Below are 55,194 nucleotides of genomic sequence, written 5' to 3' on the forward strand. Positions count from 1 at the left end.
GATCAAGCTCATCTGCAAGGTCGACAGCGAATTCCGGATTAGGGGGATCATCGTTCAGTCTCCTCAGACGGCTTCGAGCAGCGTATCCATCATCTTCATGACGGCAGTCATCATCTTTGAATTCGCGGCATAGCTTTGCTGAATCGTTATCAGCTTCTGCATCTCATCGTCGATGTTCACACCCTGAATGCCCTGGCGCGTGCCGTTCACCGTCTCGGCGGCGGTGCGCGCGGCGGCGAAACGCTCCTGCGCGCGGGTGCCCTCGAACTCCTGCGCCGAGATCATGTTGCTTCCATAGTCGCGCAGCGACAGCGATGGCTCCAGCCCAGTGCCCGGGGCCGCCGAAAGCGGATCGTCGAACATCGACACGAAGGCTTCGATCTGGGTCGAGTCGCCTGCGGCACCCGGCGCGGTGGCGCCGATCCCGTCGCGCAGGCGCGAGAGCTGCCCACCCTGCGCGGGGTCCACCGCCGCATTGACCGAAATCCGGCCCGCCAACCCTTCGAGATTTGCGGGATCGTAGGCTGCGCCTGCATCGGTGAAGAGCCCCGCCTGCCCCGGCGCGAGCGAGGCGTCCGCACTCTCGAAGCCCTGCACGAGCCCCCGAGCCATCTCGTCGAGCTGAAGCTGGAAGCGCGGCAGAACGTCCTTCTTCACCGCGAACAGCCCGGCGAGACTGCCATTCTGGAAGCCGCGTGCGTCGGTGGAGTCCGGGGTGATCTCTGTCTTGCCCGCGAACAGCTTTCCGGCCACCTGATCATAGGTGATGTAGCTGGCCTGGTTCCCGTCGACGAGCGGCGTGCCCCCAGCGGTATAGAGCGTCGCGCGCCCGTCGGTGGAGCGGCGCACCTGCATGTCGATCAGCTTCGACGCCTTTTCCACCAGCACATCCATCTGGTCTCCCAGATCGGCTGCGCCGAGCGAGCCGGGCGGCGCGTCCGAGATCTGCTTGTTGAGCGAGGTGATCTTGTGCAGCGTCTCGTTGAAATCGGAGACGTCGTATTTGATCTCCATATCGACCTCGCCGCCGACCCGCGCGAGCATGTCGCTGCTTTGGTTCAGCGAGGTCACCATCTCCTGCGCGGAGGCCGCCACACCGTTTTGCGCCGCGTTACTGCCGGGATTGTTCACCAGCGCGATCATCGAACTGCGCAGATCGGTCAGCCGGTCCGCGGGCGACAGACCGTCGCCCGGCTGGCCGAGGGTCGCGGTATATTCGCCCACCGCTTCGTAGATCGCCTGCTCGCGCGCCATGGCCGAGGAATGCTGCCGATACATGCGGTTGAGCGAGGCGTCGACTTCGCGCCGCGCCTCGCCGGTTTGCACGAGGCCGCCCGAGGTCGTGACCTGCGGCAACTCCTTGCGCACATAACCCTCGGTGCTCGCATTCGCGATGTTGCGCGAGGTCGCTTCCGATTGCATCTGCGCCGTGCGCAGACCGCTCGTGCTCGCCTGGAGGGCGCCCGTCAGGCTCATCGGCTTACTCCGTTCTCAGCGTGACGATCAGCGTTTGAGACGCGTGGTCTCGTCGAGCATCTCGTCCATCGTGGTGACGATCTTCGCGTTGGTGGAATAGGCCCGCTGGGTGCGGATCAGATCGCTCAATTCCTGCGCGATATCGACATTCGACCCTTCAAGCGTCCCCGAGGAAATCGTGCCCACCGGGCCCTCGTTCGCCTTGTGGATCGTGAAGTCGCCACTGTTGCGGGTCAGCCGATAGGCGTCACCATCGACCTCCTGCATCCCGTTCGGGTTCGCCACATGGGCGAGCGGAATCTTGTAGAGCGCCTGCCGCTGGCCGTTATCGAAGATCCCGTACATCGTGCCGGTATCATCGACCTCCATCCGGGTCAGCGCGCCGGCGGACGAGCCGTCCGTGTCGAATTTCTGCGGGGTGAAATCGCCGGCGAACTGAGTCATCCCGTCGAAGCTGTTCAGCGCGCCGAGACCGACGTCGATCGGCTGGGTCGTGCCACCGTCATTCATCGTCAGGCTCATGACGCCCGTGGTCGTGTCCATCGAGAAGGCACCGGGGGCTGTCGCGAGATTGGTCACGCCGGAATAGCTGACCGGGGCACCCGCATTCGGCCCGCTCGCGGCGAAATCGACCGTGACCTGACCGTAGGGAACGCCGTCGCCATCGGACACGGTGACGTCCCACTGGTTCTGGGTCGCGGTCGGCTGCCAGGAATACTCGAGCCGCTTCGCCGCACCGAGCGGCGTGAAATATTGCGAGGACGAGGTGAAGGGTGCGCCCGGCGTCGCGTTTCCGGTTTCCTGCGAGGGCAGATTGCCTTGCACGCTGACCGTGGTCGTCGCCTTCGCGCTCAGCGTTGCATCGGTCACGTTCACCGTCTTCAGCCCATTGAAGCTGTTGCCGTCGATCGAGCCGAGCGTGCCGTCGGTATAGGGGTAGCCCGAGAGGAAATAGCCTGCCGAATTGACAAGATCGCCATTCTCATCGGGCTTGAACGACCCGGCGCGCGTCAAGACGTAATCGGATTCGACGCTCGTATTGGCTCTGCCGGATACGACGAAGAACCCGTTGCCGTTCACTGCGAAATCGGTTGCGGAACTGGTGGGGATCACCGCGCCCCCGTTCGTCACGTCGGAGGAAACGACAGCATTGACGCCCGAGGGCGCATCGAGCCCGCCGCTCGGCGTCATGGTCACCATCTGGGCGAAGCTGCGCTTGTAGCCCGTGGTATTCGCATTCGCGATATTCTCGGAAATTTCGCCAACGGCGACGGAGTTTGCGTTCAGGCCGCTCACGCCGGTCTGCATCGCGCTCGAAATACTCATGGTTTTATCCTCTCATGTCCGAAGAGAAGGGGGTCCTATCTAGGAGATATGCGACTGATGTTTAACTGGAGTTAAAAATATCTACGTTTTTTCTTTGACGATATCGGCGAGGAGCAATGCATAGCAAAGATATCTACCCGCCAGCCTGCTTCGCCTCCGACCCGACCATCTCGAGCGCGTCATCCGCCTTGCGCAGCCGGTCCCGCGCAGCCGCGTCCATCAGCGGGCTGAGCTTGGCGGGCTCCGCCAGAAGGCTTGCGACGAGCTTGTTCAGATCTTCGCGCCCCGCCAGACGCGGGAAGACCTCGGCGACGCTGCGGGCGGTGGTCAGGTCGCCCGACCGGTAGGCGGCCAGCAGCAATTCGACCGCGTCGGTCTCGGAGAAATCGTCCGGGGCCTTCTTCCACAACTCGCGATAGGACTGGGTCGCCGCCTTCCAATCACCCTTCTTCCAGTGGAGCCGCGCCTGAAGCCGCAGATGATCGACCGAGTGCGAGGTCACCTTGGCCTGCAAGGCCGCGTCGGTCTTCCCGGCCTCGGCCAGAACGCGGGCCTGCAGCGCGTTGAACTGGTTCAGCTCCTGAGCATCGGCGGGACGCTCGGAAGCCTCCAACACCTTGGCGGCGCGGGCGAATTGCCCACCGCGCGCAAGCGCCTCCGCCTCGCGCAGCGCCAGATAGGCCATCCTGTCTTGCGACACCGCCTCGGGGTTATCCTTGCGCTGTGCGCTCAGAGCTTCGCGGATCTTGCGATATTCCGTGGCGGCCTGAGTCGTCGCGCCCAGCTCCAAAAGGCGATCCGCGAATTGCTCGGCATAGGTCTGAAAATCGGGGCGGACTTCGTAATAGGTCTCCAACCGCTGATGCCCCTCAGCAAAATCCGTGAGCGAAATCTTCCCCGCGGCGCCCTTCGCATAAAACGCCTTGAGCAGATTGTCGGCGGCCTGCGCCGCCGCGCGCGCTTGCGGACGCTCGGGGAACCGGGTGAGGATCTCACCATAGGCAATCAGCGCATCCACATCGTGGCCGGACGTCTCGCCCAAATGCGCACGCTGTTCGAGCGCCTGCAGGTCGAACCTGTCGCCGCGCCACGCAAGGTTAGCCTCGGCGAGCATCGACAAACCTTGGTCGGGCGTCAGCGCTCCATGCTCGAGCCCCAAACTGACCAACGCAAGCCGCGCCCGCTGCGCGTAACGATCCTGCCCCTTCGCCGCTTCGCGATAGGCGGCATAGGCCTTGTCGGGATGATGCGACTGCTCCGCCACCCGCCCAATAAGAAAGCTATAGACCGGCTGCGATTTAAGCTCGGGGTAGTTATCGAAATCCCGGCTCAGCCGCTGGGCCAGCGGCCATTTCCTGACCGCGATCGCGCCTTCCAGAAGCGCGGGCAGGCAGGCCTCGACGAAAACGGGCGGATAGGTCGGAAGTCGGTCAGCCGCACCCGCGAGATTGCCTTCAAGCTCTACCGCGTCGCCCTGCGTGATCGCGTTCAGCGCCGCCCAGAGGTGATAGTCCTGCCAGTTCGCCCAGTCGGCATTCGGCAGGAGGGTGCCAGTCGGCACCCCCGTCCCTTCCATGATGCTGAACCCGGCCGCAATCGCGCGCCAGCGAGCCTGCTCTGCCGGGATCAAACCGTCGGGCATCTCGTCGCCCAGCAGCGAGCGCCCCTCGGGAAGCATGACATGGGCGAGATAGAATTCCGCAAGATCGAGCCGCGCAATGGCGCGCGAGGGTCCCGGCTCGGCTGCGGCAACGCCAGCGGCCAGCGCATCGCGATCCGCTAGGAACCCCGCCTGTGTGTATTGCGCGAAATCGAAAGGAGGAGGCGCGGGCAGCGTCTCCGCCGCAGCGCCGCCGCACAGAAGACAGAGCGCCAAAACGCCGCCCATGAAGGGAAAACCGCCTCGCAATTCCATCACCTCTTGCCCAAACGCATCAGAATTCCTTTGCGTATTAAAGAATAGTATTGATTATTCTAAGATTAGCAAACATTATTGAGTGGAAATTGGCAGCGATCCAAGCACAAAGCCACAAGATCCATTCTCGCGGACGGAAATTCATGGATAGCTCAAATTACGTCTCTCTATCCCTCGCCTCGACGCTGTGGCGCAGCCTCGACATTTCGGCCAACAACATGGCCAATGCCAACACGGCTGGCTTCAAGGCGGAACGCTCGCTGACCGAGAGCTACAACTCGAAGGGCACTGCGGGCCCCGAGGATGACGTGAGCTACGTGCTCGACAAGGGCTCCTATCTCGATGACCGCCAAGGCTCGCTGACCAAGACGTCCAACCCGCTCGATGTGGCGCTGAACGGGGACGGCTGGCTCGCCTATACCACGCCCGCGGGCCAGACGGCATTTGGCCGCGACGGGCGACTGGCCGTCGACCCGCAGGGCAATCTCGTGACGCTGACGGGCAACAAGGTTCTCGACCGGGGCGGCGCGCCGATCGCGATCCCGCCGGGCGAGGAGATCACGATCTCCCGCGACGGCACGATTTCGGGGCCCAATAGCGGCACCATCGGCACTCTGGGCATGTTCACCGTGCCCGACATCCAAAGCTTCAACCGGCTGGGCGGCGGCCTCTTTGCTGCGCCCGGAGGTGCCGCCCCCGCCTTCACCCCGTCTGACACGACGCAGGTTGCGCAGGGCTTCGTCGAAGAGAGCAATGTCCAGCCGGTGGTCGAGATGACCCGGATGATGGACATCCAGCGCTCCTACGAGCGGGCGGTGAAGTTGATGGATGAACAGAACACCCTTCGTCAGGAAACACTGCGCAGGCTTGGCAAAGTCTGACCGGCGCGAAAAGGAGCTGAACCATGAGAGCACTTGGAATTGCCGCGACGGGGATGCTGGCCCAGCAGACCAATGTGGACGTGATCTCGAACAACATCGCGAACGCGAACACCACCGGCTACAAGAGCAGCCGCGCCGCGTTTCAGGATCTGGTCTACCAGTCGCTGCAACGCGAAGGCTCGCTGACCTCCGCCGACGGGACCGCGCGGCCTGTAGGCGTGGATATCGGCCTCGGCGTGCAAAGCGCGGGCGTGGTGCGGCTCAACACGCAAGGCGGTCTGGTGCAGACCGAAAATCAGCTCGATCTCGCGATCGACGGCGGCGGGTACTTCACCCTCAACATGCCCGATGGCAGTCAGGCCTACACGCGGGCCGGCACCTTCCAGCTGAGCCCCGAGGGCCAGATTGTGTCGATGGACGGCTATGAGGTCGCACCCGGGATCAACGTCCCGGCCAACACCACCAATGTCGAGATCAACCAGCAGGGCCTCGTGATGGCCTATGTCGGCAAGGACCCGACCCCGGTGCAGATCGGCCAGATCACGATGTCGACCTTCGTCAACGAGGCGGGGATGAAACCGCTGGGCAACAACCTTCTGCAGGCGACGACCGCCTCGGGCGATCCGACCGAGGCGCTGCCGGGCGATCCGGGCGTCGGCATCCTGCGTCAGGGCTATCTCGAGAGCTCCAACGTCAACATCATCCAGCAGATCACCGACCTGATCTCGGCGCAGCGCGCCTATGAGATGAATTCCAAGGCGATCGAGACGGCCGACCAGATGATGTCCACCTCGAACCAGATCAAGTGATGCCATGATCCCGAAATTCGCCTCTGCGACTGCCGTTCTCGCCACGCTCGTCACCGCGCTTCTTGCCGGTCCCGCGAGCGCGGAATCCGTGCGCGTGCTGATCGCCGAGAAGGCAGAACAATCCTGGGGCCTCGAGATGCCGCCGAGCGGTCATTTCGAGATCACGCTGCAAGACAGCGATCCGGGCGACGCGGAGATGATCAGCGATTTCTGGATGGATCGCTCCACGGGGCAGTTTCTCGCGAATGCGGTCGAGGCTTCGGGCGATGTGCGCCGCCTCGCGGGGCTTGCACTGCTAAACCTGCCCGTTCCGGTGCCGACGCAGCAGATTCTCCCCGGCGCCATCCTGTCGGGCGATGATTTCCAGATGGTCGACCTGCCCTATGGCCAAGTCGGCGCCTATGCCGTGACCCAGCTCGACCATCTGGAGGGGATGCAGGTTCGGCGCGTGCTCGCGCGTGGGCGTCCGGTGATGAGCCAGTCGATCACCGAGCCGGTCATCATCTCGCGCGGCGACCCGGTCTCGATCGAATATTCGAAAGGCGCGATGTCGCTGACTGCGCCCGGCAAGGCGATCTCCGACGCCCATGCGGATCAGTCGGTGCGCGTGGTCAATCTCGTAAGCAACAAGATTGTCGAAGGCATCGCCAAGCCCGACGGCAAAGTGGAGATTCAGAAGTGAGACATCCGTTCTACATCCTGCCGATGCTCGCGCTGGCCGCCTGCGGTCCCGGCACGGCCTTCGAGCGCGACCCGAAAGTGAGCGACATGGTCGTCGATGGCGACACGATCCCAGAAGTGAACCGGGTCAGCGTTCCGATGCCGCCGCTGGAGCCTACGCGCGTTCCGCAGCGGGCCGAGGCCGCGTCGCTCTGGCAGACCGGTTCGACCGGCTTCTTCGGCGATCAGCGTGCCGACAAGGTGGGCGATCTGCTGACCGTCGATATCGACATCAACGACGAGGCGCAGCTTCAAAACGCTTCTCAGCGCAGCCGCGACGGCAGCCAGAGCGTCGGCTTCCCGACCTTCCTCGGCTATGGCGGCAAGATCGCGAAGATCCTGCCCGGCGTCAGCGAGAAAGACCTGCCCACGGGCAGCAACATCGTCGATCTCAGCTCGCAATCGAGCGCAAGCGGCACCGGCTCGATCAAACGCAACGAAACGATCAGCCTCAAGGTCGCAGCCCTCGTGATCCGGAAGCTGCAAAACGGGAATTTCGTGATCGCCGGACGCCAGGAGGTGAAGGTCAATCACGAGCTGCGCGAATTGCGCGTGGCCGGGATCATCCGTCCCGAAGACATCCGGATGGACAACACCATCCCCTACGAGAAGATCGCCGAGGCGCGCATCTCCTATGGAGGGCGCGGTCAGATCAGCAAGGTGCAACAGCCCCGCTACGGGGAAGACGCGCTCGACGTCGTCCTGCCCTACTGAGCGCGACCGATGCCGCGCTGGAGAACACTCGTCCTGCTTATAGTGGTGGTGCCGATCGTCGCGGCGGGTCTGGGCTATCTTGGCGGCAGCCAGATCGCGCCGGGGCCCAAAGCGGCCGAAGTGCCGCCAGAGCCTGCCCCACGCGACGTCGCGCTGGGGCCGATCACGGTCCCGATCTTCCGGGCGCGCGCGGTGAGCTATCTGACGGTCGACGTGACGCTGGTTCTGAAGGGAGAAGACCTCCCCGATGGACCGGCGCTCGTGCCGAAACTGCGCGACGAGACGCTCGATCTGCTGACCAGACTCGCGGATAATCGGATCTTCGATCCCGATACGGTCACGCCTGGCGAGCTCGTCCCGCTGCTCGAGCGCGGTCTCAAGGACCGTGTGCCCGGCTTACAGGCGGCGAAGGTGAACAGCGCGGCGCCATTCAAGCAAGGATAGGAAAGCCCCCGCCGCGCACCGCGCCGGGGGACACTCGCGTCAGCCCGACACTGAAACGATGAGCGAGCTGGGCACTTCCTCGCCATTGCGCAGAACCAGCGACTGCCCTTGCGACGAGAACCGCACCTGCTCGACCTGCGTGCTGGGATAGGTGTCGTAGGAGACCGCATTGCCATCGGTATCCTGCGCGTCGATCTCGACCCGGAACGTGTCATCGGGCACCGGCAGCCCCGCAGAATCGCGCCCGTCCCAGTTCAGCGCGATCTTCTCGCCCGACCGTCCGGGCAGGCCTGTGATCCGGCGCAGTTCGGTCCCATCCTCCGTCTTGATGATCGCGGTCACCTTGTCGGCGGGCGCGGCAAGCTCGTAGCTGGTGCTGGCCTGACCGTCGCGCAGCTCGATCCGGTCGGAGGCGAGCGACACCGTCTTGCCCATCAGGGCCACATCCGCCATCCCGCCCATCGCACTCAGCTTCGCGTCGATGGTCTTGAGGTTGGTATTGGTCTGCACCGATTGCTCTACCTGACTGAGCTGCGCCAGCTGCGAGACGAATTGCGTCGAGTCCATCGGCTTCAGCGGGTCCTGATTTTTGATCTGCGCCGTCAGCAGCTGCAGGAAGCTGTTGTAATCCGCCGAGAGCTTCGACTGCGCGGTGTTCGTCGCGGCATCGGTCGTGGCCGCGGTCGGCGTGGTGCTTGTCGGGGAGATGCTCATCTGGGGCTCCTCAGGTCCTGATATCCAGTTGTCCGTCGTCAATGGTGGGCTGCCAAACGGCGCCCAGCACGGGGACGTCTTCGTCAATGCTCGCGCTCTGGCCGGAGGAGCGTTCTTCTCCGCCCTCGCCATGACCGCCGAATTGCTCGAAATCGAGCGCGCCGCTATCCATCTGCAGGCCCTGCCCCGCCAGGATCGCCGCGAGCGTCTCGCGATCCCCGCGCAAGGCGCTCAGCACCGCCGGGCTTTCGGCCCGAACGACCACGTTGACCTGACCGCGCTTGTCGCGCTCCACGTCGATCTCGATATCGCCGAGCCCGCGCGGGGTCAGGGCCACGCGAGTGCGCCCCTCCTGCAGATCGGCGCGGCGGAGTTGCGTCGCGACAAAGGCCGCAAAGCGCGGCGAGGGCTGGGCCGTCTGCCCCGGTTGCGCCGCCGCCTCACTGCGGGCTGCGTGACTTGCGTCATGCTGCGTGAGCCGTGCCACGGCCGCATCGGGCAGCGCACCGGCGCGGGCGGCCTCGGCGAATGGCTGCGCCGGTTTGGGGTCGGCTTTGCCCGGCCCGGCGGGCAGCAGTGCTGCCTGCGCCTCGGCCTTGCCGGTCTTCCCCGCGCCTTTCGCGGCCGCTTCCAGAACGGCGCGCACGCGCGGGTCCATGTCGTTCTGCGGGACCTCCGGCGCCAGTGGCGCGGGCGTCGCCCCGGCAAGCCCCTGCGGAACGGAGGTGATAATCTGTGGCTGCGTCTGCGGCGCCTCAGGCTTCGGCTGCGCCGCCGGAGAGGAAAGGTCGCCCGCAGAATGCGCGGGCATGAGACCGGCGACCGATTGGGTCTGCGCGCCGCCCTTATGCGGCGATGCGGGTTCAGCCGGCTTCGCTTGCAGACCGAGCGAGACCAGAAGGCTCGCGAAGACCTCGTCGATCGTGTCGCTTTTGTCGTGCGCATGATCCGAGGCCGGCTTTGCCTCCCCGCCGCCAGTTTGCAGCGGCATCCCCTTTAGCGCTTGGGCCAGACCTTCCTGCAATTTCGTGCCATGCGCGGCATCGAACTCGGCGAGCACCGTCGCGAGCGACGTGCCCAGCTCTTTCAGCACCGCGCCGATCGGCTTTCCCTGCGCCAATTCTGCCAACGCACCATCCCGAACCTTCTGCAGCTTCCCAGCCAGTTCGGCCTGAAGCGCGGGATTCCCCGCAAGGACCGCCGCTGTCGCCCCCTTGGGCGAAGCGGCCGCCGCCGACGCCCTCGCCTTCGCGGCACTACCCGCATCCGGTTGCACGCCCTGCAAAAGCGATCCGAAGCCGGTCGCCTCCGATGACGGCTTCCGCCCGGCCTCTGCGCCAGAGGCCGTCGCCTTCAGCAATGTCGCAGCTATCGCGTCCATCTCATCGTCCTCTTCACACCAAGCCCAAGCGCTTGCTCCGGCGCCCCGACGCCGCCTGCCACTCCATGAAGGGCGCGAACCAGTCGCGGTTCTTTTCGTAGCCAAGCTGCTCGAGCAGATCGAACAGCACCGGGAAGCGCGAGAATTGATCGCAGATGCGCGCCCGATGTTCTTCGTCGCGCCACTTCGCGCGGGCCTTCTCGACCGGGCGGATGCCGTTTAGCGGCCCTTTCAAATCCTCCGGGATCTCGGCCGCACCGAAATCGGAGAAGTGCCCCTCGAACTTCAGATCGAGCGCATCGCGCAACTTCTGCTGAATCCTGTCGGGATCATCGGCAAGGTCTTCGTATTTCAGAAGGAAGACGCCTTGCGGGAAAATGCCGGATTTCAGCACGGTCGCGATCGCCTCGTGGATATGCAGCAGCCCCGGCATGACCGGCACGGGCGCATCCGGGCCGCCGATGAAATACATCGCATCAGACGAGATGAAGTAATCGTCCGGCACCGCCGAATGACGGCTCACGAGGATGTCGCGCGGATCGCGCAGAGGCACGATCAGATCGATCCGCTTGTTGCGGACATTGGCCCGCGCGATATTCGCGATCTGGAAGATATCCAGCGGCCGCTTGCTGACCCAGTCGCCCGGTTGTCCGATAGTGGACAGTGCGCTGGTCTCGCGCGGCGGGATCTCGAACCCTTTGAGGGTCTCGCGCAGCATATTGTAGAACAGCGTCGTACCCGCGCGCCCATGTCCTGCGATCATCAGATGACGTGCCATCCCAGCCCTCTCAGTTCAGCATCGCAGGGCTGAACCCGCGCTTTTCAAGGCAGCGCTTGAGCCGGATGAGCGCCCGCTTTTCGACCTGCCGGGCGCGCTCGCGGCTCATCCCGAGATCGCGAGCCAGATCGTCGAGCGATTCCGGCGGCGTCTGCAATTTGCGCCGCAAGACCATCTCGCGATCCGGCGCATCCAGATCGTCCAATGCATCTTGCAGAACCTCATGCGCGGCGCGCGCGGCGGAGGCGGCCACAGTCTGCTCTTCGGGCGTGAGGTCCGGGCTGCGCATCATCTCCATCATCTCGGCGTCACTGTCATCGAACGACCTGGCATCCAGCGCCACCAGACCGGTCAGAAGCTGGCTCGCCTCGGGATTGTCGAGCCGCCCCATCCGCGCATCGAGATAGACCCGCGCCGGCACATCGATCACCGTCTTGATCCGCGCGAGCGCATTGAGGACGCAGGTCATCACCCACCAGTGCGAATAGGTGGAGAACCGCACATCCTGCGTCAGATCGAACCGTTCGGCGGCGCGCATCAAACCGATGATCCCTTCCGCCACGAGGTCTTCGAGCTCGACCGGATTGGTCGCCCAGCGACGCGCCTGCGCATAGGCCTGACGGACATGCGAGCGCAGGAGAATTTCGAGAGAGTCCCGATCTCCGTATTCCTGCCAGCGCGAGATGGCCTGCCGTTCTTCTTCAACATTCAGAAATGGCGCATCAAGTGCAGCACGGAAGCTCAATGCAAACATTACTCCGCCTCTATCCGCTCTATTCTTGAAGAACAGAAGACCACGGGGGCATGTTTGGAGAAAGCTTTACTTGATTAAAGGCAAGTTAATCGGAGGCTTTTCTGGTTAACCTCGGATTAATGCTGCGGGAGGCCGCGCCGCCTCTCGGGACGGCGCGGCATTCTCATGACTTTGTCAGACTGGCCCGGTCCGCCAACCGAGCGCAGAACGCATAGCGGCCGTTTTCCCCGGCCTTCGCGCTCACAGGTGACTGCCCGTCGCGGTCGCGCTGCGATCCCGTGCATCTTCGTGCAGCGAAAAGCCACCGCGTGCGGGCGACGCCATCGCCGGCAGCCGGAGGTCGATCGCACGGTCCCCAAAACCATGCTTCACCCCTGCGACTTGCGTCGGCTCGATCACCACGAGGCTTCCATAAGGCACCTCGATTCCAAGCTCTTCCGCAAGTATATCACCAAGCGAGATTCCCGGCAGAAGCTCTTCGGCTTCGGGCAGCACGAGCAAGCTTGCATCCGTGCGAGTCGAGCGCAGCAAAACACTGTGCGCAGGCAGAAGCGCAGCCGCCACCAAACTTCCCTGAGACCCTGCGCCCGATGACGTTTGCGTCACCGAACCTTCCCAAATCTGCGCTAACAAATCGTTATTTTTCATGGACATCCCTAATCCCCGAGTCCCCAAATTCCAGTAACGGCAGATTACCAGCGATTCACGATCCGGTAAGGTTAAGGATTGTTAAACCGTAAGGCGAGTAAGGATAAATTCTACGTGAAGGTGGCGAACCGGTGACCGCCAAGTTATCCCCAGACCGACAGTGGGCGAAGTGTTGGAAAGCCTATTTTTCATAGTTTCAAACACTATCGGTTGTGGGCACCCCCTCAATCATCCACAGCTTGTCGATGGTGCGACCACAGATTGTGTGCTCACGATCAGTCGCCGAGATGTTAACAATTAACAGCTTGACAGCGACTACCGCTAAAACAGTCCCAGAGACTCAATAACTCAATCTGAAGTTGCAAGGCTGCGCGACTTCCCGACGGGGATCTCGTAGAACGAGTATCCAGCCGAACGCACTGTTTCCACGACATATCTCTCGCCGAACGCGTCACGCAGCTTCTTGCGAATCTTGGTGATGTGAACGTCGAATTTGCGATCACCATAGACCCACATGCAGTTGTCGATTCGTCGCGACAGCGCGTCCCGCGTGACGATTCGTCCGCCGCTCCGGATCAGCTCGATCATGATCTCCCCCTCCGTGGGGGTAAGCTGCACCGCCTCGACGGCATCAGGGCCGGTCAGGCGGTTTTCCTCGTCGATCTTGAGGCGAGCGACCCGCTTTTCTTCGCTCGGGAAGCTGATGGGCAGACTGTTGCCCGCCCGAAGCCAGAGACGCGCGGCCAATTCCCTTTGAGAATAAGGCTGCCTGATCACATCATCGGCGCCGGCCAGAATCATCTCGGCAGCAAGCTCTCCGTCCGGAGTGGAGTCGACGAAGAAGATCAGGCTCTCCTTCGTACTGACGCGCGCAGTTCGGATCAGATCCGCGGCACCCTCTGCGTCGGCAAGGCTGATCAGCAAGATACATGGGGTTCCATGCAGCAGAATATATTGCTCGGCCTCAATCGCAGCTGCGAAAGGCAAAGGCTCCCAGCCGCAGCATGCGCGAAAGAAGTCGGCCAACTGTCCTTGCTTAGCGCCTTCTTCCGCTACGATGATGACGTTCTGTCTTCGCATGGCGTCCGAGCCAAACAAAAGGCAACTCCCCGTATCCCTCAGCGCTTTCGGGGCGAAACTTAGGCCTCACGCCCATCCCCGTTGCACCGTCACTTCCGAATAACACCGAGCGTCAGATTGGATGGCAGAGCATAAATCCGCCGAGCCTGACATCTTTGCATTTTCGAATTATTATCTCTGCGATATGCGATAATTCACGTGTTTTTGCCAGACAAGTCCAGCCTGTGCCTTGAAATAGGACGCATCGGCGGACGTTCAGCGGAAAAATTGGATTTCTTTGACCTAACTTTAAGAATTTCTTCAATCTTTCCCCTAAGAACAAAACCATGTGAGAGTAGATATGACGCAACAATCCCCGGCTTGCGCCGGCGCGCCCGCGACTTCCCGCCCCCCAGCGGTGCCGATTTCGGAGAGTGTCTTTCCTGATCGGCTGATCTGCCTGGAGACGGGCCGCCCGATCAAGATGTTGAAGCGTCATCTTAAAAACCTGCTCGGAATGACCTTCGAGGAATATCGCGCCAAATGGGATTTGCCGCCGGACTATCCTACGAGCGCCCCGGACTATCAGCTCGCCAAGCAGCGTTGGCGCTCGTGCGACAAACTGCATTGATCACCGCTAGGACAGCCGAAGCACTCAACAGAACAATCCTGCGCAGAAAATATGTATTTGCAGGAAACCCAAGCACAGACACTCGCGTTTATTGACAGAAACGCATGATGCACGTAACTTTCTCTACTAATCCGGGGATAGTGCAAAATTTAAGCATTGGAGAGACCACATGTCGAAGGATCGGCCCACGGATGCAGCTAACATTATCGCGACAGTGGCTGCCGCCTATGCCGCCCGCGCGGATGTAACGGCGGATCAAGTGGTCGACCTCGTGGCGAAGCTCTCCGCGCAGTTTGGCGAGGAGCTGGGCGAGGCAAGCGCCTCTCATGCAACGGACACAGCCACGGCGAGCGCCAGTCCCGCGCGGCCGCAACCCGCGCTTCCTATTGAAGACGCGGTGACCGAGGATAAGGTCTTCTGCCTGTGCTGCGGGCGCGGCTTCAAGATGCTCAAACGCCATCTCGGCTCGGAACATGGGCTGAGCGAAGACGAGTATCGCACTCTGTTCAATCTGCCTGCGGATATGCCGCTGGTCGCGCCCAGCTATTCGGCGCGCAAAGCGGCCTATGCCAAGAAGGTCGGGTTGGGCAAACACAGCCGCGACGACCTCGAAGCCTCGCTTCACGACGCCTGAGCGCGCGCGGGCCGCACAACGCCCGCCGCCCGAAAACGGTTCCAAAGCCACCGTTGCGCGGCTTTGTTTCCAGATCATGAACGATTATCGCCCTCTTTTGGCCCATTTTTAATCCGACAACCCACAGTCAGGGGCTGCAGAAGACGCATGCCCTGAGAATACAGCTGGCTCCGGTCAGCGAGGTGGGAAAGGGCAATCCATGGCACGGTCGAACCAAGCGCCGATCATTGTGAAGCGGAGCGATGACGATCACGAATCCGAGCATCACGGCGGAGCGTGGAAAGTCGCCTACGCGGACTTCATGACCGCAATGATGGCCTTCTTCCTGCTGATGTGGATCCTGTCCGTTTCCGACGAGAACCAACTGACCGGGATCGCCGATTACTTCGCGCCGGCGAAAATCTCGATGCAGGCGCCCGGTGGCACCGGTCCGCTCGCTGGCGAGACGATCGGGCCGAAAGGCGTCTTGAACGCGTCGCGTGCCAATGATGCCATCCCCACCAATCCCGGCATCGGAAGCGTGACCGATCCCTCGACCGAGATGGCCAACGCCTCCGGCAAATCCAAAGACACCACGCCCGACGCGACGGCTGAAAAGCTCGCGACCGCGGCGCAAGCGACGGCCAAGGCCAGCGATACGACCGACGCCAAGACCGCTGCGGTCACGCCGCATGCCGTCGACGACGCCCGCTTCGAGACGCTTCAGACCCGGATCACGCAAGCGATCCAGCACGTCCCGGACCTCCGCCCGCTGCAGCAAAACGTGCTGTTCCGCCGCACGCCGGACGGGCTGAATATCGAGGTCGTGGATCAGGCTGGCAAAGCCATGTTCGCCTCGGGCAGCGCGAAGATCGACGGGCCGACGTTGAAGCTGATGGATCAGCTTGGCCGCGCCCTTTCCGATCTGCCCAATGATGTGCTGATCGCGGGCCACACCGACTCGGTCCCTTATCAGAAAGCGGGCGGCACTTACGGAAACTGGGAACTGTCCTCGGACCGCGCTAATGCGACGCGCCGGGCGCTCGTGACGGCTGGGGTCGCTCCGGAGCGTATCACCCGCGTCTCGGGCCTCTCGGACACCGATCCGCTGAAACCGGCAGAGCCCCGCGATCCCTCCAACCGCCGGATCACCGTGACCCTCGCCTATCTTCATCCGAAAACCGATGCGCCCGCGCCGACCGATACGGCGACGCCGCGGCTCGAGGCGAATGCGGCGCCCGCGGCCCCGCAACCGGCCCCGGCAGTCGAACACGCAGCCCCCGAAGCCGCCGCGCCCGCCGCGCCGAGCACGTCGGAACAGCCGCAGCAATACAGCTCCGTCGCGCTCGACGATCTGCGCAGCGCCCTGCAATAACCCCCATCATCAATGAAAAACGCCGGCGCGATCCTCATCGCGCCGGCGTTTTCTTGTCTTCGCTTGGGTCGGAACCTCAGATCAGACCAGCATGCGCCATCGCAGCGTCGATCGCGGTCTTCGTCTCGGGCAGAAGCTCGGTCAGCGGCAGGCGCACCTCGGCCGAGCACATGCCCAGCTTCGACATCGCGTATTTCGCGCCCGCGACACCCGGCTCGAGGAAGATCGCCATATGCAGCGGCATCAGCTTGTCCTGATAGCTCAGCGCCTTGGCGTAATCGCCCGCAAGCGTCGCCTCCTGGAACTCGGCGCAAAGCTTCGGCGCGACGTTTGCAGTCACCGAGATGCAGCCCACGCCGCCATGCGCGTTGAAGCCGAGCGCGGTCGCATCCTCACCCGACAACTGGATGAAATCGGGCCCGCAGGTCGCGCGCTGCATCGAGACACGCTCCAGCTTTCCGGTCGCGTCCTTCACACCGACGATGCGCGGCAGCTTGGCCAGCTCGCCCATGGTCTCGGGGATCATGTCGATCACCGAGCGGCCGGGGATGTTGTAGATCACGATCGGCAGTTCGCAGGCATCGTGCAGCGCGCGGTAATGCTCGATCATGCCGCGCTGCGTCGGCTTGTTGTAATAGGGCGTCACGACGAGCGCCGCATCGGCCCCGGTTTCGGCGGCGTGCTGGATCAGCCGGACGCCTTCGGCGGTCGAGTTCGAGCCCGCGCCCGCGATGATCGGGATACGGCCCTTCGCGGCTTTCACGACCTCGGTGATGACGATCATATGCTCGGCATGGCTCACCGTCGGGCTTTCACCGGTGGTGCCGACCGGCACGAGGCCGTGGCTGCCCTGGTCGATATGCCACTCGACGAGTTTCTTGAGCGTGTCCAGATCCAGTTCGCCGTCCTTGAACGGCGTGACCAGTGCGGGAAGAGACCCTTTGAACATGACACGCTCCTTTTTTGGTTGGGCCGGGGGGTGAGTCGTCCCGGCGGAAATCGGCCGGGTTATAGGCGGTTGCGCGACGGTTGCCAACTTGTGATTCATCCCCATCTGTGAGAGGCCCGTATCAAAGGGACAAACCCGCGACCACGAGCAGCCATGATGATCCGACGCCAGTTCCTCGCCGCGCTTGCGGCTTCGAGTTTCGCGCTCTCGCCGGCCGCGCTTCGCGCCGCGAGTTCCGCGCTGTCCGATGCTTTCGCCGCGGCCAATTCCGGCAACTGGGACGAGGCCGAGAATCTCGCGCGCCGCGTCGGTCCCCTGGGCTTCGATGTCATCGAGTGGAAACGCCTGCGCGACGGCGAAGGAGACTTCGCCGACTATCTCGATTTCGCCACCCGCCGCGCCGATTGGCCCGGCATGCCGTGGCTGCGCGAGAAGGGCGAGGCCACGCTCGACGGTATCCCGCCGCGCGAGGTGATCGCCTATTTCAAACTTGGCCCGCCGCAGACCGGCACCGGCGCGCTGGCGTTGATTGGTGCGCATCTTGCCTTGGGACAGAAGGCGCTGGCGGCTGAGGTCGCCAAGACCGCGTGGCGCCAACTTCCAATGGACGGAGACGAACAGGCGAAATTTCTCGCCGACTACCCTTCGCTTATCTCTGCCGATCATGGCGGGCGGATGCAGAACATGCTCGATCGCGGGCATCTGTCGGATGCGCGCCGGATGGTCGGTCTGGTCACGCCGGGCACCAAGGCTGTGGCCGAGGCACGGATCGCCCTGCAGGCGCGCGAGCATGGCGTGGACGATCTCGTCGCCGCCGTGCCCGGCTATATGGTCGAACGCTCCGCAGGGCTTGCCCGCGACCGCGCGATGTGGCGCTGGCGCGCCGGGCTGGAGGACGGCGCGGCAGAGTTGATCCTAGAGCGGTCGAAATCCGCAACCGATCTGGAAGACCCCGACCTTTGGGCGACGCTCCGCGGCTATCAGTCGCGCTGGGATCTGCGCGCGGGCAATACGCAGCGCGCTTATGATCTGGCCTCCTCGCATCATCTGGAGCCCGGTGGGGCCGATTACGCCGATCTCGAATGGGTGGCGGGCTATGCTGCGCTGAAACTGGGCCGCGCCGATACGGCCTACAGCCATTTCCACAATCTCGAAAAGGCGGTGGACGGGCCGATTTCGTCGTCGCGGGCATGGTATTGGCAAGGCCGCGCGCTGGAGGTTCTGGGCCGCAGCGACGAAGCCAAGGCCGCATGGCGCAAAGGCGCGGAAAATCAGGACGCCTATTACGGGCTCCTGTCGGCGGAGCGGTTGAACCTGCCCCTGCCCGCGAATTTCTCAAAGGGCCCAGAGCTGCCCGACTGGCGGCGCTACAAGCTGCGCCATTCTTCCGTCTTCAAGGCCGCGCAGCTGCTCTACGAAGCAGGCGAGAACGAGCTGGGCGCGCGCTTCGTGCTGCATCTCGAGGAAAGCCTCGGGCCGGGCAATTTCGGCGCGCTCACGAAGTACGCGCTTGAGGAGGACGACACCTATCTCGCGTTGATCATCGGCAAACGCGCCGCGCTGAAGGGCGAGATCATCGCGCAGGCGCTCTGGCCGATCCCGGGGCTGACGAGCCATGATCTGGGCGTGCCGGAAGAAGTCGTCCTCGCGGTCGCCCGGCGCGAGAGCCAGTTCGCGATCGGCGTGGGCTCTCCAGTGGGCGCTCAGGGCCTGATGCAGCTGATGCCCGGCACCGCGAAGATGATGGCCGATAAAACCGGCCTGCCCTACGAGAAGGCGCGGCTGACAACGGATGCGACCTATAACCTCAAGCTCGGCGGCGCCTATCTGGCCGAGCTGCGCGACGAGTTCGGGCCGTCTTCGGTGCTGGTCGCCTCGGGCTACAACGCCGGACCCGGGCGTCCGCGGAGCTGGATGGAAGACCGCGGCGATCCGCGGATCGGCACGGTCGACGTGATCGACTGGGTCGAGATGATCCCCTTTACCGAGACCCGCAACTACGTCATGCGCGTTTCCGAGGCGATCCCGCCCTACCGCGCACGGCTGGGCAAGGGGGAGGTGAAATTCACCGACATCCTGCGCGGTGACGTGAAAGATTGAGGAGCGCCGCCCCTCGGCCTAACGGCCTCACCCCGGGATATTTGAACCAAGGCGAAAGGGCGGCTACGCCCCTTCGGCCACCACACGGGCGCGCCAGAGCGTGAAGAGCCCCGCGCTGACCACGACCCCCGCGCCGATCACCACGTTCCACTCCAGCGACTCGCCGAAGACGACGACGCCGAGCGTCGAGGCGAAGACCAGCTGCAGATAGGCGAAGGGCTGAATCGCCGAGGCCTCGGCCACCTCATAGGCCTTGATCAGAAGGAAATGCCCGGTCGCGGCGGTGAAGCACAGCACGACCATCCACGCCCAGTCCGAAGCTATCATGTTCTCCCAGTGCCAGATGCCGACCGCCGTGATCACCAGCGCCCCGATCACGCCGGTGTAGAAGAAGGACACCGATGCCGGATCGACGCGGCCCACATAGCGCGTCATCAGCGAATAGAGCGCGAACAGCGTCGCCGCCGCCAGCGGGATCAGCGCATAGGGAGAGAACACACCGAAGCCGGGCTTGAGGATGATGAGCACCCCGATGAAGCCCACACCGATCGCCGCCACGCGCCGCCAGCCGACCTTCTCGCCCAGCACCGGCCCGGACAGCGCCGCGACCAGCAGCGGGTAGCAGGCGAAGACAGCATGAGAATGAACGAGCCCGAGATAGACGAAGGCCTGCACCATCACGATCACCTCGGTGATCAGGACGACCGAGCGGATCACCTGCGCCCAAGGAAGGCCCGAGCGCGTCGCCCGCTTGATCCCCCCGGGGCTGCGCGCGGCAATCACCAGAACAAAGGCTGCGAAGAACCAGAACCGCACCATCAACGCCATGTAGACGTTGTAGGTCTCGGCAAGGTGGCGCGAGATGCCATCCTGAATCGCGAAGATGAAGGTCACCGCGACCATCAAAGCGATACCGCGGCGTGTCGATTGTTCAACCATGTTTCACCCCGCGCGACATATGGCGTTTGCGCCCGAAGCCCGGGCTGCGGTTGACCTCGAAACCCGCGGCCTCGAGGGCGCGGCGCACGAAGCCTGCCGCCGTATAGGTCGCGAATGTGCCGCCCGGCGCCGTATGGGCACCGACCTCGGCCATCAGATCGTCGCCCCAAAGCTCGGGGTTTTTCGCGGGCGAGAACCCGTCGAGAAACCACGCATCGGCCACGCTGTCCCAAGCGGGAAGCGCCGTGCGCGCATCACCCTCGATGATCTCCACCGCGACCGAACCGAGTTGAAACTGGCGCTGCCCTGCAGCCCAGGCTTCCAGATAAGGACCGGCCACGGGCGCGACCTCCGGAAATGCGTCCAGCGCCCGCGCGATCTCGTCGGCCTCCATCGGGTAGGCCTCGAAGGAGGTGAAGCGGATCGGGCAGTCCTCGGGACAGGCCAGCCGCAGCGCCAGCAGGTTCAGCCCCGTGCCGAAGCCCAGCTCGGCCACATGAAAGCCCGGACGCAGCCGCGCGGGCAGATCATTGCCCGCCAGAAACACATGCCGCGTCTCGTCCAGACCGCCCGCAAGGCTGAAATAGGGATCGTCGAACCGCCGCGAGACCGGCACAAGGTCATCGCGCCAATCGAGATCGGCTTTGCTCTGGTCAGGGGCGTTCATCGGGGATAGTCCACAGTCTCCGGCCCAGCCTTGAAGCAGGAGGCGCGAAATGACAAGCGGCAGACACGACATAACCGTGCGCGGCGGCGGCATCTTCGGCCTCGCGATCGCATATCAGGCAGCGAAGCGCGGCGCGAAGGTCCGGCTGATCGAGCGCAGCCGCATCGGCGCGGGCAGTTCGGGCGGCCATGTCGGCGCGCTCGCCCCGCATGTGCCGGAGAACTGGAACCCCAAGAAACAGTTCCAATTCGAGAGCCTGCGCATGGCGGAAGCCTTCTGGGCCGACGTGCAGCGCATCGGTGGCGGCGACCCGGGATATGCCCGCCTCGGGAGGCTGCAGCCGCTGGCGGACGAGGCGCAGATCGCACGCGCCAAGGAGCGAGCGGCAGGGGCGGCCGAGCTGTGGCAGGGCTTCGCCACATGGCGCGTGGCCGAGGCTTCGGAATTCGGCGCCTTCGCGCCGCCTTCTCCCACCGGGCTCGTGATCCATGACACGCTCACGGCGCGCGCCAATCCGCGCGCCGCCGGGGCTGCGCTGGTCGCGGCGCTCAACGCGATGGGCGCGGAGATCGTGATCGGCGAGGCCGAGGAGGTTGGTCCGGTCATCCACGCGACCGGCGCCGAAGGTCTGGCCGAGTTGAACGCGGTGGTCGGCAAAACTGTCGGCACCGGCGTGAAGGGCCAATCGGCGCTCTTCCGATACGATGCGGGCGACGTGCCCCAGCTCTTCGCGGAGAGCCTCCACATCATTCCCCATTCCGTTGGAACGGTCGCGATCGGGTCGACCTCCGAGCGCGAATTCGACGCCCCCGACACGACCGATGCGCAGCTCGACGCGCTGATCGAGAAGGCCCGCGCGCTTTGCCCGCCCCTCGCCGAAGCGCCGGTGATCGACCGTTGGGCCGGGGTGCGCCCGCGCGCCAAGTCGCGCGCGCCGATGCTGGGTGACTGGCCCGACCGTCCGGGGCATTTCATCGCCAATGGCGGCTTCAAGATCGGCTTCGGCATGGCGCCGAAAGTGGCCGAGGTGATGGTCGATCTGGCGCTGGAGGGGCGCGACACGATCCCCGGAGGCTTCCTCGTGACGGACAACCTGTAAGGGGCTCCGCCCCCGGCCTGCGGCCTCCCCCGGGATATTTATCCTAAGAGGAAGAAAAACGCCCGGCTCGAACCCGGCTGCGGGCGGCAGGCCGGGCGCTTCCCCTTGGGCGGCCATCGGCGTCCCCGCCTGTTCCGCGAGATCAGGGTCAGGCGATTCTGGTTACGGAAGGCTTAACTTCCTCTTGGCGGAAATATCCCGGGGGGCGCGCGTCAGCGCGCGGGGGCAGCGCCCCCTCCGACATGACCCGCCCGCGAAACCTCTGCCTCGGTGATCCCGAAGCGCGGCGCGAATTTCTCGCGTGCCGCGATCAGACGCGGGTCGTCGGGGCGCAGGCCGAGGGTCCGGATGAACTCGACGCGGCTTTGGGTCTTGAGCTGATCGCGCGAAATCGCGGTGCCCATCAGCCGGTCGATCACCTCGCCGCCCGCGGTGACGTGGAACCATTTCGAGAAGTCGCGGAAATGGTGCTGGTTGTGCAGCGTCGAGACATGGCGCTCGATCGCGGTCTTCTTCACGGTGACATGGGCGGTGGTGTGGAACCATTCATAGGCGAGGAAGGTCGCAGCGCCGCCAAGCGGCACGACGGCCACGGCGATATCGAACGCATACGGCACGCCGATCAGCGACAGCACCGCCCAGAGAAGCGCGGTATTGCCCACGAGAACCGGCACGATCACCGAGAGCGGCGCGAACAGAAGCGGCCAGCAGGTCGGGAATTCGTGGTGGCCATAATGCACCCGGTAGAGCCAGTTGAAGGCCCATTGCCGCTTCGGCGGCGCCATGTGGAAGATGTAGCGGTGGAGCCCGTATTCGTTGAGCATCTGCGCCGGGATCCCCAACAGCGCGACCGCCCAGAGCCACCAAGGCCCCTGCGCGATCCAATAGACCGCCGCGGCGACGACTGCGATCATCACCCAGATCGACAGATGGGACAGCATCAGCCGCATCCGCATCGCGAAAGTCTCCCGAAATCTCCTCCGGGGATCAGCCTGCCACGGGTTACGCGCGCGTCAAAGCGTTTCGCAACGTCAGGGCCAGTCCGTCGTTCTTGTCGTCAGTCGTTCTCGTGCGGGATGTTCTTTTCCCGCTCGACCGCCAGTTCGCCCTTCGAGGTATCGGCATCGGCTGTGTGCACCGCCCAGTCGCCCTCGCCTGCGGGCTTCGGCAGCTTCTCGGCCGGCCAGTCGCGGAAGATATTGGCCTTCGAGATGAAATGCGCGGTGATCGGGGCTGTCAGGAAGATGAAGATGGTGACCATCAGCTCGTGCAGGGTCAGGTGGTCCTGCTTCACCGCGAACCAGACCATCGAGGCGATCAGGATCGCGCCCACACCCAGCGTCGCGGCCTTGGTCGGCGCGTGCAGGCGGGTCATCGGGTCGGGCAGTTTGACCAGTCCGAAGCTGCCGACGAGGCCGAAGATGCCGCCAATCACGAGCAGCGCGGAAATCAGGATGTTCCAGAACAGTTCCATCACGCCCTCACTCGATAATGTCGCCGCGCAGGATGAACTTGGCGAAGGAGACCGTCGCCACGAAGCCCGTCATTGCGTAAAGGATCGATGCTTCGAAGAAGAGCGCCGTGCCCTCCCAGATGCCGAACAGCACGATCATCGCGATCGCGTTGATCGCCATCGTGTCGAGCGCGAGAACCCGGTCGGTCACGCCCGGCGCCTTGACGACCCGGTAGAGGTTGAACAGCAGCGCCAGCGAATAGCAGGCGATGGCGAAGATCAGGGCATAGGTGATCATTCGAAAATCTCCTTCAGGCGGGCCTCGTAGCGGGACTTGATCTCGTCGCGCACCTCGTCGGCATCGGGCGCATGCAGCGCGTGGACCAGCAGCGAGTGCCCGTCGGCGGCCAGCTCCGCCGTCAGCGTCCCGGGCGTCATCGTGATCGTGCCCGCCAGCACCGTCACCGCCTCGGGCGTGACGATGTCGAGCGGCACCGTGACCCAGGCCGGGTGCAGCTTGGAGTTGGGCATGAAGAGCACGATCTTCGCCACGGTGATATTCGCGACGATGATATCCCAGATCACGATGAAGATGTACTCGATGATCTTCAGCGGCTTCGCGAAACGCGGGCGCGCGGGCCAGTAGGGTGCGGTGATCCACGGGATCACGAGGCCCACGAGGATCGCGAAGACCAGCGAATTGAGCGTGTAGCTGTTGGCCAGCATCAGCCAGACCATCACCAGCGTGACGGTCAGGTAGGGGTGGGGAAGGATCTTGCGGATCATCTCTTTGCTCCCCTCAATGCGCCGCGGCGGGGGCGTCCTGCCCCGTCTCGGTTCCGGTATGGGTGTCGGCCTGATCGGCGGGCGGAGCGTCGGGTTGCGGGTCGGCGGCATTGGCGTCGCCACCATGCGCGTCCTCGGCCTGCATTTCCTCGCTCACTTCCATATGCCCGTGCTCATGGGCCCCGATGCGGGCCGCCTCCTGCGCGCGCTCTTCCGCGCCGGCGAGAACCGCGTCGATATATTGCGACGGCGTGAACAGCTGCGCGGAGGTGCCCTGCAGCCAGGTGCTCGCAGGTCCGGCCAGCGCGGTCAGCGCCACCGAGCCCGCCAGCAGGATGCCCGTCGCGGTGAAGGCGAGGCCCGGCGAACTCGCATCCTTCGGCGCGGGCGGCAGATCGTCCTCCTCGGCCTCGACCGCGTAGGAGCGCCAGAACACCTGACTGCCCGCACGGGCATAGCCCACGATGGCGATCAGCGAGGTCACGAGAACCGTGGCCCAAAGCGCCCATTGGCCGCGCGTCGCATCCAGGATCATCAGCTTGCCGAGGAAGCCCGAGAGCGGCGGCATCCCGGCCATTGCGATCGCGCCCATGAAGAACATGCCCGCCATCAGCCCGTGGTTCTTCATCAGCGGCGCATCGGTAAAGCCAAGCCCCCAGCGCCCGCGCCGCTCACGCACGAGATCGGCGATCAGGAACATCGCGCCGGCGGTCAGCGTCGAATGGATCATGTAGTAAAGGCCCGCCGAAGTGGCGCCTTGGGTGAATTGCGCAAATGCCAGCATCATCGTCCCGACCGAGCCGATCACCGCATAGGCCACCGTGCGGCCCATGTCGCGCGCGCCAAGAATGCCGATCATCCCGATCGCAATCGTCAGGAAGGCCGAAGGCAGCAGGATGTCATGAGCAAGCGTGCCGATCGTGCCGGTGATCGGGAAGATCAGCGTATAGACGCGGACGATCGCATAGGTCCCGACCTTGGTCATGATCGCAAACAGCGCCGCCACCGGGCCGGGCGCGTTCGTGTAGGTCGCGGGCAGCCAGAATTGCAGCGGCACCAGCGCGGCCTTCACCGCGAAGACCAACATCAGAAGCGCCGCACCGACCTTGATCAGCGCCGTCTGCTCGGATGGCATTTCGGCCACCTTCACCGCAAGATCGGCCATGTTGAGCGTGCCCGCCGTCGCGTAGATCGTCCCCAGCGCGAAGAGGAACAGCGTCGAACCGGCGAGGTTGTAGACCACATATTGCACGCCCGATTTCAACCGTGCGCGGCCGCCGCCATGGATCATCAGACCATAGGAGGCGATCAGCAGAACCTCGAAGAAAACGAACAGGTTGAACGCATCGCCCGTCAGAAAGGCGCCGTTGATCCCCATCATCTGGAACTGCATCAGCGAGTGGAAATGCCAGCCGCGTTTGTCCCAGCCCGAACCGATCGCATAAAGCACGATCACGAGGCCGAGGATCGAGGTCAGCAGCAGCATCAGCGCCGACAGCCGGTCGAGGACCAGCACGATGCCGTAGGGCGGCTCCCAGTTGCCGAGGCGATAGACCTCGGGCGGGCCCATCGAGGCCGAGGTCATCAGCACGATCGCCAGCACCAGCAGCGCCGACATGCCGAGGATCGAAGCCACGCGCTGCGTGACCAGATCGTAGCGCATCCACAGCACGATCAGCGGCGCGAGCATCGCCGGGATCAGGACGGGCGCGATGATCCAATGCTCCATCATTGGCCGTCCTCCTCTTCCTCGAGGTCGATGCGGTCATTGCCCGCCTCGATGAAGGCCCCAAGCGCGAGCATCACCACGACCGCCGTCATCCCGAAGGAGATCACGATCGCGGTCAGGACCAGCGCCTGCGGGATCGGGTCGGTATAGGAGGTGACGCCGTCGCGCAGGATCGGCGGCTGGTTGATCACCAGACGACCGGTGGCGAACAGGAACACGTTCACCGCGTAGGACAGCAGCGACATGCCCACCACCACGGGGAAGGTGCGCAGACGCAGGATCATGTAGATGCCGGCGGCGGTCAGCACGCCGATGGCCGATGCAACGAGCACTTCCATCAGTGATCGCCCCCGTTGGTCTTCTTGTTCTCGTGCACGGTGTCACGCTCGTTCTGGGTGGCTTCGCGCGCGGCGCGGGCGGTCTTCCACCAGCGGCGCGGCACTTTGGCTTCAGGCGGATAGGGCCCGGCCGAGAGCGGCGCGAGCACGCGGGCCTCGGGTTTCTCGGCCGCGATATGCGCGCCCTCCTCGCCGCCTTCCTCGCCCATCGCGGCACGGCGCGCGAGGCGGCTCAGCCCGCCAAGCGCCAGCATCACCGAGCCCACGACGCCGAGGAACACGCCGAGGTCGAAGCCCGCAGCGGTCGCCAGCTCGAACTTGTCGAGACCGGGCAGTTTCACATAGCCGAAATCGGAGGTGAGGAAGGGCATGTCGTTGAAGAAGGCCCCGGCCCCGGTGATCCCTGCGACCAGCACGCCCGACGCGATCAGCACGTGGTAATAGACCTTCTGGCGCGCCTGCGTCCACGCAAAGCCCGAGGCCATGTATTGCGTCACCAGCGCGATCGCGACCACGAGACCGGCGATGAAGCCGCCGCCGGGCGCATTGTGGCCGCGCAAGAAGATATAGAGCCCCACGACCAGCGCGATCGGCATCATCACCCGCGTCACGATCAGCAGCATCAGCGGGTGCTTGTCGCCGCCACGCGGCACGTCGGGGCGCCACGCGATCAGCTTGCGCGAGGACGCGCCCTGCAGCAGCGCCTCGGTCAGCGCGAAGATCACCAGCGCGGCGATGCCCAGCACCGTGATCTCGCCGAACGTATCGTAGCCACGGAAATCCACGAGGATCACGTTCACCACGTTGTCCCCGCCCGCAAGGTTGTAGCTGTTGTCGAGCATGTAGCCGGACATCGTCGGGAAGGCGAAATCGCGGGTCAGCAGCGCGTAGATCAGCCCCGAGACCGCGACGCCCGCCGCGACCGAAAGCCCGACGTCAAAGCCGATCTTCATCCGGCTGGATTCGATCGAGGTGATCTTGGGCAGGAAGTTCAACGCCAGGAGCATCAGCACCGTCGTCACGATCTCGACCGAGATCTGCGTCAGCGCGAGGTCGGGCGCCGAGAGGAAGATAAAGGAGATCGAGACGGTCAGGCCGACGATCCCGATCAGCACCAGCGCGAGGATGCGGTTGTGATGGAAGGCGACGATACACATCGTGGCCGTCAGCAGCAGCAGCCACGAGGTCACCGCCGCGCCGTTCACCGGCGTCAGCGCACGGGTCTGCGGCCCCAGCGTGCCGCTCATGAAGGCATAGAGCCCCACGCCGACCGCAGTTATCGTGAACAACATCAGGTAACGCGCCATCGCGCCGGTATGCAGCCCCTGCGTGATCCAGGCCGCAAGGCTCTGCACCTTCGCGACCACCCAGTCGAACATCACCTTGGCCTCGGGGCGCGGAGTGGCGTCCCAGAGGCGCTGGAACGGGCGATGCGCCGCGAGCAGAGCGATACCGCCAGTGACGGCAATGGCCGACATGATCAGCGCCGGCGTGACGCCGTGCCAGATCTTCAGCTCGTGCATGTGATAGCCGCCACCGACGACCGCATTGGTCGCCATCTGGACATAGCCGCCCGCCACCGCCATCGGGAACAGACCGATCGCGATCACGAGGAAGGCGAGGAAGGCCGGGCTGATCCACATGCCGAAGGGCGGATCATGCGGGGTCTTCGGCAGATTCTCCGGCGGCGGGCCGAAGAAGCCGTGACTGATGAAGCGGAAGGCATAGGTGGCCGAGAACAGCGCCGCGATCGTGGCAAGCACCGGGATCAGCCAGCTATTGTCGAGCCATTTCGTATGGGCCGCGGCTTCCAGCATCATCTCTTTCGAGAGGAACCCGTTGAAGAAGGGGATACCGGCCATCGACAACGCCGCGATGGTCGCGATCACGAAGGTGATCGGCATCAGCTTGCGCAGCCCCGAGACGCGGGTCAGGTCACGCGTGCCCGCCTCGTGATCGACGATGCCCGCCGACATGAAGAGCGCCGCTTTGAAGGTCGCGTGGTTGATGATGTGGAACACGGCGGCCAGCGCCCCGGCTTCGGTCCCTAGTCCCAGCATGAAGGTTATGAGCCCCAGATGCGAGACGGTCGAGAAGGCCAGCAGCGCCTTCATGTCGTGTTTGAAGATCGCGATCTTCGCGGCGATCAGCATGGTGATCAGGCCAACGCTCGCCACGATATAGAACCATTCCGGCGTGCCCGAGAGCACCGGCCACATCCGCGCCATCAGGAACAGCCCCGCCTTCACCATCGTGGCGGAGTGCAGATAGGCCGAGACCGGCGTCGGCGCCGCCATCGCGTGCGGCAGCCAGAAATGGAACGGGAATTGCGCGGATTTCGTGAACGCACCCCCGAGGATCAGCAGTAGCGCCGGGATGTAATAGGGGCTCGCCTGAATGGCGTCCTTGTGCTGCAGGATCTCCGAGATGTCGTAGCTGCCCGCGATATTGCCGAGGATCAGCATCCCCGCGATCATCGACAGGCCGCCCAGACCGGTCACGGTCAGCGCCATGCGCGCGCCCTGACGGCCCGCAGGCAGGTGCTTCCAATAGCCGATGAGCAGGAAGGAGCTAAGCGAGGTCAGCTCCCAGAAGATCAGCAAAAGCAGGATATTGTCGGACAGCACGATGCCCACCATCGCGCCTTGGAACAGCAGCAAGTAGGTGTAGAACTGACCGACCGGGTCCTTGTTCGACAGGTAGAACCGCGCATAGAGGATGATCAGCAGCCCGATCCCGAGGATCAGCGTCGCGAACAGCATCCCCAGACCGTCGATCCAGAAATTCACGTTCAGGCCCAGCCAAGGCAGCCAGTCGATCTTGGTCTCGACGACACCACCCGCCATCACGGTCGGCAGGTTCAGCAACAACCCGAGCAGCGCCAGCCCCGTGAACAGGGCTGAAACCGCGGCGGCATTGGTGCGTCCGGTGCGGATAAGGATCGACGGCATGGCTGCGCCCAGGAAGGGCAAAGCGGCGATCAAGGCAGGCGACATCTTCTCTCCGGTCCGTTCTTTGGCGGGCCTTGGGGCGATGGATGCGACCGCACTCTCCCCCCGCGCAAGCATTACTTTACCTGCGCACAGGGGGCATGTCTGTCAAGCTTCGCGACGGCGTTTCCTGAGTAGAATCGCAAGGCATTGTGCGGAGGCCGCCTCAAAGCGACAGCGATCGGCCCCTCTCCCGCCATTTTGCACATGCGGCATTCTGCGGCACAAATGTCGCTGAATCGGCGGGAAATCGCGCTTTTCGATGCATGGATGGGCGATGTTATGCGAGAATCGCATGGCTCGACCCTGTCCGTCCGATGGGCCTCGCATACCCTCTTGCAGTTTTTCTGGGCATGTGGCTATGCAAAATGCAGCACGGTGGTTTTTCTCCGTGCGAAGCGACTGTAATCGCAGGGAAACAGATGCCTAATCCCCGCACTGTGCAAGTGCCCCAATTCTCCCGCCGACAGCTCCTCGCCGCCGGTTCCGCTTTTGGCGCGTTCGCCGCCGCGGGAGGCTGGCCCGGTCATGCGCTCGCGCAAGACAGCGCCGCCCCGGCCGAACCCGCTACCGCTCCCACCCCGCCCCCCGCCGCACCGCAGCAATCGCCGTTTTCTTTCGACGATCTCGCGGCACGGATGCAGAAGGCCGCGAAGGGAGACGCCGTCCCGCCCGAGACCAGCTCGGCCGATTTCCTGAGCAAGCTGGATTACGACAGCTACCGGATGATCCGCTTCGACCCGGACAAGTCGCGCTTCGAGAATATCGAAGACACGCGCTTCGAGTTGCAGGCCTTCCATCTGGGCTGGCTTTTCAAAGAGCCGGTGCATCTCTCCAGCGTCGAGAACGGGCAAGCGAGCCCGATGAACTTCTCGACCGACGATTTCATCTACCAGAGCAAAGCGCGCAAGATCGTCCCCGAACATGCCGATCTGCCGGGCATCGCGGGCTTCCGGCTGAACACGCCGCTCAACCGCCCCGATGTCATGGACGAGTTGATCGCGTTTCAGGGCGCGTCCTACTTCCGCGCGCTCGGCCGGGGTTCGGCCTATGGCCTGTCGGCCCGCGGGCTTGCCGTGAACACCGGCGTCTCCGTCGCCGAAGAATTCCCGCGCTTCACCCAGTTCTGGGTCGAGACGCCGACCTCGGGCGCGACCTCGATCACCGTCTTCGCCGAGATGCACTCCGCCTCGCTGACGGGGGCCTACAAATTCGTCATCACCCCGGGCGAGGCGACCTCGGTCGACGTGACCGCGCGGCTCTTCATCCGCGAGGACATCCAGCAGCTCGGTGTCGCGCCGCTGACTTCGATGTTCCTTTACGGGCCGCGCAACCGGCATAATTTCGACGATTACCGCCCGCGCGTGCATGACAGCGACGGGCTCGCGATCGAGCAGGCCGATGGCGACAAGCTGTGGCGACCGCTGCAGAACCCCAACAAGCTCGCCTCCTCCTATTTCGCCGAGAGTGCGCCGCAGAGTTTCGGCCTCTATCAGCGCGAGCGCGAATTCGATCATTATCAGGACGCCTCGGCCCGCTACGAGCGCCGCCCCTCGGTCCGCGTGACGCCGCAGGGCGACTGGGGCAAGGGCATGGTGCGGCTGGTCGAGATCCCCTCGAAACTCGAGGTGAACGACAATATCGTCGCCTTCTGGGTGCCCGAAGCTCCGGCAAAAGCAGGCGATGCGCTGGAATTCGCCTATCGGCTGGAATGGGGCGATCTGCCCCCCGATCCGAGCGATCAGCGCGCCTATGTGGACCAGACATGGGCCGGGACCGGCGGTGTCTCGGGCGTCGAAAACACCAAGGGCACCCGGAAATTCGTCATTGATTTCAAGGGCGGAGAGATTTCGCGCCTGCCGGCTTCGGCCGTCGACGAAATCAAACCGGTCACCCACGCGAACAAGGGCAAGATCGAAACGCAGACCCTTTCGAAGGTCGAACAGGACAATGTCTGGCGTCTCGTTCTGGATATTTCCGCCGATGGCGACGCGCCCGTGGAACTCTCTGCCACTCTTGCTGGTTTTGGACGGAACCTCTCCGAGACCTGGCTCTACCAGTGGACCAAAACATGATTTCACATTTGACGCTGCCGGAAGTGCCGGCGCTGACCGACCAGCCGCGCGCCCAGCGCCGGCTGTCGCCCGAAGACCTCGTTGCCGGCCCCGCCGCACTGCCGGTGGCCCCGATGGCCATGCCTGCTCAACAGATCGAACCCGATCTTCGGCTGAGTACCCGGCTCGCCCGGATGCTGACCCGGCGCCCGGTCGGGGAAGGCACCTGACATGTCCGCGCTCGCGCGTCCTCGCGGCGCATTGCTGATCGGCCTGCGCGCTCTGGCGCTCGGGCTCGCTGCGCTTGCGGGTATCGGCGCCTTCGTTCTGTTCATTCAGTTCGGTCAGGCCGACGGCTTGCAGACGCTCGACGTGGTGCGCGCGCTTCTGATCCTGATCTCGACGCTCTGGCTCGCATGGGGCGCGGTGCAGGCGCTGATCGGGTTGACCTCGCGCGCCGAGCCGCCGCCGCGGGTGGACCCGCATGCGCGCATTCAGGGCCGCACGGTCGTGCTGGTGCCGGTCTATAACGAAGACCCGGTCTCCACCTTCTCGCGCGTGGCCGCGATGGATGCCTCGCTCGCCGCGACCGGCGACGACGCGGAAGTGCATTTCGCGATCCTCTCGGACACCCGCAAGGATGACATCGCCCAGCGCGAGGTTCAGGTCTTCGCCCATCTCGTGGAAGAGCGCGACGCGCTTGGCCGGTTCTTCTATCGCCGCCGCACCAACAACGTCGGCAAGAAGGCCGGGAATATCGAGGATTTCATCACCCGCTCCGGCGCGGCCTATGATTTCGCGCTGATCCTCGATGCCGACAGCCTGATGGAAGGCGAGACGGTCCTGCAGATGATCCGCCGGATCGAGGCCGAGCCGCGTCTCGGCCTGTTGCAGACCCTGCCGAAAGTGGTGCGGGGGCGCTCGCGCTTCGCCCGTGCTATGCAATTCTCCGCCAGCTTCTTCTCCCCCGTCTTCGCGCGCGGCCTTGCGATGCTGCAGGGCAGGACCGGCCCGTTCTGGGGCCACAACGCCATCGTCCGGACCCGCGCCTTCGCCGAAAGCTGCGGCCTGCCCGCGTTGAAGGGGCAACCGCCCTTCGGCGGGCATGTGATGAGCCATGACTATGTCGAGGCAGCACTTCTGGCGCGCAACGGCTGGCTCGTGCGGCTCGACGACGATCTGGAAGGCTCCTTCGAGGAAGGCCCCGAGAATATCGTCGATCATGCCAAGCGCGACCGCCGCTGGTGTCAGGGCAACCTGCAACATGCGCGCATCATCGGCGCGCCGGGGCTGCGCGGCTGGTCGCGGTTCGTCTTTGCGCAGGGCATCATGGCCTATATCGCGCCGCTGTTCTGGCTGGGCTTTCTCGTGGCCTCGGTAGCGGCGCCTTTGTTCGTGCCACCGCCGGATTACTTCCCCGAGCCTTACTGGCCCTTCCCCTATTTCCCGCCGTCGGAAGCCTCGAAAGCGATCGGCCTCGCCATCGGCATCTTCGGGCTTCTGCTGGTGCCGAAACTGCTGATCGCAGGGCGCGCCGCGATGAACGGCACAGCGCGCGGCTTCGGCGGCGGCAACCTCGCCTTCGCCTCGACGCTGGGCGAGCTGCTGTTCTCCTCGCTCACCGCTCCGGTGCTGCTGGCCTTCGCCACGCGCTCGGTCTTTCAGGTGCTGTTCGGCGCGGATGGCGGCTGGCCCACCAATAACCGCGGCGACGGGCGGCTGAGCGTGGCCGACGGGTTCACCGCGGCATGGTGGATCGTGGCGATCGGTGCTGCGGGCCTTGCCGTCACGTGGTGGCTCGCGCCGGGTCTGCTGTTCTGGCTGCTGCCGGTGGGTCTGCCGATGATCGCAGCGCCTTGGTTGATCTCGTGGTCGTCACAGCCGTCGCGCTCGCAGCTGATGCTGGTGCCTAGCGAGATCGAGACGCCCCGCATCCTGCGTCTGCACGATGCGATCTTCACCCGCTGGGAAAACGCTTTCCCGGCCCCCGAGGGCGACCGCGCCGGTTTCGCGGACGCCCCTCACCGGAGCCCCGCACATGCGTAACATCGCGCTGATGAAACCCGGGCGCGACCTGCGGATCGACCTGTTCCGCGGCCTCGCGCTGGTGATGATCTATATCGATCACATCCCGGGCAATCTTTACGAGCATTTCACCTCCCGCAATCTGGGCTTCTCGGATGCGGCGGAGGGCTTCGTCTTCATGTCCGGCCTTGCCGCCGCGCTGGCTTACGGTCCAGCGCTGGCGAAGGGACTGAGCTGGGAAGGCACCTCGCGACTTTGGGGCCGGGCGTGGCTTCTCTATCTTGTGCATATCCTGACCGCCGTCTGGGCGATCGCGATCGTCTCCGCCGCCGTGCAGTTCTGGGGCAACGAGGCGATGCTGTCCAAGAACGCGATGAAAATCTATGGCACCGACCCGTTCGGCTTCCTGATCGGGATCGCGACGCTGGGCCACCAGCTGGGCTATGTGAACATCCTGCCGATGTATATGGCGCTCCTGTTGATGGCACCCGCGCTGATCCGGATCGGTCAGCGCAGCAAACTGGCATTGCTGGCGACCTCGGTCGGGCTTTGGGTGGCGACGGGGCTGTTCCGGCTGAACCTGCCGAACTACCCGATGGAGGGCGGCTGGTTCTTCAACCCGCTGGCGTGGCAACTGGTGTTCAGCCTCGGCATCCTGACCGGGCTGTCGCTGCGCCAAGGCAAGCGGCTCGTGCCGGTGAAAGGCTGGATCATCGCCCTCGCGGCGGGCTGGCTGGCGCTGACCTTCGTCTGGATCCACAACGGCTGGATGCTGAAGAATTTCGGCCACGCGGTCTGGCAGTTGCGCCAATGGAACGTGCCCTTCTTCATCGCGGGCTTCGACAAGACCTTCGTGTCGCTGCCGCGCCTGTCGCACCTGCTGGCGCTCGCCTACATCCTGTCGCTGCCGGGGATCATCCCGCGCATCGCCGAGGCGCGCGTGTTGGAGCCGATCCGGATGCTGGGGCGCCACTCGCTGCCGATCTTCGCACTCGGCACGGTGCTGGCAATCGCGGGCCAGACAGTGAAGCAGGTTCATCCGGGCGGGTTCTGGCAGGATACGCTGCTGATCTTCGGCGGGCTGGCGCTGCATTTCGCCTTCGCCTACGGGCGCGACAATTTCGGCGCGAAGGCCGTCGCGCGACGCCGGAAGGCGCGCGAAGAGGTCGACCCCGCGCCGGCCCCCGTGCGGCTGCACGCAGCCGAATAGCTCAGCTCTGGGATCAGCTCAGGATCAGACCGTCCGAACGGGCCGCCTGTTCCTTGATCGCCTTCACGGCGGCCTGAACCTTCGGCGTGCGGTGCAGATCGACATGGGTCACCAGCCACAGGTTGGTGTCCCAGGTCTCATAAGGCTTCACCACCTCTTCGAGCGTCGGATCGGCACGGCCCATCGGCACGGTCAGGAAGCCCAAGCCAAGCCCCGCCTTGATCGCATCGACCTGGCTCTCATGCTCGTTCGCCCGGAACACGACCTGCTCGTCGGGCACATTGTCGCGCAGCCAGCGATAGAACGGCGCGCGGCTGTCGCGGTTGTCGTTCGAGACGAAGCGATGCTTGGCGAGCTCTTCCTTGGAGCGCGGGATCCCGAAGCGCTCGACATAGGCGTGGCTCGCGTAGAGCGCGTTCTGCATCCGGCCCAACGACTGCACCACGTTGTCGGGCTCGGTCGGGCGGTTGCCGGCGCGGATCGCGACATGCGCCTCGCCATATTCCAGCCGGAACACGCGCTGATCGGTGAGATAGCGCAGCCGCAGCCCGGAATATTCGCCCAACAGCTTTTCCATCGCGGGCAGGACAAGCACCGAAACCGCGGTCAGCGACGTCACGATCAATTCGCCCGTGACTTCGTCGCCCGCGCCTGCGATCCGGGCGGCGAGTTGGCTGAACTGGTCCTCGGTCGCCTGCCCCACGGAGAGCAATTGCTGCCCCGCTTCGGTCGGCGTGTAGCCACGCGGATGGCGCTGGAACAGCTTGGTGCCCAGCTTGTCTTCCAGTGCGTCGACATGGCGGATCACCGTGGCGTGGTGAACGCCCAAAACCTCTGCCGCCCCCGAGACGGTACCGATGCGCGCCACGTGGAAAGCGGTGCGGATTTCATCCCAACTGTCAAAGCTCATGCTGTGCATCCGTGAACATAATCTGCTCGATCATGCCCGTTGCGTTCTGGATTGCAAGAGACAAGTAAGGCGCAGACCGAAATTCACGACCCCACATCGAACACGTTTTACGGAGTCCTCCCCATGACCAAGACCCTTCGTATCGACAGCTCCATCAAGGGCGACGCGTCGATCTCCAAACGCCTCACCGACAAGATCGTCGAGCGGCTCGGCGGCGACGTCACCACCCGCGACGCGACCGCCATCCCCACCATCGACGGAGCATGGATCGGCGCAGCCTACACCCCCGCCGACCAGCGCAGCGACGAACAGAAAGAGCTGCTCGCCCTGTCCGACGAGCTGATCGCAGAAGTGAAAGCCGCCGACACGATCGTCATCGGTTGCGGCGTCTACAACTTCGGCGTCACCGGCCCGCTCAAGCACTGGATCGATATGATCTGCCGCGTGGGCGAGACCTTCCGCTACACCGAGGCAGGCCCCGAGGGCCTCGCCGGTCCGAAGCGCGTTGTCATCGCCTACTCCTCGGGCGGCGTGCCGCAGGGCTCCGCCTTCGATTTCGCGACGCCCTACATCAAGCAGATTCTCGGCTTCATCGGCATCACCGACGTGACCGTGGTGGCCGCCGAGGGCGTGAACCTCGACGAGGCTGCGGCGGTCGCCAAGGCCGAAGAGCAGATCATCCACCTCGCGGCCTGATCCGCTCAAGCCTGCAAAGACGTTCCCTACCTCCCCCGACTGGCCCCGTGGTTGACTCCGCGGGGCCTTTGTCATAGTTCACGCGAGATTTCCCCGGAGGACGAATCCCTCCGGTCCCGGCATGAGGTCGGGATCGCCACCAGTCAGCGCGTTGCGCCCACTGGTGCGCTTGTCGTTTGTCCCGGCCCCAATCACAGGAGGGTGGCCCATGTTCGAAAGTCTATCAGAGCGCCTAGGTGGCGTCTTCGACCGGCTGACCAAACAAGGTGCGCTTTCCGCCGATGACGTGAAAACGGCCATGCGCGAAGTGCGCGTCGCGCTACTCGAAGCCGACGTTTCGCTGCCGGTCGCCCGCCAGTTCATCAAATCGGTCGAGGGCAAGGCCACCGGTGCCGCTGTCACCAAATCGGTCACGCCGGGCCAGCAGGTCGTCAAGATCGTCCATGACGAGCTGATCAAGATGCTCGCGGGCGAAGAGGCCGCCGATGCGCTGAAGATCGACAACCCGCCCGCGCCGATCCTGATGGTCGGTCTGCAGGGCTCGGGTAAGACCACCACCACCGCCAAGCTCGCCAAGCGTCTCAAGGACCGCGAAGGCAAGCGCGTGCTGATGGCCTCGCTCGACACCAACCGTCCGGCGGCAATGGAGCAGCTGCAGATCCTCGGCACCCAGATCGGCGTCGACACGCTGCCGATCGTGAAGGGCGAAAGCGCCGTGCAGATCGCCAAGCGCGCGAAGCAGCAGGCGACGCTGGGCGGCTATGACGTCTACATGCTCGACACCGCGGGCCGTCTGCATATCGACGAAGTGCTGATGGACGAGGTTCAGGCGGTGCGCGACGTCGCGAACCCGCGTGAGACGCTCCTCGTCGTCGATGGCCTGACCGGTCAAGACGCGGTCAACGTCGCGACCGAGTTCGACGAGAAGGTCGGCGTCTCGGGCGTCGTGCTGACCCGGATGGACGGCGACGGTCGCGGCGGTGCGGCGCTCTCGATGCGCGCGGTCACCGGCAAGCCGATCCGCTTCGTGGGTCTGGGCGAGAAGATGGACGCGCTCGAGACCTTCGAGGCCGAGCGTATCGCGGGCCGCATCCTCGGCATGGGCGATATCGTCGCCCTCGTGGAGCGCGCGCAGGAGACGCTGGAACAGGAACAGGCGGAGCGCATGGCCAAGCGCTTCCAGAAGGGCCTGTTCAACATGAACGACATGAAGAACCAGCTCGATCAGATGATCAAGATGGGCGGGATGCAGGGCGTCATGGGGATGATGCCGGGCATGTCGAAATACGCCAAGCAGGCCGAAGATGCCGGCCTGAACGACAAGACGATCACGCACCAGATCGCGCTCATCAACTCGATGACCAAGAAAGAGCGCGCCAACCCGCAGATCCTTCAGGCAAGCCGCAAGAAGCGCATCGCGGCGGGCGCAGGTCTTGAGGTGTCCGACCTCAACAAGCTGCTGAAGATGCACCGTCAGATGTCCGACTCGATGAAGAAGATGGCCAAGATGGGCAAGGGCGGCATGATGAAACAGGCGATGAAGATGATGGGCGGCAAAGGCGGCGGCGCGCCGGATCTGGCCAACATGGATCCCGCCGAGGTCGAAGCCGCCGCCAAGGCGATGGGCGGCAAGATGCCCAAGGGCGGCATGCCCGGTCTGGGCGGCGCGCTGCCGCCGGGCCTGTCGGGTTTCGGCAAGAAGAAGTGACCCGATGACCGTCGCGCTCTCCCCCCCCCCTGTTCTCGAGACCGAGCGTCTCGTGCTCCGCGCCCCGAAGGCTGCGGACTGGGAAGCATGGCGCGATTTCTACATGTCCGAGCGCAGCCACTGGTTCCGCCCGGTGAAAGAGCCGACCCCGGAAGCCGCATGGCGCAGTTTTGCTGCGATCACCGGCCATTGGGTTCTGCGCGGCTGGGGCATGTTCGTGATGACCGAGCGCGGCTCGGATCAGGGTTTCGGGGCGCTTGGCCCCTGGATGCCCGAGAGCTGGCCCGAGGCCGAGATCGCCTGGTCGGTCTGGTCGCAAGACGCCGAGGGCAAGGGCTACGTGGCCGAGGCTGCGCGCGCGGTGATCGCCCATGCGTTCCGCGACCTGAAATGGTCCACCGCGGTCAGCTACATCGACCCGAACAACACCCGTTCGACCGCGCTGGCCGAGCGTCTGGGCGCACGCCCCGACCCGCAGGCCGCCTATCCCGGGGAGCCGCCGATCGTCGTCTGGCGCCACCCCGCACCGAAGGAGGCCGCCGCATGAGCGATGCAACCACCCGTGCCGCTGAGTTGCTGAAAGAGCATCGCGACAGCATCGACCGGCTCGATGCGGTGATGATCTACACGCTGGCCGAACGCTTCGCCCAGACGCAGGCCGTCGGCAAGCTCAAGGCAGAGCACGACCTTCCGCCCTCCGATCCCGATCGGGAGGCCAAGCAGATCGCCCGGCTCGAAAAGCTGGCGAGCGATTCCGGGCTCGACCCGGAATTCGCGAAGAAGTTCCTCAATTTCGTGATTTCGGAAGTGATCCGGCATCACGAGAAATTCCAGAAATGACGGGCCATCCGGCCCATCACCAGCCATCCAAAGGAGACAACTGACATGGCTATGAAAATCCGCCTCGCTCGTGGGGGTTCCAAGAAGCGTCCGTTCTATTCGATCGTCGCAACCGACTCGCGCATGCCGCGTGACGGCCGCTTCCTCGAGAAGCTGGGCACCTACAACCCGCTGCTGCCGAAAGACAGCGAAGACCGCGTGAAGATGAACATCGAGCGCGTGAAGTACTGGCTCGACCAAGGCGCGCAGCCGACCGATCGCATCGCGCGCTTCCTCGAAGCCGCTGGCGAGCGCAGCAAGCCGACCCGCGCCAACATGAAGAAAGCCGTTCCGGGCAAGAAAGCCCAGGAGCGCGCCGAGCAGCGTGCCGCCAAGGCCGCCGAGGCGAACGCCGCTGAAGAAGCACCCGCCGAAGAATAATCGGCAGCTATGGATGGCTGGCGGGCCGGGCGCGATATGTGCCCGGCCCCTGCCCCATCCGATCTAGCACAGAGGATCGCATCATGACCCAACCCGAACGCGTCTGCGTGGGTGCCATCGCCGGAGCTTTCGGCGTGCAGGGCGAAGTGCGCCTCAAGAGTTTCTGCGCCGAACCCGAGGATATCGTGGGCTACGCCCCGCTTTATACCGAAGACGGCGCGCGCCAGTTCGACGTGACGCTGACGCGGGGCCTGAAGAACGGTCTTGGCGCACGGCTGTCGGGCGTGGCCACGAAGGAAGAGGCCGATGCGCTGCGCGGAGTGACCCTTTGGGCCGACCGCGACAAGCTGCCCTCGCTTCCTGACGACGAATTCTATCATGCCGACCTGATCGGACTGACGGTCGTGGATACCGGCGGCACCAAGATCGGCACCGTGCGCGCGGTCCACAATCACGGCGCGGGCGACATTCTCGAGATCTACGCGCCCGGGCGCAAACAGGCGCTGCTGCTGCCCTTCACCAAGGCCATCGTGCCGACCGTGGACCTCGCCGCGCAGCGTATCGTCGCCGACCCGCCCGAGGATCTGTAATCGGATGCGCGTGATCGTCCATCCGGGCTTTCACAAGACCGGAACCTCCACGATCCAGACCGGACTGCGCGAAGTCAGCGCCCATCTGCCAGATTGGGCGATTGCGCTCCGCGAAGATATTCCCGACGCAGCCGCCGCAGCCCGCGCCTTTTCACTGACCCGCGACCCGTTCGAATTGGGGCTCTATCAGGCCGCGCTGGCCAGTTGGGCCGACGCCCTCTCCGAAGACACCACGCAGGCCGTGATCTCGATCGAAGGGCTCGCAGGCCATATGCCGGGCCGCGATGGCGTGCTGGACTATTCCGCGACGCCCGCCCTGATGGGCGCGCTGGCCGAGGTATTCCGCGCGAAATACGAAGACGCGCTGGAGTTGCAGCTCTTCTTGACCACCCGCGAAAAGACCGCGTGGATCGAGAGCCTGCATTGGCAGCATGTGCGCAGCGGCATGTTGACAGACACGCTCGACAGCTTCCGCACCCGGCTGTCGGGCTTCGACCTCGCCCCCGTTCTGCGCGAGATCGTGAGCACTGTGGACCCCGCCCCGGTGACATGGGTGATGCTCGACGAAGCCCGCGACAATCCCCACGGCCCGCTGACGCCGCTCCTCGATCTGATGGGCGTGCCGCCCGAGGCGCGCGCGTCGCTCGGAGCCGGGGTCACGGCCAATGCACGCCCGCGGAGGGTGGACCGGGCGGCGCTCGCCGACCAACTCGCCGCAATCAACGCTGAAGGGTTGCCGCGCGAGGCTACAAAAGAGAAAAAGCGCGCCATATTGCGAGCCGCATGGCGCGAAGAGGCAGAGGCGAAATCCGATGAGTGACGACAAACCCAAGCTCGCAACCAAGTCGCATGGCCGCCTGACGATCTCGCCGACGCGCAAGCCCAGCTCGTTGATGGACGAGCCGCCGCGGCTCAAAGGCGCATGGACTGCGAAGATCGTCACGCTCTTCCCCGAAGCCTTCCCCGGCACGCTGGGCCTGAGCCTTCTGGGCCGCGCCCGCGATCTGGGCCTCTGGGCGCTGGAGACGATCGACCTGCGCCCCTTCGGCATCGGCAAACACCGCAATGTGGACGACACGCCCGCCGGCGGCGGCGCGGGCATGGTGCTGCGCGCCGATGTGGTGGGTGAGGCGCTCAAGCAGGCCGCTCACGGCACGCCGGATGACCGCGCCCGCTGGCCGGTCGTCTATCTCTCGCCGCGCGGCAAGCCGCTGACGCAGGAGATGGCGCGCCGCTTCGCCGAGGCCGACGGCATGACGCTTCTCTGCGGGCGGTTCGAGGGCGTGGACGAGCGCGTGCTGGAACATTTCGGCGTCGAGGAAGTCTCGATCGGCGATTTCGTCCTGACGGGTGGCGAGGTGGCCGCGCAAGTGCTGATCGACGCCACCGTGCGTCTGCTGCCGGGCGCGCTCGGCAATGCCGAGAGCGCGGTCGAGGAAAGCCATTCCAGCGGGCTGCTGGAGCATCCCCAATACACCCGCCCCGCCGAATGGGAAGGCCGCACCATCCCCGAGGTCCTGACCTCGGGAAACCACAAGAAGATCGAAGAGTGGCGCCGCGAGATGAGCGAAAAGCTCACGCAGGAACGGCGACCGGATCTGTGGGAGAAGCGTGGGGAGTGAGGGCCAGTTGAAGCCCAAGGTGCACCTAGAAGCCTCGCACCCCTTGGCTCAACACTTTGAATCTATACCTAAATACAGACATTATCGGTCCGGCTTTGTGTAATCCGAAGTGTAGATTTTTTCCCGATTTCCTGACATTTCAACTCCGCCGCCTCTGGCGTCATTAGATCACCGGTGGCTGTCGAGCCTATTATCACAGGGCCAGAGTTCAGGGATGGCGTACAACCGACCGCTGCGATTGGTAGCACGCATACAAGCAAGATAAGTCCTTTTGGTTGCACTGTATGTTCCTCCCGGCTTCTGTTTGCTTTCCAATCAGATTTTCGCAGGCGCCTAGGTCCGTCGAACCTCAGGTTCCCAAACGATACCAGATGTTCGCCTCGTCCGCATAGCGAACCTCGCCACCCCCACTTCCCCCTTGATCCGTTACCCATTTCCCCGTAATACGCGCGGGTCCGGACCGGAATCGGCCCTCGGACCCTTTTGCTGTTGCCCGGCGGAGCCTTCTTCGGTCCGCGTCACGGCACCGGCGAAGGGCGCAAAAAGCGAAAGACGACCTGAAATCTCCCGCGGGCGCGACCCTGAAAAGGCGACCGGACCCGATGAAGACGCGGAGCTCTGAGGCGGCGAAACCTTCACGGGACAAACCGTGAGCATGTGAAAGGACGTTGCGATGAACCTGATCGCACAGCTCGAGGCGGAACAAATCGCCGAGCTCAACAAGACCATCCCGGATTTCAAAGCCGGTGACACCATTCGCGTCGGCTACAAAGTGACCGAAGGCACCCGTTCGCGCGTGCAGGCCTATGAAGGCGTCTGCATCTCGCGCAAGGGCGGCGACACGCTGGCGGCTTCGTTCACCGTGCGCAAGATCTCCTTCGGCGAAGGCGTGGAGCGTGTGTTCCCGCTGTATTCGACCAACATCGACTCGATCGAAGTGGTCCGCCGTGGCCGCGTGCGTCGCGCCAAGCTGTACTACCTGCGCGCTCGTCGCGGTAAGTCGGCTCGTATCGCCGAAGACACCCATTACAAGCCCAAAGCTGCGAAATAAGGAGCGGGACGATGAAAGCCGAAACCCATCCGGACTACCACACGATCACCGTCAAGATGACCGACGGGACCGAGTATCAGACCCGCTCGACCTGGGGCTCCGAGGGCGACACCCTCACCCTCGACATCGACCCGACCTCGCACCCGGCGTGGAACGGTGGTTCGTCGCGCCTCATGGACACCGGTGGTCGCGTGTCGAAGTTCAAGAACAAGTATGCCGGCCTCGGCTTCTAAGCCTGAGCTGCATGACTGTTACGGAAATGGGCGCCTCGCGGGCGCCCTTTTTCATGCGCGTCCCTTTCGCTCATAGCGGGGAGGCTCACCGCCCCCCGCGATAGACCTTGCGCAGTTCCGGCACGGCGATGACGATCAGCAGCGCCGCCGCCAGCGCGAAGATCATCGGGCCGATGCGCTCATATCCCAGCACGCCTGCGATGCCGCCCGCGAAGAAGGAACACAGCGTCGCGACATGCAGAAGGAGCCGCGATCGCAGCACCTGTCTGGTCTCCGCATCGCGCGCGCCCGGCAAAAGCGCCGCAAGCTCAAGCCCCAGATCGGTCGCGATGCCGGACACATGGCTCGTGCGCACCCGCCCGTCCGAGATTTTCGTGCTCGCCGCGTTCTGCAGCCCCATCAGGAAGCTGAGCCCGATCATCATCAGATGCTCGCTCATCGCCGCGGCCCAGACCATGTCCAGGATCGTCAGCACGATCAGAAGTCCGGCCTCCAGCAGGATCGACAGCGCGTAGATCCCGTGCAGCCGCCGGCGCTGCCCGACATCGATCAGCACCCCGGAGGCGAAGGCTCCGAAGACGAAGGCCAGAAGCAGCAGCAGGAACCAGATCGCCGTGCCGAACCGCCCGAGCGCGAGCAGGTCGGTCGCGGTCGAGACATTCCCGGTCATGTTGGCAGAGAAATAGCCAAGCGCCCGGAACCCGGCCGCATTCACCGCACCCGCGACCAGCGCCAGCCAGATCGCCAGCGCGAGGTCGATCGAAACGCTCCGATCGTCTCCGGCATGTATCAGCACCGCTTGCCCCCTACGCTCACTCCGTCTCGCCCCGACTATCGACGCCACCCGCGCAAAAGCAAGCCTTGGAGGCGTGGCGCAATGCGCCTCGTCTCGTGATTTGCCCCCGAAAGGCCCCGCTTCCACAGTCACGCGCGATTTCAGACAATTGATAGGAGCCGCCCGTGAGAACCCGAAACGCCACGCCCGCAGACGCCGCAGCCTTGGCCGACGTGCTCGAAGAGCTAGTGAACTCGGGCCAGCGCAGCAAAGCCAGCGACGCGGAATTCGTGCGGTCGCATTATCTGGCGCATCCCGACCTCATCCGCTGCGCGATCTGTGAGGACCGCGACGGCCAGGCCCTCGGCCTCCAGTCGCTCAAACATGCGCGCGCGGGCAATCCCTACGGCACACCGGAAGGCTGGGGCATCATCGGCACACATGTACGCCCCTCGGCCGCGCGGCGCGGTGTCGGGCGCAGATTGTGGGCGTGGAGCCTGAGCGCGGCACGCGGCGCAGGCCTTGTGAAGATCGAAGCCTATATCGGCGCAGAGAACGCTGCTGCGCTTGCCTATTACGGCCAAGCGGGCTTCGAGACATGGCGCGAAACCGACGACGCAATCGGCAAGGTCTACACGCTCGACTGATCGCAAAGCCGCAAGCGGTGCGTCTCGGCGCTCCCCCCTAGCCCTTCCCATGATTCCCTAGTAAACCCGCGCTCAAACGCTCCACAGCAAGAGGGTCCTACATGGCGCGCCATCTCATTACCTCGGCCATTCCCTATATCAACGGCATCAAGCACCTCGGCAATCTCGTGGGCTCGCAGCTGCCGGCTGATCTCTTCGCCCGCTACCAGCGCGCGCGGGGCAACGAGGTGATGTTCATCTGCGCCACCGACGAGCACGGCACCCCTGCCGAACTGGCGGCAGCGAAAGCGGGCAAGCCGGTCGCCGAGTACTGCGCGGAGATGCACGAGGTGCAGGCGAAGATCGCGGAAGGCTTCCGGCTCAGCTTCGATCACTTCGGGCGCTCGTCCAGCCCGCAGAACCATCGCCTGACGCAGCATTTCGCGGTGAAGCTGGCCGAAGCCGGGCTGATCCGCGAAGTCTCGGAAACCCAGATGTATTCCAAGGCCGACGGGCGCTTCCTGCCCGACCGCTATATCGAGGGCACCTGCCCCAATTGCGGCTTCGAGAGCGCGCGCGGCGATCAATGCGACAACTGCACCAAGCAGCTCGACCCGGTGGACCTGATCAACCCGCATTCCACGATCTCGGGTTCGACCGATCTGGAGATGCGCGAGACCAAGCACCTGTTCCTGCGCCAGTCGGCGATGAAAAACCGGCTGGATGCGTGGATCGACAGCAAGTCCGACTGGCCGGTGCTGACCACCTCGATCGCGAAGAAATGGCTCCATGACGGCGACGGGCTGCAGGACCGCGGCATCACCCGCGACCTCAGCTGGGGCGTGCCCGCGCAATTCGAGGGTGCGCCGTGGTCGGGCATGGACGGCAAGGTCTTCTATGTCTGGTTCGACGCGCCGATCGAATATATCGCCGCGACCGAGGAATGGACCGAGAAGACGGGCGGCGACTGGGAACGCTGGTGGCGCACCGACAAGGGCGCGGAGGACGTGACCTACACCCAGTTCATGGGCAAGGATAACGTGCCCTTCCACACGCTCAGCTTCCCCGCGACGATCCTCGGCTCGGGCGAGCCGTGGAAGCTCGTCGATTACATCAAGTCGTTCAACTACCTGAACTACGATGGCGGCCAGTTCTCGACCTCGCGCGGTCGTGGCGTCTTCATGGATCAGGCACTGGAGCTTCTGCCCGCCGATTACTGGCGTTGGTGGCTGTTGTCCCACGCGCCCGAAAGCGCGGATGCCGAATTCACCTGGGAGAATTTCCAGGTTTCGGCGAACAAGGACCTCGCCGATGTGCTGGGCAACTTCGTCAGCCGGATCACCAAGTTCACCCGCTCGAAATTCGGCGAGGCGATCCCGGAAGGCGGCAACTGGGGCGAGCAGGAAGCGGCCCTGATCGAGGATCTGACCACCCGCATCCGCGCCTACGAGACGCATATGGAAGAGAAGGATATCCGCAAGGCGGCGATGGAGCTGCGCGGAATCTGGGTCGCGGGCAACGAATACCTGCAGGCGTCGGCACCGTGGTCTGTGTTCAAGACCGATCCCGATCAGGCGGCCGCCATCGCACGGCTCGCGCTGAACCTGATCCCGATCTATGCGGTGCTCTCCGCGCCCTTCATTCCCGATGCGGCGAAGATCATGCTCGACGCGATGGGCGACGCGGATCGCGGTTGGCCGGGCGATGTGAAATCCGCGCTCGAAGCGCTGCCCGCAGGCCACACCTTCACCACCCCCGAGGTGCTCTTCCGCAAGATCACGGATGAAGAGCGCGAAGAGTGGCAGGAACGCTTCGCAGGCACCCGCGACTGAGACGCATCAGGGGCTCCGCCCCTCTTCGCTTTCGCGAATTCACCCCGGGATATTTCCGGCAATTGGAAGCAAGGACCTGCCCTCTTCCAACTGCCTCAAATATCCCGGGGGAGCTCCCGCAGGGAGCGGGGGCAGCGCCCCCTACCCGGCCGGTTTCTCGCCCGCCCGCCAGGCCGAGAGCGCGGCGTTTTCCTCTGACGAAGTGGCAGCGAGCGCTGCGGGAGGCACAGCCGGCACCTTCTTCATCCGGAAATAATGCGCCTCGCGCGCGCCGAAATAGAAGCTGACCACCGCGCCCAGAAGCCACCAGAGCGGCTCGGGAACGTAGCCCAGACCCACCATGCGTTGCGCGAAGCCGACCGGGTTGAGCATCGCATAGACGAAAAGCCCCACGATCCCGAATGCGAGCACCGGGCGTGGCAGCCGGTTAAGGCCGTTGACGATGCGATCGAAGCGGCCGGGGCGAAAGAATTCGAACTCCGCCCCGTGCTCCTGAAGCGCTGCGAGATAGGCGACCTGCGCGGCCTCGAGCTTCTTCGTGGCATTGGGCACGAAAACCTCCGCCACCGAGCTTGCGGCCTCGCCCGCCGCCTTTACCGCGCCTGCGCCGCCGAGCAATTTCTCGATCACGCCCATTTCGCCACCCGCTTGCGATGCTCGCCCTCCGTGAGGTGAAAGCGCGGCGAGATGAACTCCTCGGCGCGGCGGATCCAGCCGCCCTTCCCGCCCGCCCGCGTCGTCGCGTATTTGCGGCTTGCGGGCCGCGCATCGGCGATCCGGTAGTAATAGTTGCGCCGCGCGATCCCGTAGGCATCGGCGAAGTAGCCGGGCGCGGCTGCATCGGCGAGTTCGGCGGCGGCGATGGTCTGCGGGCCGATGATCCCGTCCACCACGACGCGCTGACCCATGTCGCCCAGCAGGCGCTGCAGGATGACGACCGCATTGCCGCCTGCGTTCACATACATGTCGAAGACCGGGGCCTGCACCGAGGGCGGCAACCGGTCGATGCGCGGGCTCTTGTAGTAATGCTCGATGAAAATCTCGGCGGCGTGGCCCGGGTCGAGCGCGCGGATATCCATCTCGTCCACCCGGCCATCGCCGGTCAGATCGCGCCCCAACCGGCGCAGGGTTCCGAGCGTGACGCCGTGCTTGGTCGCACCGCCCGGATCGTCCGGATCATCGACATAACCGCCTTCGCGCGCGACGATCTCCGCCGCGATCTGGGTGACCGATTTCATGGCCTGCCTCCGTTGATGACAACATCAGGCAGGCTCGGGCCGGGCGGTTAAGAGTGCTAAAAGAGAGCGTTCGCCGGGGTTGCGATCAGGAGGACGGGCCCTCGTAGACGCCCTGTTCCTTCAGCGCGTCGACGACTTCCTTGGGCATGTAATTCTCGTCATGCTTGGCGAGAATTTCGGAGGCGACGAACGTGTCGCCTTCCATCTTGCCGGTGCCGATCATGCCCTGACCCTCTTTGAAGAGGTCCGGCAGGACGCCCGCGAATTTCACCGGGACGGTCGCGCCGCCATCGGTGACCTTGAATTCGATGACCTCGCCCTGACCGCGCTTGAGCGAGCCTTTCTCGACCAGCCCGCCGAGGCGGAACACCTCGCCGGGCTGCGGCGGTTCGGTGGCAAGCTGCGAAGGCGCACGGAAGAAGTTGATGCCGCCGCGCATCGAATAGCCGATCGTGACGGTCGCGACCACCAAGGCCAGCGCCGCTACGCTGAGCACCTGGATACGACGTTTTTTCTTCAGACTCTTCATCTCTTCGCCTCCTCAGATGCCGCTTCGTCTACCTTACCGCGCCGGCCTTGCCATTGACGCGGATCAAGGGAAGACGGGGGCGAGCATCAGCCCTTCGCTTTCCTCCAGCCCGAGCATAAGGTTCGCGTTCTGGATCGCTTGTCCCGACGACCCCTTGCAGAGGTTGTCGATGGCCACGACCACGAGCGCGCGCCCGGGGATCCTGTCTCCTGATACACCAATATGGGCATAATTGGAGCCAGTTACAGACCTGGTGGACGGAACTGCGCCGAAAGGTAGCATCTCCATGAAGATTTCGTCTGCATAGCGGTCCGCCAGTGCCTTGTAGACGGCCTCGGGCTCGCCCTTCACATAGGCCGAGGCGAGGATGCCGCGGTTGAAGGGCGCCAGATGCGGGGTGAATTGCACCATTACGGGGCGACCCGCCAAGGCGCTGAATTCCTGATCGAATTCGCCAAGGTGACGGTGCTTGCCGCCTTGCGAATAGGGCGCGACACCGCCCGACAGCTCTGCGTGCAGCAGGTTTTCCTTCAGCGAGCGGCCCGCGCCGGAAACCCCGTTCTTCAGATCGAGGATGATGTCGTCGAGGTCGATCACGCCGGCTTCGATCAGCGGACGGATCGCGAATTGGCCCGCAGCGGCATTACAGCCCGTGCCCGCAACCAGCCGCGCCTCGCGAATCGCGTCGCGGTAGAACTCGGTCAGGCCGTAGACCGCCTCTTTCTGCAGCTCGACCGCGGCATGGGGCTTGCCATACCACTTCTCGTATTCGGCCGGATCGCGCAGCCGGAAATCGGCCGAGAGGTCCACGATCTTCAGATCGCGCGGCAGCTCCTTGATCACCGCCTGCGAGGTCGCATGCGGCAGCGCGCAGAAGGCCAGATCGACATTCGAAAAGTCGATCTCTTCGATCTTCACCAGATCGGGCAGGCCCAGATGGCGCAGATGCGGGAACACGTCGCCCATCGCCATACCGGCCTTTCGCTCGCCCGAGAGGGCCACGATGTCCATATTCGGATGGGTGGCGATCAGCCGGACGAGTTCGGCGCCGGTGTAGCCCGACGCGCCCAGAATCGCGATTTTCTTCGTCATATCAACCTCCGCGCTTGTCGCTCGGCTCTCCCTTACCCTAAGCTCACACTCAAATAAACTCCGTGTGAACCGGAGTGACGTCCGACAGTGAACGAGGCAGGCCGTGGCAGAGCAGTGGTATTACGCCGATGGGAAAGATCCCGTCGGTCCGTTCCCCGCAGAACATATGACGGATATGGTGCGGGCAGGTCGTATCAAACCCGAAACGATGGTTTGGCAAGACGGAATGGAAGGATGGGAGCCTGCGGGCGATCACTTCTTCCGGCGAGCCCCGGACACTGCGGCCACGGGCGCCGACCCGCATAGCGGCGCGACGAATTACGCGGCCCGCATTGCGCAGCGCCATCAGCAGGAGGGCAAGCTCTCCTCCGCCGATCCCCGCGCCTATGCCGATGCCTCGATCGAACGCGAGCGCGCGAAGCGCGGGATTGGCTCGGACGGGATGTATGCCGGGGCGCCTTCGCGCGGCTTCTTCGAGGCGATCAAGGTCTGCTTCCGGAAATACGTGACCTTCAAAGGTCGGGCGAGCCGGTCAGAATATTGGTGGTTCGTGCTGTTCGTGACGCTGGCGGGGTTCGCGGGCGGCTTTGCGGAGGCCTCGATGGGTCAGGACGGGGCCGCAATCAGCGCGGTGATCTCCATCGCGACCTTCCTGCCCTCGGTCTCGGTAACGGTGCGCCGACTACATGACACGAACCGCTCTGGCTGGTGGTTCGGGCTTTACATCCTGATGAGCTTCTTGGGCGGCTTCGTGATCGCCTTCCTCGCCATCTCCTCGGGCATCCGAGACCCGGACGCCATTTTCGCGTCGATGGGGATGCTGACGATGCTCTGGGCCATTGTGATGCTGGTTTGGGGCATCATGCTCTTCGTCTTCATGCTGCTCAGGGGCACATACGGCGAAAACCGTTTCGGCTGACCCCTGAGGCGTGGCGGCTCAGGCCGCTTCGAACCGGATCGCGTAGCGCAGGAATTGCGTCGCGTGGCTCGACACCGAGGCTGGATCGCCGGTTGTCAGGAATTTCGATTCCGTGCCCGCACCTCTGAATTCGGGGCGACGCTCAAGGTAATCCGCGAGGCTCTCGGCCACCAGATTGGCCTGGCTGTAGACGTCCACGCTCGGGCCCAGCGCTTCCTGGAAGGTCTTCTGCATCAGCGGGTAATGGGTGCAACCCAAGATCGCGGCCTCGGGCTTCGGCATCCGACGCTTGAGCGCCTCGACATGGGATTTCACCAGCGCTTCGGCGAGAATTTCGTCGCCGGTCTCGATCGCATCGACCACGCCGCCGCAGGGTTGCGCCTCGACATCGACGCCAATCGCGCGGAAGGCCAGTTCGCGCTGGAACGCGCGGCTCGCCACCGTCGCGGGTGTCGCAAACAGCGCCACATGTTTCACCGCCACTTCGCGCGGCGGGGAGTTGTCGCCCCATTTGCGTTCGGTCAGCGCCTCGATCATCGGCACGAACACCCCCAGCACGCGCTTGCCCTCGGGGATCCAGGTCTCCTGCATCCGTTTCAACGCGGCGGCAGAGGCGGTGTTACAGGCGAGGATCACCAGATCACAGCCTTCCTCCCAGAGCCGTTCGACGCCCGCGCAGGTCAGGTTGAAGATGTCATCGGCATCGCGCACCCCGTAAGGCGCATGGGCGTTATCGCCATAATAACAAAAGGCCATGTCCGGCAGCCGCTTGGCGCAGGCATCATAGACTGTCAGCCCGCCCAGACCTGAATCGAAAACGCCTACTGCCATGCTCGCGCCCCTCTCCCGTCCGGGCCGCAACAGGCGCCGGTCAGTTTCTATATTTCGCCTCGAACTCGAAGCCATAGCCGTAAGACTTCAAGGGAGTCGGCGACAAGTCATACGTCGCACGGCGCAGGAAATCCATCATCTGTTTCGGGCTCTCACGCAGCGGTGCGAGATCGTCCTGCGGGATCGGCTCGCCGACGCAGAGGCGCACCGGGCGATTGGCGTGGCGTTTGAACTCGCGGATCATCAGCCCCATGCGCAGGCTGTAATGCAGATGGCTCGCCAGCTGGAACAGGCGGCTGTTATGGCCCTCGAAGAAGACCGGCACCACGGTCGCCTCGGATTTCGCGATCATCTTGGCCGTGAAATTGCGCCAGCCCGGATCCATCGGCGCACCGAAGGGCTTGGCCGCGGTCGAGACCGTGCCGCCCGGAAACACCCCGATCGCGCCGCCATCGCCGAGGTAGCGCAGGGCGTCCGAACGGGTGCGCAGATTGGCCTTCATGGCTTCTTTGGTTTCGGAGAAATCCACCGGCAGGATGATCCGGTCGATCTCTTCGGCGCGCTTGAAGACGTTATGGGCGAGGATGCGGAAGTCGCCGCGGATGCGCGACAGCAGCAGGCCCATGATCAGCCCGTCGAGAATGCCGTAAGGGTGGTTGGCGATCAGCACCAGCGGCCCGGTCTGCGGGATATTGGCCAGCGCGCCGCGGGTCACGTCGATCTGCAGCCCGTAGCGCTCGGCCATCACCTGCCAGAAATCCGCGCCTTGCGCGATGTCGTGCTCGTAGCCGCGTGCTCGCCGGATCACCCCGATCCGTCCGGTCGCGTTCTCCATCGCGCGGATCAGAACCCGCGCGCCTTTCGAGCGCGCGGACCAAGCATAGGATATTTCCTGTGTGGCGTGGCGGACAGGCGTCCGGGGGGCCATCGGGGTGGCGGTCATCTCGAACCTCCGCAACATGGGCTGGCTTCACTCTGCCAGCGCCATGTCACGAAGGTACGACACTCAGATGACAGCCCTCACTCGGCAGCCATTTTCTGCGGAGTACCGCCTGCGCGGAAAACGGCGAGCAATTCCTCGCGCCGCTTCGCCGCCATTTGCTCGGCCTGTGCCTTGACCGGGCCGAAGCCCCGGATGGTCAGCGGCAGCTCGACCAGTTCGCGCGCGATCTCCATCGTGTCTGGCGTGACCTTGGGCAGCACTTCGGACATGTCGGCCTCGTATTGCTTGATCAGCGCGCGCTCCATCTTGCGCTCGGCGGCATAGCCGAAGGGATCGAACGGCGTGCCACGCAGCCCTTTCAGCTTCGCCAGAAGACGGAAGTTGCGCTCCATGCCGGGGCCGAATTCACGCTTCTTCGGGCGACCGTCCGAGCCTTCCTTGGACAGGATCGGCGGGGCGAGATGGAAGTGCATCTCGAAATCGCCCTCGAACTCGGCCCGTGCCTTCTCTGCCGTGGACAGATGCAGCCGCGCGACCTCGTATTCGTCCTTATAGGCCAAGAGCTTGTGATACCCCTTTGCGACCGCCTCACGCAGCTCCGACGGCGCCTCGTCCACCAGTTTGCGGAAACGCTTGGCGAGTCGCTTGTTCTGGTAGTCGACGAGATGGTTGGCCCGGAACTCGACCGGATCGACCGGGACCTTCATCACTTCAGCAGCCATCGCTTTCGCAGCCTCGGCCGGGAACGCCATCGCCCAGCGCCCCAGATCGAAGGCGCGCTTGTTCTCGGCGGGCTTGGCACCGTTCAGGTCGATCGCCTCGAAGATCGCCTCGAGGGTCAGCGGCACGTAGCCTTGCTGCCACGCAGCCCCCAGCACGACCATGTTCGAATAGATCGAGTCGCCCAGCATCTGCCGCGCCAGTTCCGAGGTATCGGCAAAGGCCACGCGATCCTTCAGCCGCGCCTCGAGGCTCAGCCGAAGCTGTTCGCCCGGCAGGCGGAAGTCGCGGTTGCGGGTGAACTCGCCGGTGACGATCTCGTGGCTGTTGATGACCGCACCGGTGCGGCCCGTGGTCATCAACCCCAGCGTCTTGGCGCCTGCGGAGACCACCAGATCGCCGCCGATCACGCAATCGGCCTCGCCCACGGCGACGCGGATCGCCGAGATATCCTCGGGCTTGTTCGCGATGCGCAGGTGGATATGCACCGCCCCGCCCTTCTGGGCGAGACCGGCCATCTCCATCATGCCCGCGCCCTTGCCGTCGATATGCGCAGCCATGGCGAGCACCGCGCCGATGGTCACGACGCCCGTGCCGCCGACGCCGGTGATCACCACGTTATGGGTGCCGTCGATCGCGGGCAGTGTGGGCTCGGGCAGGTCCGGCAGGTCGAGCGCCTGCGCCTCGGCCTTCTTCACCTTCGCTCCGTGCAGCGTCACAAAGCTCGGGCAGAACCCGTCGAGGCAACGGAAGTCCTTGTTGCACGACGACTGGTCGATCGCGCGTTTGGTGCCCAGTTCGGTCTCTTCCGGCACGATGGAGACGCAGTTCGACTGCACCCCGCAATCGCCGCAGCCTTCGCAGACATCCGTGTTGATGAAGACGCGTTTGTCCGGATCGGGGAACTTGCCGCGCTTGCGGCGGCGACGCTTCTCGGCGGCACAGGTCTGGACATAGATTAGCGCCGAGACGCCTTTCGTCTTCGCCAGACGTTTCTGCACGGCCATCAATTCGGCCCGTTCGACCTTCTCGACGCCTGCGGGGAAGGTGGACAGGTCCAGCTCTTCCTTCTCGTCATAGACCACCACGACCGGCTTTACGCCCATCGCCACGATCTCAGACGCGATCTGCTGCGCGGTCAGCCCACCCTCGTTCTCCTGCCCGCCGGTCATCGCAACCGCATCGTTGAACAGGATCTTGTAGGTGATGTTGGTGCCGGCCGCCAAAGCCGCCCGGATCGCCTGCGCGCCCGAGTGGTTGTAGGTGCCGTCGCCGAGGTTCTGGAACATATGCTCCCGCGTGGAGAACGGGGCCTCGCCGACCCAGTTCACGCCCTCGCCGCCCATATGGGTGAAGCCTTCGGTGTTCCGGCCCATCCACTGCACCATGTAGTGGCAGCCGATCCCGGCATAGGCGCGCTCGCCCTCGGGCACCTTGGTCGAGCTGTTATGCGGGCAGCCCGAGCAATACCACGGCGTGCGGGTCGCGATCTCCGGCGCATTGTCGGCGCGTTGGGCGGCTTCGATCTTCTCGATACCCGCCTTGATCGCATCCGTGCCGCGGCCCTCTTCGATGAAGATGTCGCCGAGCTTGCGCGCGATCATCACCGGGTCGAGCGCGTAGCGCGTCGGGAACAGCTCCACCTGACGGCCATTCTCCCAGGTGTCGCCCTTGTGCCAGCCATAGACGCGGCGGCCGCGACGGTCGTCGAAGATCGCCTCCTTGACCTGCACCTCGATCAGCTTGCGCTTTTCCTCGACGACGATGATCAGCTCCAGCCCCTCGGCCCATTCATGGAACGAGGTCATGTCGAGCGGGAAGGTCTGGCCGATCTTGTAGGTGGTGATGCCGAGCCGTTCGGCCTCGGCCTCGTCGATGCCAAGCAGCGAGAGCGCATGGGTCAGGTCGAGCCAGTTCTTGCCCGCCGCCACCAGACCGATCTTCGCCCCGGGCTTGCCCCAGACGCGATTGTCGATGCGGTTCGCGCGGGCGAATGCCTCGGCCGCGTAACGTTTGAAGTCGATCATCCGCGCTTCTTGGGCGACCGGCGTATCGCCGAGACGGATGTTCAGCCCGCCTTCGGGCATCTTGAAGTCAGGGATCACGAAATCTTGACGGAAGGGGTCGCCGTCGACGACTGCCGTCGCTTCGACCGTATCCTTCATCGTTTTCAGACCCACCCAGACCCCGGCGAAGCGGCTCAGCGCATAGCCGTAAAGCCCGAAATCGAGGATTTCCTGCACGCCCGCGGGCGACAGCACCGGCATGTAGGCATCGACCATCGCCCAGTCGGACTGGTGCAGCACGGTCGAGGATTCGCCGGTGTGATCGTCGCCCATCGCCATCAGGACGCCGCCATGTTTCGATGTGCCCGCCATATTGGCGTGGCGCATCACATCGCCAGAGCGATCGACGCCCGGTCCTTTGCCGTACCAAAGGCCGAAAACGCCGTCATACTTGCCTTCGCCGCGCAATTCCGCCTGCTGCGAGCCCCACAGCGCGGTGGCCGCGAGGTCTTCGTTCAGGCCCGGCTCGAAGCGAACATCGCTCTCTTCCAGAACGGTTTTGGCGCGCGCCATCTGCAAATCGACAGCGCCGAGCGGCGAACCGCGATAGCCTGTCACATAGCCGGCCGTATGCAGTCCCGCCGCCTTGTCGCGCGCGGCCTGAGCCAGAACGAGACGCACCAAAGCCTGCGTCCCGTTCAGCAAAACCGGAGATTTCGTAAGGTCGAACCGATCCGCTAGGGATATTTCTTGCCTTCCCATTAAGCACCTCCCCTTGCTAACTGGGCATGGAGACATGGTAGGTCATAATATCTGACCTAGAAAGCGGAAAATTGTTACTTAGCGGTTTCGTAAATCCTCGAGATTAATGTAAAGAAACTTGCGCGGAACAGCAGATGATAAAGCGAAAGTGACCTTGATGGATTGGGACAAGCTCAGAATCTTCCACGCAGTGGCCGATGCAGGGTCTTTGACTCATGCCGGCGACGCACTGCATCTGTCTCAATCTGCCGTGAGCAGACAGATCCGGGCGCTC

Annotated in this window: 57 protein-coding genes (2 of these 57 cut by a window edge); 28 read left to right on the forward strand and 29 right to left on the reverse strand. The window is 64.3% G+C overall.

Features of this window, described 5'->3' with window-relative positions; translation table 11 throughout:
* The 4 genes from BMI85_RS17005 to BMI85_RS17020 all read right to left on the reverse strand — a co-directional run.
* Positions 1 to 51, reverse strand: the 5' end (the start) of a protein-coding gene (locus BMI85_RS17005; RefSeq protein WP_078602113.1) for a flagellin. Its footprint begins 1,017 nt before the window's first position; the window shows 51 of its 1,068 coding nt (coding positions 1-51); its start codon is at positions 49 to 51; its stop codon lies off the left edge, out of view.
* 12 nt (positions 52 to 63) lie between these two features.
* Positions 64 to 1,476, reverse strand: a complete 1,413-nt coding sequence (flgK, locus tag BMI85_RS17010) for a flagellar hook-associated protein FlgK (RefSeq protein ID WP_078602114.1) — start codon at positions 1,474 to 1,476, stop codon at positions 64 to 66.
* A gap of 27 nt (positions 1,477 to 1,503) precedes the next feature.
* Positions 1,504 to 2,802 carry a flagellar hook protein FlgE gene (locus BMI85_RS17015; RefSeq protein WP_078602115.1) on the reverse strand — a complete coding sequence of 433 codons (1,299 nt, stop codon included), beginning with the start codon at positions 2,800 to 2,802 and terminating at the stop codon, positions 1,504 to 1,506.
* Between the two features lie 133 nt (positions 2,803 to 2,935).
* Positions 2,936 to 4,717, reverse strand: coding sequence for a hypothetical protein (locus BMI85_RS17020; protein WP_078602116.1), 1,782 nt, complete (start codon positions 4,715 to 4,717; stop codon positions 2,936 to 2,938).
* A 143-nt stretch (positions 4,718 to 4,860) separates the two neighbouring features.
* Between BMI85_RS17020 and flgF the strand changes: the two genes are divergently transcribed.
* From flgF to BMI85_RS17045, 5 genes are read left to right on the forward strand one after another with little or no spacing between them, the layout of a single operon-like run.
* On the forward strand, positions 4,861 to 5,598 hold the full coding sequence (flgF, locus tag BMI85_RS17025) for a flagellar basal-body rod protein FlgF (protein ID WP_078602117.1): 738 nt from the start codon (positions 4,861 to 4,863) through the stop codon (positions 5,596 to 5,598).
* A 23-nt stretch (positions 5,599 to 5,621) separates the two neighbouring features.
* Positions 5,622 to 6,407, forward strand: coding sequence for a flagellar basal-body rod protein FlgG (gene flgG, locus BMI85_RS17030; protein ID WP_078571508.1), 786 nt, complete (start codon positions 5,622 to 5,624; stop codon positions 6,405 to 6,407).
* A 4-nt stretch (positions 6,408 to 6,411) separates the two neighbouring features.
* A complete protein-coding gene (gene flgA, locus BMI85_RS17035) occupies positions 6,412 to 7,089 on the forward strand; it encodes a flagellar basal body P-ring formation chaperone FlgA (RefSeq protein WP_078602118.1) in 678 nt (225 codons plus the stop codon).
* The gene (flgH, locus tag BMI85_RS17040) at positions 7,086 to 7,841 is read left to right on the forward strand and encodes a flagellar basal body L-ring protein FlgH (RefSeq protein ID WP_347430640.1); all 756 of its coding nucleotides are present in this window, start codon (positions 7,086 to 7,088) and stop codon (positions 7,839 to 7,841) included. The genes flgA and flgH overlap by 4 nt, the downstream gene beginning before the upstream one ends.
* Before the next feature lie 9 nt (positions 7,842 to 7,850).
* Positions 7,851 to 8,285 carry a flagellar basal body-associated FliL family protein gene (locus BMI85_RS17045; protein ID WP_143595148.1) on the forward strand — a complete coding sequence of 145 codons (435 nt, stop codon included), beginning with the start codon at positions 7,851 to 7,853 and terminating at the stop codon, positions 8,283 to 8,285.
* Between the two features lie 39 nt (positions 8,286 to 8,324).
* Here BMI85_RS17045 and BMI85_RS17050 read toward each other — a convergent pair whose 3' ends face one another.
* From BMI85_RS17050 to BMI85_RS17075, 6 genes are all read right to left on the reverse strand, one after another.
* A complete protein-coding gene (locus BMI85_RS17050) occupies positions 8,325 to 8,999 on the reverse strand; it encodes a flagellar hook assembly protein FlgD (protein ID WP_168174809.1) in 675 nt (224 codons plus the stop codon).
* A 10-nt stretch (positions 9,000 to 9,009) separates the two neighbouring features.
* A complete protein-coding gene (locus tag BMI85_RS17055) occupies positions 9,010 to 10,380 on the reverse strand; it encodes a flagellar hook-length control protein FliK (RefSeq protein WP_078602121.1) in 1,371 nt (456 codons plus the stop codon).
* A gap of 13 nt (positions 10,381 to 10,393) precedes the next feature.
* On the reverse strand, positions 10,394 to 11,158 hold the full coding sequence (locus BMI85_RS17060; protein ID WP_078602122.1) for a hypothetical protein: 765 nt from the start codon (positions 11,156 to 11,158) through the stop codon (positions 10,394 to 10,396).
* A gap of 10 nt (positions 11,159 to 11,168) precedes the next feature.
* Positions 11,169 to 11,912, reverse strand: a complete 744-nt coding sequence (locus BMI85_RS17065) for a sigma-70 family RNA polymerase sigma factor (RefSeq protein ID WP_078602123.1) — start codon at positions 11,910 to 11,912, stop codon at positions 11,169 to 11,171.
* Between the two features lie 240 nt (positions 11,913 to 12,152).
* A complete protein-coding gene (locus BMI85_RS17070) occupies positions 12,153 to 12,560 on the reverse strand; it encodes a hypothetical protein (RefSeq protein WP_143595150.1) in 408 nt (135 codons plus the stop codon).
* Between the two features lie 348 nt (positions 12,561 to 12,908).
* Positions 12,909 to 13,658 carry a winged helix-turn-helix domain-containing protein gene (locus tag BMI85_RS17075; protein WP_078602125.1) on the reverse strand — a complete coding sequence of 250 codons (750 nt, stop codon included), beginning with the start codon at positions 13,656 to 13,658 and terminating at the stop codon, positions 12,909 to 12,911.
* Between the two features lie 322 nt (positions 13,659 to 13,980).
* Between BMI85_RS17075 and BMI85_RS17080 the strand changes: the two genes are divergently transcribed.
* The 3 genes from BMI85_RS17080 (at position 13,981) to BMI85_RS17090 (ending at position 16,238) form a co-directional block, all read left to right on the forward strand.
* Complete coding sequence (locus BMI85_RS17080; protein ID WP_078602126.1) at positions 13,981 to 14,250, forward strand: MucR family transcriptional regulator; 270 nt, start codon at positions 13,981 to 13,983, stop codon at positions 14,248 to 14,250.
* Between the two features lie 169 nt (positions 14,251 to 14,419).
* Entirely contained in the window at positions 14,420 to 14,884 is a 465-nt protein-coding gene (locus BMI85_RS17085; RefSeq protein WP_078602127.1) for a MucR family transcriptional regulator, read from the forward strand.
* 199 nt (positions 14,885 to 15,083) lie between these two features.
* Positions 15,084 to 16,238, forward strand: coding sequence for a flagellar motor protein MotB (locus BMI85_RS17090; RefSeq protein WP_078602128.1), 1,155 nt, complete (start codon positions 15,084 to 15,086; stop codon positions 16,236 to 16,238).
* A gap of 76 nt (positions 16,239 to 16,314) precedes the next feature.
* Here BMI85_RS17090 and dapA read toward each other — a convergent pair whose 3' ends face one another.
* Positions 16,315 to 17,187, reverse strand: coding sequence for a 4-hydroxy-tetrahydrodipicolinate synthase (gene dapA / locus BMI85_RS17095; protein WP_078602129.1), 873 nt, complete (start codon positions 17,185 to 17,187; stop codon positions 16,315 to 16,317).
* A 156-nt stretch (positions 17,188 to 17,343) separates the two neighbouring features.
* Here dapA and BMI85_RS17100 point away from each other — a divergent pair, with 156 nt between their 5' ends.
* Positions 17,344 to 19,287: a lytic transglycosylase domain-containing protein gene (locus tag BMI85_RS17100; RefSeq protein ID WP_210402373.1), complete on the forward strand. Its 1,944-nt coding sequence runs from the start codon at positions 17,344 to 17,346 to the stop codon at positions 19,285 to 19,287.
* A 63-nt stretch (positions 19,288 to 19,350) separates the two neighbouring features.
* Here the strand turns inward: BMI85_RS17100 and BMI85_RS17105 are convergent, their stop codons facing one another.
* Complete coding sequence (locus BMI85_RS17105; protein ID WP_078602131.1) at positions 19,351 to 20,226, reverse strand: DMT family transporter; 876 nt, start codon at positions 20,224 to 20,226, stop codon at positions 19,351 to 19,353.
* The gene (gene mnmD / locus BMI85_RS17110; protein ID WP_078602132.1) at positions 20,219 to 20,893 is read right to left on the reverse strand and encodes a tRNA (5-methylaminomethyl-2-thiouridine)(34)-methyltransferase MnmD; all 675 of its coding nucleotides are present in this window, start codon (positions 20,891 to 20,893) and stop codon (positions 20,219 to 20,221) included. Before mnmD ends, BMI85_RS17105 begins: the two co-directional genes overlap by 8 nt.
* A gap of 49 nt (positions 20,894 to 20,942) precedes the next feature.
* Here mnmD and BMI85_RS17115 point away from each other — a divergent pair, with 49 nt between their 5' ends.
* Positions 20,943 to 21,992, forward strand: a complete 1,050-nt coding sequence (locus BMI85_RS17115) for an FAD-binding oxidoreductase (protein WP_078602133.1) — start codon at positions 20,943 to 20,945, stop codon at positions 21,990 to 21,992.
* Between the two features lie 212 nt (positions 21,993 to 22,204).
* Here the strand turns inward: BMI85_RS17115 and BMI85_RS17120 are convergent, their stop codons facing one another.
* From BMI85_RS17120 to BMI85_RS17150, 7 genes are all read right to left on the reverse strand, one after another.
* Positions 22,205 to 22,948, reverse strand: coding sequence for a sterol desaturase family protein (locus tag BMI85_RS17120; protein WP_078522017.1), 744 nt, complete (start codon positions 22,946 to 22,948; stop codon positions 22,205 to 22,207).
* 101 nt (positions 22,949 to 23,049) lie between these two features.
* A complete protein-coding gene (locus tag BMI85_RS17125) occupies positions 23,050 to 23,466 on the reverse strand; it encodes a Na+/H+ antiporter subunit G (RefSeq protein WP_078602134.1) in 417 nt (138 codons plus the stop codon).
* 7 nt (positions 23,467 to 23,473) lie between these two features.
* Positions 23,474 to 23,743: a K+/H+ antiporter subunit F gene (locus tag BMI85_RS17130; RefSeq protein WP_078522019.1), complete on the reverse strand. Its 270-nt coding sequence runs from the start codon at positions 23,741 to 23,743 to the stop codon at positions 23,474 to 23,476.
* Positions 23,740 to 24,231, reverse strand: coding sequence for a Na+/H+ antiporter subunit E (locus BMI85_RS17135; RefSeq protein ID WP_078522020.1), 492 nt, complete (start codon positions 24,229 to 24,231; stop codon positions 23,740 to 23,742). Before BMI85_RS17135 ends, BMI85_RS17130 begins: the two co-directional genes overlap by 4 nt.
* Positions 24,232 to 24,244: 13 nt before the next feature.
* Positions 24,245 to 25,960 carry a monovalent cation/H+ antiporter subunit D gene (locus BMI85_RS17140; RefSeq protein WP_078602217.1) on the reverse strand — a complete coding sequence of 572 codons (1,716 nt, stop codon included), beginning with the start codon at positions 25,958 to 25,960 and terminating at the stop codon, positions 24,245 to 24,247.
* Positions 25,960 to 26,298 (reverse strand): Na+/H+ antiporter subunit C, encoded by a 339-nt coding sequence (locus BMI85_RS17145; protein WP_078522021.1) that lies wholly within the window; start codon positions 26,296 to 26,298, stop codon positions 25,960 to 25,962. The genes BMI85_RS17140 and BMI85_RS17145 overlap by 1 nt, the downstream gene beginning before the upstream one ends.
* Positions 26,298 to 29,294 (reverse strand): monovalent cation/H+ antiporter subunit A, encoded by a 2,997-nt coding sequence (locus BMI85_RS17150; protein WP_078602135.1) that lies wholly within the window; start codon positions 29,292 to 29,294, stop codon positions 26,298 to 26,300. The genes BMI85_RS17145 and BMI85_RS17150 overlap by 1 nt, the downstream gene beginning before the upstream one ends.
* Before the next feature lie 440 nt (positions 29,295 to 29,734).
* Here BMI85_RS17150 and BMI85_RS17160 point away from each other — a divergent pair, with 440 nt between their 5' ends.
* From BMI85_RS17160 to BMI85_RS17175, 4 genes are read left to right on the forward strand one after another with little or no spacing between them, the layout of a single operon-like run.
* Complete coding sequence (locus BMI85_RS17160) at positions 29,735 to 31,363, forward strand: glucan biosynthesis protein (RefSeq protein WP_348638983.1); 1,629 nt, start codon at positions 29,735 to 29,737, stop codon at positions 31,361 to 31,363.
* The gene (locus BMI85_RS17165) at positions 31,360 to 31,572 is read left to right on the forward strand and encodes a hypothetical protein (protein ID WP_078540302.1); all 213 of its coding nucleotides are present in this window, start codon (positions 31,360 to 31,362) and stop codon (positions 31,570 to 31,572) included. The genes BMI85_RS17160 and BMI85_RS17165 overlap by 4 nt, the downstream gene beginning before the upstream one ends.
* 1 nt (position 31,573) lies before the next feature.
* Positions 31,574 to 33,388 carry a glucans biosynthesis glucosyltransferase MdoH gene (gene mdoH / locus BMI85_RS17170; RefSeq protein WP_078602136.1) on the forward strand — a complete coding sequence of 605 codons (1,815 nt, stop codon included), beginning with the start codon at positions 31,574 to 31,576 and terminating at the stop codon, positions 33,386 to 33,388.
* Positions 33,381 to 34,577: an OpgC domain-containing protein gene (locus tag BMI85_RS17175; protein ID WP_168174810.1), complete on the forward strand. Its 1,197-nt coding sequence runs from the start codon at positions 33,381 to 33,383 to the stop codon at positions 34,575 to 34,577. Before mdoH ends, BMI85_RS17175 begins: the two co-directional genes overlap by 8 nt.
* Positions 34,578 to 34,590: 13 nt before the next feature.
* On the opposite strand, the gene BMI85_RS17180 is transcribed toward BMI85_RS17175, so the two are convergent.
* Positions 34,591 to 35,487 (reverse strand): LysR family transcriptional regulator, encoded by an 897-nt coding sequence (locus BMI85_RS17180; RefSeq protein ID WP_078522028.1) that lies wholly within the window; start codon positions 35,485 to 35,487, stop codon positions 34,591 to 34,593.
* Positions 35,488 to 35,610: 123 nt separating this feature from the next.
* Here BMI85_RS17180 and BMI85_RS17185 point away from each other — a divergent pair, with 123 nt between their 5' ends.
* From BMI85_RS17185 to rpmE, 10 genes are all read left to right on the forward strand, one after another.
* Positions 35,611 to 36,183 (forward strand): NAD(P)H-dependent oxidoreductase, encoded by a 573-nt coding sequence (locus tag BMI85_RS17185; protein ID WP_078602138.1) that lies wholly within the window; start codon positions 35,611 to 35,613, stop codon positions 36,181 to 36,183.
* Positions 36,184 to 36,391: 208 nt separating this feature from the next.
* Positions 36,392 to 37,891: a signal recognition particle protein gene (gene ffh, locus BMI85_RS17190; protein WP_078522030.1), complete on the forward strand. Its 1,500-nt coding sequence runs from the start codon at positions 36,392 to 36,394 to the stop codon at positions 37,889 to 37,891.
* 4 nt (positions 37,892 to 37,895) lie between these two features.
* On the forward strand, positions 37,896 to 38,438 hold the full coding sequence (locus BMI85_RS17195) for a GNAT family N-acetyltransferase (RefSeq protein WP_078602139.1): 543 nt from the start codon (positions 37,896 to 37,898) through the stop codon (positions 38,436 to 38,438).
* A complete protein-coding gene (locus BMI85_RS17200; RefSeq protein ID WP_078522032.1) occupies positions 38,435 to 38,731 on the forward strand; it encodes a chorismate mutase in 297 nt (98 codons plus the stop codon). The genes BMI85_RS17195 and BMI85_RS17200 overlap by 4 nt, the downstream gene beginning before the upstream one ends.
* Before the next feature lie 45 nt (positions 38,732 to 38,776).
* Entirely contained in the window at positions 38,777 to 39,151 is a 375-nt protein-coding gene (gene rpsP / locus BMI85_RS17205; RefSeq protein ID WP_078540310.1) for a 30S ribosomal protein S16, read from the forward strand.
* Positions 39,152 to 39,234: 83 nt separating this feature from the next.
* The gene (gene rimM, locus BMI85_RS17210) at positions 39,235 to 39,741 is read left to right on the forward strand and encodes a ribosome maturation factor RimM (RefSeq protein WP_078602140.1); all 507 of its coding nucleotides are present in this window, start codon (positions 39,235 to 39,237) and stop codon (positions 39,739 to 39,741) included.
* 4 nt (positions 39,742 to 39,745) lie between these two features.
* On the forward strand, positions 39,746 to 40,561 hold the full coding sequence (locus BMI85_RS17215; protein ID WP_078602141.1) for a hypothetical protein: 816 nt from the start codon (positions 39,746 to 39,748) through the stop codon (positions 40,559 to 40,561).
* Complete coding sequence (gene trmD, locus BMI85_RS17220) at positions 40,554 to 41,363, forward strand: tRNA (guanosine(37)-N1)-methyltransferase TrmD (RefSeq protein ID WP_078602142.1); 810 nt, start codon at positions 40,554 to 40,556, stop codon at positions 41,361 to 41,363. The genes BMI85_RS17215 and trmD overlap by 8 nt, the downstream gene beginning before the upstream one ends.
* Positions 41,364 to 42,036: 673 nt before the next feature.
* Entirely contained in the window at positions 42,037 to 42,414 is a 378-nt protein-coding gene (gene rplS / locus BMI85_RS17225) for a 50S ribosomal protein L19 (protein ID WP_075775806.1), read from the forward strand.
* Positions 42,415 to 42,425: 11 nt separating this feature from the next.
* Positions 42,426 to 42,647 (forward strand): 50S ribosomal protein L31, encoded by a 222-nt coding sequence (gene rpmE / locus BMI85_RS17230; RefSeq protein ID WP_078522037.1) that lies wholly within the window; start codon positions 42,426 to 42,428, stop codon positions 42,645 to 42,647.
* Between the two features lie 85 nt (positions 42,648 to 42,732).
* On the opposite strand, the gene BMI85_RS17235 is transcribed toward rpmE, so the two are convergent.
* On the reverse strand, positions 42,733 to 43,443 hold the full coding sequence (locus BMI85_RS17235; RefSeq protein WP_078602143.1) for a YoaK family protein: 711 nt from the start codon (positions 43,441 to 43,443) through the stop codon (positions 42,733 to 42,735).
* A 164-nt stretch (positions 43,444 to 43,607) separates the two neighbouring features.
* On the opposite strand from BMI85_RS17235, the gene BMI85_RS17240 reads away from it, so the two are divergent.
* Together BMI85_RS17240 and metG are read left to right on the forward strand one after the other, a co-directional pair.
* A complete protein-coding gene (locus BMI85_RS17240) occupies positions 43,608 to 44,069 on the forward strand; it encodes a GNAT family N-acetyltransferase (protein WP_078602144.1) in 462 nt (153 codons plus the stop codon).
* Between the two features lie 101 nt (positions 44,070 to 44,170).
* Complete coding sequence (gene metG, locus BMI85_RS17245; RefSeq protein ID WP_078602145.1) at positions 44,171 to 45,880, forward strand: methionine--tRNA ligase; 1,710 nt, start codon at positions 44,171 to 44,173, stop codon at positions 45,878 to 45,880.
* 141 nt (positions 45,881 to 46,021) lie between these two features.
* Here the strand turns inward: metG and BMI85_RS17250 are convergent, their stop codons facing one another.
* From BMI85_RS17250 to argC, 4 genes are all read right to left on the reverse strand, one after another.
* Positions 46,022 to 46,516, reverse strand: coding sequence for a holin family protein (locus BMI85_RS17250; protein ID WP_078602146.1), 495 nt, complete (start codon positions 46,514 to 46,516; stop codon positions 46,022 to 46,024).
* Positions 46,507 to 47,118 (reverse strand): holin-associated N-acetylmuramidase, encoded by a 612-nt coding sequence (locus tag BMI85_RS17255; protein WP_078602147.1) that lies wholly within the window; start codon positions 47,116 to 47,118, stop codon positions 46,507 to 46,509. Before BMI85_RS17255 ends, BMI85_RS17250 begins: the two co-directional genes overlap by 10 nt.
* A gap of 85 nt (positions 47,119 to 47,203) precedes the next feature.
* On the reverse strand, positions 47,204 to 47,647 hold the full coding sequence (ccmE, locus tag BMI85_RS17260) for a cytochrome c maturation protein CcmE (protein ID WP_078602148.1): 444 nt from the start codon (positions 47,645 to 47,647) through the stop codon (positions 47,204 to 47,206).
* 63 nt (positions 47,648 to 47,710) lie between these two features.
* A complete protein-coding gene (argC, locus tag BMI85_RS17265) occupies positions 47,711 to 48,739 on the reverse strand; it encodes an N-acetyl-gamma-glutamyl-phosphate reductase (RefSeq protein WP_078571554.1) in 1,029 nt (342 codons plus the stop codon).
* A 103-nt stretch (positions 48,740 to 48,842) separates the two neighbouring features.
* On the opposite strand from argC, the gene BMI85_RS17270 reads away from it, so the two are divergent.
* Positions 48,843 to 49,658, forward strand: a complete 816-nt coding sequence (locus tag BMI85_RS17270; protein WP_078602149.1) for a DUF805 domain-containing protein — start codon at positions 48,843 to 48,845, stop codon at positions 49,656 to 49,658.
* An 18-nt stretch (positions 49,659 to 49,676) separates the two neighbouring features.
* Here BMI85_RS17270 and murI read toward each other — a convergent pair whose 3' ends face one another.
* The 3 genes from murI to BMI85_RS17285 all read right to left on the reverse strand — a co-directional run bounded on the left by murI (position 49,677) and on the right by BMI85_RS17285 (position 54,920).
* Entirely contained in the window at positions 49,677 to 50,489 is an 813-nt protein-coding gene (gene murI / locus BMI85_RS17275) for a glutamate racemase (protein WP_078545045.1), read from the reverse strand.
* A gap of 40 nt (positions 50,490 to 50,529) precedes the next feature.
* Positions 50,530 to 51,432 carry a lysophospholipid acyltransferase family protein gene (locus tag BMI85_RS17280; RefSeq protein ID WP_143595152.1) on the reverse strand — a complete coding sequence of 301 codons (903 nt, stop codon included), beginning with the start codon at positions 51,430 to 51,432 and terminating at the stop codon, positions 50,530 to 50,532.
* 77 nt (positions 51,433 to 51,509) lie between these two features.
* Positions 51,510 to 54,920 carry an indolepyruvate ferredoxin oxidoreductase family protein gene (locus BMI85_RS17285; protein WP_078602150.1) on the reverse strand — a complete coding sequence of 1,137 codons (3,411 nt, stop codon included), beginning with the start codon at positions 54,918 to 54,920 and terminating at the stop codon, positions 51,510 to 51,512.
* Positions 54,921 to 55,077: 157 nt separating this feature from the next.
* Here BMI85_RS17285 and BMI85_RS17290 point away from each other — a divergent pair, with 157 nt between their 5' ends.
* Positions 55,078 to 55,194: the 5' end (the start) of a LysR family transcriptional regulator gene (locus tag BMI85_RS17290; RefSeq protein ID WP_078522049.1), read on the forward strand. Its footprint extends 786 nt past the window's final position; 117 of the gene's 903 nt are visible here — the first part of the coding sequence; its start codon is at positions 55,078 to 55,080; its stop codon lies beyond the right edge, outside the window.

The organism is Thioclava sp. DLFJ4-1, from assembly GCF_002020145.1.
Lineage (GTDB): Bacteria > Pseudomonadota > Alphaproteobacteria > Rhodobacterales > Rhodobacteraceae > Thioclava > Thioclava sediminum.

What these genes read in the sequence shown, in the direction of transcription:
- ccmE (WP_078602148.1), bottom strand. Translation starts at nt 47,647, where the DNA reads ATGAAGAGTCTGAAGAAAAAACGTCGTATCCAGGTGCTCAGCGTAGCG.
- BMI85_RS17130 (WP_078522019.1), bottom strand. Translation starts at nt 23,743, where the DNA reads ATGATCACCTATGCCCTGATCTTCGCCATCGCCTGCTATTCGCTGGCG.
- BMI85_RS17150 (WP_078602135.1), bottom strand. Translation starts at nt 29,294, where the DNA reads ATGTCGCCTGCCTTGATCGCCGCTTTGCCCTTCCTGGGCGCAGCCATG.
- BMI85_RS17185 (WP_078602138.1), top strand. Translation starts at nt 35,611, where the DNA reads ATGACCAAGACCCTTCGTATCGACAGCTCCATCAAGGGCGACGCGTCG.
- BMI85_RS17065 (WP_078602123.1), bottom strand. Translation starts at nt 11,912, where the DNA reads ATGTTTGCATTGAGCTTCCGTGCTGCACTTGATGCGCCATTTCTGAAT.
- BMI85_RS17180 (WP_078522028.1), bottom strand. Translation starts at nt 35,487, where the DNA reads ATGAGCTTTGACAGTTGGGATGAAATCCGCACCGCTTTCCACGTGGCG.
- BMI85_RS17250 (WP_078602146.1), bottom strand. Translation starts at nt 46,516, where the DNA reads ATGGGCGTGATCGAGAAATTGCTCGGCGGCGCAGGCGCGGTAAAGGCG.
- flgK (WP_078602114.1), bottom strand. Translation starts at nt 1,476, where the DNA reads ATGAGCCTGACGGGCGCCCTCCAGGCGAGCACGAGCGGTCTGCGCACG.
- mnmD (WP_078602132.1), bottom strand. Translation starts at nt 20,893, where the DNA reads ATGAACGCCCCTGACCAGAGCAAAGCCGATCTCGATTGGCGCGATGAC.
- BMI85_RS17145 (WP_078522021.1), bottom strand. Translation starts at nt 26,298, where the DNA reads ATGGAAGTGCTCGTTGCATCGGCCATCGGCGTGCTGACCGCCGCCGGC.
- BMI85_RS17090 (WP_078602128.1), top strand. Translation starts at nt 15,084, where the DNA reads ATGGCACGGTCGAACCAAGCGCCGATCATTGTGAAGCGGAGCGATGAC.
- rpsP (WP_078540310.1), top strand. Translation starts at nt 38,777, where the DNA reads ATGGCTATGAAAATCCGCCTCGCTCGTGGGGGTTCCAAGAAGCGTCCG.
- BMI85_RS17120 (WP_078522017.1), bottom strand. Translation starts at nt 22,948, where the DNA reads ATGCGGATGCGGCTGATGCTGTCCCATCTGTCGATCTGGGTGATGATC.
- BMI85_RS17020 (WP_078602116.1), bottom strand. Translation starts at nt 4,717, where the DNA reads ATGGAATTGCGAGGCGGTTTTCCCTTCATGGGCGGCGTTTTGGCGCTC.
- BMI85_RS17100 (WP_210402373.1), top strand. Translation starts at nt 17,344, where the DNA reads ATGATCCGACGCCAGTTCCTCGCCGCGCTTGCGGCTTCGAGTTTCGCG.
- BMI85_RS17085 (WP_078602127.1), top strand. Translation starts at nt 14,420, where the DNA reads ATGTCGAAGGATCGGCCCACGGATGCAGCTAACATTATCGCGACAGTG.
- murI (WP_078545045.1), bottom strand. Translation starts at nt 50,489, where the DNA reads ATGGCAGTAGGCGTTTTCGATTCAGGTCTGGGCGGGCTGACAGTCTAT.
- BMI85_RS17140 (WP_078602217.1), bottom strand. Translation starts at nt 25,960, where the DNA reads ATGGAGCATTGGATCATCGCGCCCGTCCTGATCCCGGCGATGCTCGCG.
- rplS (WP_075775806.1), top strand. Translation starts at nt 42,037, where the DNA reads ATGAACCTGATCGCACAGCTCGAGGCGGAACAAATCGCCGAGCTCAAC.
- BMI85_RS17045 (WP_143595148.1), top strand. Translation starts at nt 7,851, where the DNA reads ATGCCGCGCTGGAGAACACTCGTCCTGCTTATAGTGGTGGTGCCGATC.
- flgA (WP_078602118.1), top strand. Translation starts at nt 6,412, where the DNA reads ATGATCCCGAAATTCGCCTCTGCGACTGCCGTTCTCGCCACGCTCGTC.
- trmD (WP_078602142.1), top strand. Translation starts at nt 40,554, where the DNA reads ATGAGTGACGACAAACCCAAGCTCGCAACCAAGTCGCATGGCCGCCTG.
- ffh (WP_078522030.1), top strand. Translation starts at nt 36,392, where the DNA reads ATGTTCGAAAGTCTATCAGAGCGCCTAGGTGGCGTCTTCGACCGGCTG.
- dapA (WP_078602129.1), bottom strand. Translation starts at nt 17,187, where the DNA reads ATGTTCAAAGGGTCTCTTCCCGCACTGGTCACGCCGTTCAAGGACGGC.
- BMI85_RS17195 (WP_078602139.1), top strand. Translation starts at nt 37,896, where the DNA reads ATGACCGTCGCGCTCTCCCCCCCCCCTGTTCTCGAGACCGAGCGTCTC.
- BMI85_RS17070 (WP_143595150.1), bottom strand. Translation starts at nt 12,560, where the DNA reads ATGAAAAATAACGATTTGTTAGCGCAGATTTGGGAAGGTTCGGTGACG.
- flgF (WP_078602117.1), top strand. Translation starts at nt 4,861, where the DNA reads ATGGATAGCTCAAATTACGTCTCTCTATCCCTCGCCTCGACGCTGTGG.
- BMI85_RS17050 (WP_168174809.1), bottom strand. Translation starts at nt 8,999, where the DNA reads ATGAGCATCTCCCCGACAAGCACCACGCCGACCGCGGCCACGACCGAT.
- flgG (WP_078571508.1), top strand. Translation starts at nt 5,622, where the DNA reads ATGAGAGCACTTGGAATTGCCGCGACGGGGATGCTGGCCCAGCAGACC.
- BMI85_RS17175 (WP_168174810.1), top strand. Translation starts at nt 33,381, where the DNA reads ATGCGTAACATCGCGCTGATGAAACCCGGGCGCGACCTGCGGATCGAC.
- BMI85_RS17125 (WP_078602134.1), bottom strand. Translation starts at nt 23,466, where the DNA reads ATGGAACTGTTCTGGAACATCCTGATTTCCGCGCTGCTCGTGATTGGC.
- rpmE (WP_078522037.1), top strand. Translation starts at nt 42,426, where the DNA reads ATGAAAGCCGAAACCCATCCGGACTACCACACGATCACCGTCAAGATG.
- BMI85_RS17285 (WP_078602150.1), bottom strand. Translation starts at nt 54,920, where the DNA reads ATGGGAAGGCAAGAAATATCCCTAGCGGATCGGTTCGACCTTACGAAA.
- BMI85_RS17015 (WP_078602115.1), bottom strand. Translation starts at nt 2,802, where the DNA reads ATGAGTATTTCGAGCGCGATGCAGACCGGCGTGAGCGGCCTGAACGCA.
- metG (WP_078602145.1), top strand. Translation starts at nt 44,171, where the DNA reads ATGGCGCGCCATCTCATTACCTCGGCCATTCCCTATATCAACGGCATC.
- BMI85_RS17105 (WP_078602131.1), bottom strand. Translation starts at nt 20,226, where the DNA reads ATGGTTGAACAATCGACACGCCGCGGTATCGCTTTGATGGTCGCGGTG.
- BMI85_RS17215 (WP_078602141.1), top strand. Translation starts at nt 39,746, where the DNA reads ATGCGCGTGATCGTCCATCCGGGCTTTCACAAGACCGGAACCTCCACG.
- BMI85_RS17115 (WP_078602133.1), top strand. Translation starts at nt 20,943, where the DNA reads ATGACAAGCGGCAGACACGACATAACCGTGCGCGGCGGCGGCATCTTC.
- BMI85_RS17280 (WP_143595152.1), bottom strand. Translation starts at nt 51,432, where the DNA reads ATGACCGCCACCCCGATGGCCCCCCGGACGCCTGTCCGCCACGCCACA.
- rimM (WP_078602140.1), top strand. Translation starts at nt 39,235, where the DNA reads ATGACCCAACCCGAACGCGTCTGCGTGGGTGCCATCGCCGGAGCTTTC.
- BMI85_RS17135 (WP_078522020.1), bottom strand. Translation starts at nt 24,231, where the DNA reads ATGATCCGCAAGATCCTTCCCCACCCCTACCTGACCGTCACGCTGGTG.
- BMI85_RS17200 (WP_078522032.1), top strand. Translation starts at nt 38,435, where the DNA reads ATGAGCGATGCAACCACCCGTGCCGCTGAGTTGCTGAAAGAGCATCGC.
- mdoH (WP_078602136.1), top strand. Translation starts at nt 31,574, where the DNA reads ATGTCCGCGCTCGCGCGTCCTCGCGGCGCATTGCTGATCGGCCTGCGC.
- BMI85_RS17060 (WP_078602122.1), bottom strand. Translation starts at nt 11,158, where the DNA reads ATGGCACGTCATCTGATGATCGCAGGACATGGGCGCGCGGGTACGACG.
- BMI85_RS17255 (WP_078602147.1), bottom strand. Translation starts at nt 47,118, where the DNA reads ATGAAATCGGTCACCCAGATCGCGGCGGAGATCGTCGCGCGCGAAGGC.
- BMI85_RS17165 (WP_078540302.1), top strand. Translation starts at nt 31,360, where the DNA reads ATGATTTCACATTTGACGCTGCCGGAAGTGCCGGCGCTGACCGACCAG.
- BMI85_RS17080 (WP_078602126.1), top strand. Translation starts at nt 13,981, where the DNA reads ATGACGCAACAATCCCCGGCTTGCGCCGGCGCGCCCGCGACTTCCCGC.
- BMI85_RS17055 (WP_078602121.1), bottom strand. Translation starts at nt 10,380, where the DNA reads ATGGACGCGATAGCTGCGACATTGCTGAAGGCGACGGCCTCTGGCGCA.
- argC (WP_078571554.1), bottom strand. Translation starts at nt 48,739, where the DNA reads ATGACGAAGAAAATCGCGATTCTGGGCGCGTCGGGCTACACCGGCGCC.